Here is a 57,671-nt window from a genome sequence, read left to right on the forward strand (position 1 = left end):
GAAGCTGACTGCCAGCCCAATTCCACGGTAAGCTCCCTTAGCCCAGGATTCCCTTTGGTCAGATCGGCCTTCTGTCCCTTTACTACGGTCACACTCATGCTCGCACCACCTTCGCCAATGGGTTAAAAACAGCCCCACAAAGTGGAGCTTTAGTATCGAAAAAAGAGCAGGATCGGCATGACCCCGCTCCCATGACTATTTATTGTGCATCCAGTCCGTAATTCTTGCATAAGGCGCTTAAGCCGCCGGTAAAGCCGCTCCCGACCGCTTGGAACTTCCAGTCCGCACCTTGACGGTAAAACTCACAGAATACAACAGCCGTTTCGGTTGAAAAGTCTTCACCGAGATCAAATCGCAGAATTTCACGATCGGAAGAGGCGTCCACCACCCGTACAAAAGCATTGGAAACTTGTCCAAAGTTTTGCGTACGGCTTGCATAATCATAAATCGTCACCGTAATACCGATACGTTGAATACTTGTCGGTACTTTACTGAAATCAACGACAATCTGCTCATCGTCTCCGTCTCCCTCACCCGTCCGGTTATCACCGGTATGAGTTACAGAGGCAGAACCACCGCTTGGATTGTTATAGAAGACAAAATCATCAGCGCCTTTGGCCTTACCATCCTCATGCAGCAGAAACGCTGAAGCATCGAGGTCGAAATCCTGGCCACCGCTGTACTTATTCGTATCCCAACCCAATCCCACCACAACCCGGGTCAGACCCGGGTTTGTTTTGGTAAGATCAATTCGCTGTCCTTTAGAAAGACTGATCGTCACGAACCAAACCTTCTTTCAGCATTAGATTCACTGCATTGTATAGTTAGCAGTAGCTTAAGACAAACCATAATCGCGGGTCAGACCCGACAATCCGTCTTTGTAGCCGCTTCCGATGGCATTGAACTTCCACTCTGCACCATGACGGTAAAGCTCGCCAACCACTACTCCGGTTTCGACAGAGAAATCTTCTCCAAGGTCAAAACGGATCAATTCTTCGCTAGAAGTATCATTTACGATCCGCACATAAGAGCGGGAGACTTGTCCGAAATTCTGGCTTCTTGATTCGGCTTCATAAATAGTAATTGTAAAAGCTACTTTATCTACGTCTGCTGGAATAGCCAGAAGGTCAATTTGAATTTGCTCATCGTCGCCGTCGCCGTCGCCTGTACGGTTGTCCCCTGTGTGAACAACAGAAGCATTCTCATTTTGTTTGTTATTGAAGAAAATAAAGTTGGTCTCTTTATCCACTTTACCATTAGCATTTGTCAAGAAAACTGATACGTCCAAGTCGAAGTCCTTGCCGCCGTCGTATTTGTTCGTATCCCAGCCCAAACCAACGGTAATCTTGGAAAGCCCCGGATTTGTTTTGGTTAAATCAATCTTCTGACCTTTAGATAAGTTAATTGCCATGAGTAGAAACCTCTCCTCTTCAAAATGGTATGGGTTTAAATGTAACGTTCTGCCAATTCATTGATATGTGTCGCGTGGCTGCCTTCACCGATTGCAGAGAACTTCCATTCTCCGTTATTACGGTAAAGTTCCCCGCAGATAAGCGCTGTAAAACCTGTGTAATTTTCTGACAGATTGAATCTAATTAATTCATTGTTTCCAGCAGCATTCATGATCCGGATATATGCGGACTTGATCATGCCGAAGTCCTGTTTGCGATTCACAGCATCATAGATGTTAACCACTACCAGAACCTTGTGCACATCAGAAGGAATGGCAGCGAGATTAACATTGATCTGCTCATCATCTCCGTCGCCTTCTCCTGTCAGGTTGTCACCAGAGTGTACAACAGAATTACAGGCGCTCTGCTTGTTATGAAAGCATACCAAGTTAGTCTTCTTAATTAACTTGCCTTCCTCACTCAACAACAATGCCGAGGCATCACAGTCAACATTTGCCTGTTTCTTGACCCCGAAGAATCCCCGGGCAGGCTCTGCCGGATCCCAGCCCAAACCAACGATTACTTTAGCTAAACCTGCATTGCCTTTTGTCAGATCGATCTTCTGACCTTTCACCAAATTAATTCCAGCCAACTTCACTTACCTCCATTCCGAAACCTATCATAATCTAAAAATCCTATTGGGTGTTCTACCAGTGATACGGAAGAAACCCAATAATGTTTCAGATGTTTTTGGAAATTCTCAGACCTTTATCCTAGAGACTAAATTCACTTGGGTTGAGGCCCAGCACGTTGCAGATGTTCCGAACGACTGCTTTCTCATGCTCATCAAAATCACCATCAGCTGCACCGATTGCACAACATACAGCAATAACTAGACGGCCGATTTCCGGCTTACCGTTAAATTTGGCAATGGCTTTAAGCGCTTCCTGCTTGCCAATTTCCGGAGAGAAATCGAAATTGCTTACATAGGCGTTAAATTGGTTAATGACATCTCTCATGTCAAATACCTTCAACTCATTGCTCAAATTCATATATCCTGCCATCTTATTCTTTTCGGCTTCCTCAATCTTGCCGTCAGCAGCAGCTACAAGCGCGCAACCTGCTACTATTGCATTCATGAAGTCCTTATTTTTAAACTTTTTCACTTGATCATTCAGACCGCTTTTTGTCGTATTCAACCAATTTTTAAATGTGCTCATCATATTCTCCTTCTATCACTTTGATTGATGATAATAAAAGATATCTCAGAGCCTCCCTTCTTACTTACGACCTATTCGACAAATCCCGATTGACATGTCTTAAATAAGGTTACCCTTCTAATATACCCCATAAAAAAACAATATTCTACTTTGTGGAAATTAGGCGGTTATAATACCTTGGATAAGAAAAGCTGTGTACGCTCCTGCTTCGGATTTCCGAACACCTGCTCAGGTGATCCCTCCTCTACGATAACACCCTGCTCCATAAAAATAACACGATCTCCGACCTCACGCGCGAACCCCATCTCATGCGTAACAACCACCATAGTCATCCCTTCACGAGCTAGCTCTTTCATTACGGCGAGCACCTCACCAACCATCTCAGGATCAAGCGCTGATGTCGGTTCATCGAACAGCATAATCTTAGGCTCCATAGCCAGCGCCCGGGCAATGGCCACCCGCTGGGCCTGCCCCCCGGAGAGCGAAGCCGGATACACCTCAGCTTTTTCACTAAGGCCTACTTTATCCAGCAGCTCCAACGCCTTCCGGCGAGCTTTGTCCGGGGTCCACTTACGCACCTGAATCGGTGCCAGCATGATGTTCTCTATAACCTTTTTGTGGGGAAATAAATTGAATTGCTGGAATACCATCCCGAGTTCTGTACGAATATCATTAATCTTAGTACTTTTATCCATTAGGGAGATTCCTTCAATAAGAATTTCTCCACTCTGCGGCTGCTCCAGCAAATTCAAACAGCGAAGAAAGGTGGATTTCCCCGAACCTGAGGGTCCAATAACAACAACCACTTCCTGATTGTAAATATCCACATTAATATCCGTCAACACCGTATGGCTCCCGAACGCTTTATACAAATTTTTTACGGAAATAATAGGCTCCAACATAAATTACAGCCTCCGTTCGACAACATTCAGCAGCTTGCTGAGGGAATAGGTAAGAATGAAATAAATGAGTGCTGCCGTCAAATACGGCTCCCAGATCCGCAGATATTGACCTTTCATGGTGGTGGTCCAGTACATTAATTCTTGTGTAGCCACAATTGACATTAAGGAGGAGTCCTTAACCAATACAATAAATTCATTCCCGAATGCGGGGATCATACGCTTGATTGCCTGCGGCAATATAATAAATCTCATGGCCTGCTTTTTACTCATACCGAGTGATAGCGCAGCCTCCTGCTGACCCTGATCAATAGACTGAATGCCTGCCCGAAAAATTTCGGCGGAGTATGCAGCGGAGTTAAGCGAAAGAGCAACAAAGGCGGAAAGAAGGGCATTGGTACTCCCGTAAATAGCCGGGATCAGTCCGAAATGGACAATTAAGATCTGGACGATCAGCGGTGTCCCGCGGAAGAAATTGATATAACAATGAAAGGGCCAGCGCCAGTACCAGCGCGGCGCCATTTTGCCGAAGCCAATACCTAATCCCAGAATCGAACCTACAATTATAGAAACTAAAGATACCCCGATAGTGAGCATCGTCCCTCTGAACAGGACCGGCAAATAATGAATAATGATGTCGAATCTGAAATCCATAATACTCTTCCCTTCTCTAATGCTTTTATAAAATTTTATAAAAAGAAGCATGCGCAATAGCTTACATTACGCATGCTTTTCATTCCCTCTGGTTATTCCCGTCGGTTACTAACTCGGTGACTTCGGTTACTGCTTACTTCGCATTCAACAAGTTATCCAAATTTGGTTCTTCGCCGAACCATGTTTTGTAGATTTCTGCGTATTTCCCGTTCTCCAGCACTTTTTTAATGGCCGGGTCAAGCTTAGCCTTCAACTCACTGCCTTTAGGCAACAGAATACCGTAGTACTCCGAACTGAAATTCGTTGTATCTAAGATACCGGTTAATTTCTGGTCAGGATTATTCTTGATGTACTCACGAATGATTGCAATATCGGCAACTACTGCATCTACTCCGCCGCCGTTCAGTTCCATTAGAGCTACTGCATTGCTGTCAAAGCGTTTTAAGTCGCCGTTATCCACACCCATAATTCCGCTCATTAAATCATCCGCAGTCGTTGCTGTCTGAACGGCAACCTTCTTATCCTTCAGGTCCAGCGCACTCTTGATCGAGCTGCCATCCTTAACCATAATCATATTCGTGGATTCGAAGTAAGGGATGGAATAGTCATACGTTTCTTTCCGTTCATCTGTAATCGATACCGAGGACAATCCAGCTTGGTACTCCGTTCCTTGCTTCACGCTCGAGAGCATTGTATCCCAGCCTGTATTCTTTACTTCATACTTCATGCCGGCCTCTTCCATAACCGCCTTGATGAAGTCGATATCAAAGCCTTTGATCGTATCTGTATCCATATACTCCATAGGTGCATAGCTGGCATCACTGGCGAACATTATTTTCTCACCCGCGGCGGTATTGCCATTGCTTGCATTATTAGACCCACAACCCACCAAAGCGATTAATAGAAATGCCACTAAACCTGACATCACCAAATTTTTCCGACTCTTCATATCTCCATCCCCCTAAGTATTTATAGATAACTTAAGAAAGATTTTATCAGATTAAAGCGATGGTGACAATTAACTTTTCCTCATTGTGTCATATAACATTACATCAAATCAGTAATTTATAACATTTATTGAGCTGTCCAGCCTCCATCGACTAGAAGAGTGGTTCCCGTTACCATATTACCGGCAGAGGATGCCAGATAAATAACGGCTCCTGCCACATCCTGAAGTTCAGCTACCCGGTTGGCTGGGATGCGGCTGACCACATTTTGATAATACTCAGGGTTATCCAAACGTTCAGCTGTACCTGGTGTATATGTAAAAGTAGGGGCTACCGCATTCACATTCACTCCCTGACTTGACCATTCCAAAGCTAATACACGGGTTAACTGATTCACTCCCCCTTTGGAGGCGCAGTAAACCGCATGATCTACGATACCGACAACACTGGCCTGGGAACTGATATTCACTATCCGCCCGCTGCCCTGCTTCAACATAATTTTCCCTGCCGCCTGACAGCAAAAAAACAATCCCTTTAGGTTGACGTCCATCATGCTGTCCCAATCTTGTTCCGTTACATCCACGGCCGGATGGTTGGCCCCGAGTCCCGCATTGTTCACCAGAATATCAATTCGACCAAAAGCTTCGCCAATTTCATTCATAACCTTACTTATCTGGGCCGTGTTCGTTACATCCAGCTGCCGGACCTCCGCCTCACCGCCCTCTACTCGAATTTCCTCGGCTACGGCTTCAAGCGCCTGTACACTTCGAGCCGTTAGAATGACTTTTGCACCTGCATGTGCCAATGCTTTGGCAAGACCTTGACCGATCCCCATGCTGGCCCCCGTAATTACTGCTATTTTGCCTGTCAGATCGAAAGATGGATACATAGTAGTTCCTCCTATAGTGAATTTTTGGAATGCTCTGATTATAAAAAAAACGGCCACCGGCAAGAGATCATAATCATCCTTGGCAGTGCCCGTTGTCCTTAAAAACTTTAAAAAACCTTAAAAACTAAAAAAGGTAAACCTTAAAACGTTAAATCCCCATCATATGAGGAGATCAATCGGTAAAGCTCAGGCCGACGATCGCGGAAGATCCCCCACTCAATCCGTCCAACCTCCAAAGCATCCAGGTCAAACTCACTAACCAATATTGTTTCTTCATCCCGTCCAGCTTCCACAACCTTGTTCCCTTGCGGGCCGGCGATAAACGATGAACCGTAGAAATTAATGCTGGATTCCTCATCGGTCTCTTCACCGATCCGGTTGGAGGCAACGACAGGAATCAGGTTGGCGGCTGCATGCCCAAGCATACAGGTCTGCCAATGATCCTTAGAATCAATGGAGCCGTCCTGCGGTTCAGAGCCGATGGCTGTAGGATAGAACAGAATTTCTGCTCCCATCAAGCTCATCACTCTGGCGGCTTCCGGATACCATTGATCCCAACAGATGCCTACGCCGATTTTTGCATAACGGGTGTTCCACACTTTGAAGCCGGTATCTCCCGGGTTAAAATAGAACTTCTCCTCATAACCCGGACCGTCCGGAATATGACTTTTGCGATATTTACCCATAACGGTTCCATCCGCGTCGATAACAGCAAGCGAATTATAGCGTGCATAGTTTTTCTTCTCATAGAAGCTGATCGGCAGAACAACCTCAAGTTCTTTGGCTATCGCTTTGAAATGATTTACTGCTTTGTTAAGCTCAAGCTCGGTTGCGTAGCTATAATAATCCGACTTCTCCTTCTGGCAGAAGTACGGTGTTTCGAAGAGTTCCTGGAGCAAGATAATCTGTGCACCCTGCGCCGCTGCTTCTCTAACCAACTTTTCAGCTTTGCTGATATTCTCATCAATGTTGCCTGAGCAGCTCATTTGAGTGGCAGCTACTTTTACTTTTCTCACGTATCTTACCTCCTTAAGTTAATGGTTCTTGGGTCAATCGGGTAGCGTCAAGTGCGGCAATCAAATCGTCTACCTACATGGGTTTCAATATATATAGTTGCACAACTTACACTTATATTTCTCCCTTAGCACACTTTAGGATGTTTAAGTGCACTTTATCAGACTGTTGAGAAAGCAAACTTTCAAGCTGCAAATATCATGCGGAAACCCAAATGACGGTTAAAGTAGTGAAGGTTACTCTTTTTCATACACAAATGAAAAGCATAGGCCTCCATCTTTGCTAAGTGACGGGCCATTTTCTTCAGATTCTGTGCAATGGCCGTCATCAATGCCTGTTCCTGCATCTTGGCTTTGCCCCGCATTCGGCATCGACGGTACCCGTGGAGATTTTTGGCATCAGCAAAGCTACGCTCAATGGTTTGAGCGCGGTATTTGTAGATTTTCTCGCCTTCGGGACTTTTCCGGTTTTGGTGTACTTTCTCTTTGAAGTCTTCCCATACATGCCGCTGAATCGTACGCTGGTGCTTGGAGTTTTCAGTACATTGAGTGACTTTCGGGCAAGCCGCGCAGTGCCCCTTGGATGATATATACTCGTTGTAGCCTTGTCGGTTCGTCGTTCGGTACGTGAGTGGTTGTCCTAATGGACATACGTATACATCCTTTTTCGCATCATAGGTAAAGTCTTCTTTCGTGAGAAAGCCGGGTTTGCTGGGTGGTTTCCGCTCGGCAATTACAGTCATCCATGGCGTCGTTTGTTTGCAAATATGGGGCACCATGTATCCGGAATCCAAGGCTATGGCTTCGAGGGTGTCTCGAAAACCAAAGGTCTCCAGTTGCCGGGTTAAGCGCTCCATATACACGGTTGAATCATTGACATTGCCTGGCGTCACATACACATCGGTAATCATATTGTATTTGTGGTCAACCGTCCGGTGGTCTAAGTAAAAGAATCCTTCCGGTTTGTTCTTACGATTCATGTAGCCGCTCTCTGGATCAGTCAGGCTCACTTTCAGTTTTTTGGGCTCCTCCTCCCGTTTCCCGCGTGGAGGAGCTAATGGCTTTTTCCCGTGAGCACGGCGGCTTTCATGGACTGCGGTCTCCAACTCTTGCAGATAGGCGTGCGGGGACTCACTCGTCATTTGCTGCGTATAACGATTTTTATTGGCATTCGCCTCGATGTGCGTCGAATCTGTAATTAAGAGCCGCCCCGCAATCATGCGGTGGGAAATGGCAAGCCGCACCACTTCGTCGAAGATTTCCTGGAAGACATCGGTTCCCTGAAATCGTCCATTCCGGTTATAACTAATCGTGGAATGGTCCGGAACTGGTTCACTAAGGCCCAGGCCTAAAAACCACCGGTAGGCAAGGTTAACGTTAATGTCCTGCTCAAGGATGCGTTCGGAACGAATGTTAAACAGGTAGCCAATCAGCATCATTTTGAATAAACGGATGGGTGGAATCGAAGGTCTTCCTTGGGTTGCACTATAATAAGGGCGTACCTTTTCGGTAATGAACGAAAAATCCACATGTTTTTCGACCAAACGAAGGAGGTGATCGGAGGGAACCAACTGGTCTAAACAAACCATCTCCATTTGATATTTTCCGCTATCCCCTTGATCTTTTTCGTTTAACATAAGACACCGCGCTTTCTAGCAAAGTTATCTATATTATACCAAATTAACGCGGTGTCGTGTTGAAATTCGGACTTTCTCAACAGTCTGACTTTATACACTTATTTTTGGGTATTCCGGGGTTTAAACGACTTATACGTGTTTTTAGTTGCACAAAGTACATCTATCCATACATCCGAGCGCCAAAGTCTAGAAATAAGTGTACAAAATACATCTATTTCACTGACTGGGTCAAGAAGAATCTCAGAGTAATATCCAACTAGTCATGCTTAGAACTCTAGTTTCGTGCCGGCATTTGCTGCGTGGTGCAATGAACGTTCCCGCCTTCACGGATGACAGCCATACCGTTGACGGTACGTATTCTGCGATCCGGGAAAACGCCGGCCAGCACTTGCTCCGCCAGCTTGTCCGTCTCCTCGGCAGTGCCGCCAAAGACGGGCAGAATGATGCCCCCGTTCACGAAGTAAAAATTCAAATAACTGAGCGTCAAACGGCTGTCCTCATAATCTACACGCGGAGGCTGTGCAATCTTAATGATCTCCAGCTTACGTCCCCTAGCGTCTACAGCATTCTCCAGAATGCTTAGATTATCCAGCGTAATCGCGTAGTTCTCATCCTCCGGATCCTCACACACTTGAATAATTACCTTGCCGGGAGCAGCGAAGCAGGCAATATTGTCCACATGACCATCCGTCTCATCTCCGCTTAAGCCTTGCTTCAGCCAGATAATCTGTTCTGTGCCGGTGTATTTACGCACGGAGGCTTCAATCTCTTCCCGTCCCAGATGAGGATTGCGGTTAGGATTGAGCAGACACTCCTCTGTTGTAAGAAGTGTTCCTTCTCCATCCGTATGGATCGAACCGCCCTCCATGACAAGCGGTGCATCCAAACGCTCAAGCCCCAAGCTTTCGAGAATCTGTGGAGCTACTTTATCGTCAAGATCCCACGGAGCATATTTGCCTCCCCAGGCATTAAAAGTCCAATTCACTCCGGCCAACACCCCGTCATTGTTCACGACAAAGGTCGGGCCATTGTCCCGCAGCCACGCGTCGCTATGTTCTATAGGCAGCAGCGTAACACTCGGACCGCCAACCAGACGTTCCACGGCTTCCAGATCCGTTGGATTAACCACTACGGTTACGGGTTCAAACTCAGCTATAGCATTGATGATATCCGCGTATCCTTTGCATACGGACTCATGATCTTCCGGGAAACACATGGAGGCTTTGACCGGCCAGGATATAAAAGTACGCTCATGCTTACCCCATTCGGGCGGCATGGTATAGTTCGAATCTTTAGGGTGCATTTAGGTAACTACCTTTACTGTTATATTTGGAGCCCGCTTGCTTCAAAGCTCCATACCCATAATACATGAATATTCCCCTGCGCTCAATTGCCGCTACGCTATAAGATTATGGTTTTTTTGTTATAGAACAATACTTTTAACCTTATTCCCGTCAAAATCCTTCACGCTGAACAACCCGCCCTCAAGAACCGCGTAGCTGTTCGGATTATTTTCTTTGGGCAACGCTATTGAACCGGGATTCAGTACATAGATTCCCTCTTTAACATCCGCCACCGGAAGGTGGGTATGCCCTTGAATGAAAATATCTCCTTCTGAGAGCAGCGGCAAATTCTCGATGCTGAAGCCATGTCCATGTGTAACATAAATTCGTCTGCCTTCGTGCAAAATCATCACATAATCCCCCATCATCGGGAACTCCAGCAGCATTTGATCCACCTCGGCATCGCAATTCCCGCGTACAGCAACAATAGATTTGCTATAAGGGTTCAGTCTGGCCGCAACACCTTGTGGATCATATCCATTCGGCAGCGGATTTCTAGGCCCGTGATACAAAAAGTCTCCCAATATCACAAGGTTATCCGGTTGTTCCTCTTGCACCTTCTCCAAAGCCTTATCCAGCCAGTAAAGTGAGCCGTGGATATCGGAAATAAACATTAATTTCATAACTGCTATCCCCTCTATATGAGTATTTATTTGAATTCCTATATCCCTATTATTAACTTTGCAGTCTGCGAACGCAAAAGTGGACGCCCCGGAAGGCGTCCTGCTTGTAATATGCTTAGTCTCTAGTAATTAAGGAAGATTCGAAGCTCCCATCAAAAAGCGGTCAACTTCACGGGCGGTTTGGCGGCCTTCGTTAATCGCCCATACCACAAGGCTTTGTCCTCGGCGCATATCTCCTGCGGCGAATACACCCTCTACGTTTGTCTTTTGTTCTCCGAACTCTGCCTTGACATTAGAACGTTCATCCCGTTCCAAGCCCAGACCCTCTAACGCTGTTTCTTCCGGTCCTGTGAAGCCCAAGGCCAGCAATACCAGCTGTGTCTTGAAAACTTCTTCACTGCCCGGAACTTCTACCGGTACGATACGACCCTCCTCATTACGGGTCCACTCAATCTTCACGGTGTGGAGCTCCTGAACATGCCCTTCCTCATTACCGACAAAACGCTTCGTCGATACGAGATAACGGCGCGGATCCTGCTCGAACACAGATGCCGCCTCTTCTTGACCGTAGTCTACCTTAAGTACCTTCGGCCATTCCGGCCAAGGATTGCCGGCTTGACGGCTGAGAGGGGACTGCGGCATGATTTCCAGCTGGATCACGCTGTTACAACCGTGGCGGATAGAAGTGGCTACACAGTCTGTCCCCGTATCTCCGCCGCCGATAACCACTACGTCCTTGCCTGCTGCTGACAAGTACTGCCCATCCGTCAACTCCGAATCAAGCAGGCTCTTGGTGTTCAACGTCAGGAACTCCATCGCTTGATGGATACCCGACAGCTCGCGTCCTTCCAATGGAAGATCACGGGCTTGAGTCGATCCTCCGCATAGGATAACTGCATCATTCTCTTCTTTCAGCTGAGAAGTCGAAATATCCTTGCCAATTTCCGTATTCGTAATAAAAGTGATGCCTTCAGCAGCAAGCAAATCTACTCGGCGCTGCACTGTTTTCTTATCCAGCTTCATATTTGGGATACCGTAAGTCAACAAACCGCCGATGCGATCAGCCCGCTCATAGACCGTTACGCTGTGTCCAGCCTTATTAAGCTGTGCAGCGCAAGCAAGGCCAGCAGGTCCGGACCCGACAACGGCAACCTTCTTGCCCGTGCGTGTCAGCGGCGGCTCAGGAACAATCCAGCCTTCCGCAAATCCTCTGTCCACAATAGCTTTCTCAATAGACTTTATTGTTACAGGCTTCCCAACGAGGCCTACCGTACAGGAGCCTTCACATGGAGCCGGACATACCCGACCTGTAAATTCAGGAAAATTATTGGTTTTGTGCAATCTTTTTAAGGCAACCTCCCAGTTGCCGTGATACACGAGGTCATTCCATTCCGGAATTAGATTATTAACAGGACAGCCCGAAGCCATACCTGATAGTACACGTCCTACATGGCAATACGGCGTTCCACAATCCATACATCTTGCACCCTGCTCACGCAGTTTCTCTTCTTCCATCGGCACCGAAAATTCATTCCAATGTTTAATTCGCTCCAATGTAGAACATTCTGCCGGTGTTTGTCGTTGATATTCCATAAATCCAGTTGTTTTACCCATAACAGTCATCCTCCGAGTCTCTCTTATTAGCCGCCGGAAATTAAGGCGGTGCTGTCTTTGCTTTTATTCCCGGCGCTCCAAAGGCTTCACTCTCGGTCACCGATCTAAGTACCGCTGTAAAGCGGCGAAGTAGGAGGCTGCAACTTGGCGACTTCGGCCACTTTTACAACTTCCTGTTAGGCTTGAATAGGGGAATAAGTGCCTTTATATTAACACTTGTACTTCAATTTTGTAATGAATAATATCACGATTTACACAAAACGACACATTCAACCTAACTTTATCACAAGGATTTCCATATATTTGAGTTTATCGGAAAATGATATGCAACCTATAAGTGTAAGTGCTTTTTTAATTAGCTAAATATACAAAATCAATGGTTGACCGTTAGTGAAAAAAGCCGCTACGGGTTCGGAGGTTCTTGCGATCGCTGTTAAAGCCCGATTTCTGGATTGTAGAGTGAATTATAGATTGAAATCGGGCTTTAAAGGCGCGCTCTGTTCGCTCTTATAGTCAATCTCTGATTTTAAAATTGAGTCTATACTTATAGTCTGTATAATTGAATTGGAACACAGTGGATAATTATAAATGTATTGGAGGGGTGATATATGAAGTCCTTAGCAAATTCCATCTCCCTCACTAGAATATTTCTTGCCCTTGCACTGGTGGTGGTAAAACCCTTAGGTATAGCTTTTCTCTCCATCTATCTCATTTGTGGAATGAGCGATGTTCTGGATGGATATATAGCAAGAAAAACAGACACGGCAAGTAAATTAGGTGAGAAGCTTGATTCCATCGCAGATCTGATCCTGGTTGTCATCCTAATAGCTGTGTTATTTCCACTCCTTACTATCACCGTTCAAATCCTTGCTTGGGTCATTATCATCGGAATCATCAGAGCAGTGTCAATGCTAGTGGTGTTTGCAAAATATAAAACGTTTGGAATACTTCATACCTATGGGAATAAAATCACAGGACTTGTGCTGTTTGCTTTCCCGCTATCCCTTGCTTTTGTTCCATCGGAGGTGGTGGTGATGTTCATAATGTGTGCAGTTGCAAGTCTTTCTGCTGTTGAAGAATTACTCATTCATCTATCGTCACATGAATTACAGGCAAATAGAAAAAGCCTTTTCTTGAAATAATAAAGTTAAAAAACCTCTCTCTTTGATTAAATGGAGTGAATTTCAACCATTTTCAAAGGAGAGGTTTCTTGTTGTGATCCGGCTATTACGGCTGAACAGCTAATACGACCATGCCAATGCCTCGGGCTGTTAATTTACCTTTATCCACACTTTGTACGAACTCTGCACCGAAAATAACATTCCACTCTCCAAGCTCCGGCAGATCCAAGCAAACCTCTTGCGGCTCGGCGTTATAAAGAACGTATATATGCTGCGCAGAGTCTCCCCCGGCATGATCACGCAGAGTATACGCAACCGTATGAGCCGGTGCTTTCTCAAAAATAAGTCTGTCCCGGATATCGTCACCTAACCGCAGTCGGAATGCCGGATGAGCCTTGCGCAGTGAGATCAGGTCCTTCATGTAAGCCACAGAATCCCCATGTGCCGCGCATTGCTCCCAATCCATCCAATTAATCTCCTCGGGTGACTTATAGCTGTTCTCGACTCCATTTTTCGTCCGCATAAACTCTTGCCCGGCATGGAGAAATGGAATCCCCTGACTCGTTAACACGATGGCTGAAGCAAGGTGATGCATAGCCCGGCGTTGCTCATCCGTTTCTTTCGGGGAGCATAGGATGATTTTGTCCCATAGGGTATGATTGTCATGACATTCTACGAAGTTCACGCATTGCTGCGGCTCTTGAGCATATTGCCCCTGTCCAAGCTCGTAAAAGATACCGCCGGCGACTCCTGCCCTTATACTTCGTTCAAAGCCTACTCCGCCCCCAATAAATCCCCTTTGGTCATGCAGAAAGATATTCCCTTTAATCGCATTTCGGAAGCCGTCATTAAAATGTCCTACACCCGGCAACAGATTGGCATGGCTTTGGTTGGCTCTTCGTTCCGGAGGTAGCTCCGTTTCCATAATCCAACCCTCGCCGATCGTCAGGATTGAATAATCAATCTCATCAAGGCGTCGGCGCGTTTCGTTGATGGTATCAATATCCATCAGTCCCATCAGATCGAACCGAAAGCCGTCGATATGATACTCCTTGGCCCAATAGATCACCGAATCCGCAATAAACCGCGACATCATTTTACGTTCCGTAGCACAGTCATTCCCGCAGCCTGAGCCGTTGGACAGACGTCCGTCCGGTTTATACCGCAGATAATAGCCGGGAACCAGCTTCGTGAAGTTCACCCGGTATCCGTCGTACACATGGTTATAGACGACATCCATAATGACCCGAATTCCACGATCATGCAGAGCCTGAATTAAGGTCTTCAATTCTCTGATCCGCACTCCCGGAACATAGGGATTCGTAGCATAGGAGCCTTCCGGGGCATTATAGTTTTTGGGATCATATCCCCAGTTGTATTGCGGCTGATCCAGCTTGGTCTCATCTACACTTTCAGTAGCATAATCATAAATCGGAAGCAGCTGCACGTGGGTTACTCCAAGATCCGTAATATAATCCAGCCCGGTTAAAATACCGCCCGGTCCCCTCGTTCCTTGCTCTGCGAGACCCAGATATTTACCTTTATGCTTAATGCCGCTGTTCGGATGGATGGATAAGTCGCGTAAATGCAGCTCATAAATAATCGCATCAGCAGGATCTTCAAGCGGGGGTTTATTCTCGCTCCACCGTTCCGGGTCCGTTGTACGCATATCAATGATTGCGCCTCTATCACCGTTCACGCCGACCGCCCGCGCGTAGGGATCCACAGCTTCGTTCCACTGTGCCCCAATACGAACCCGATATGTATAAAACATGCCCTCGAGATCTCCGTTAACCGCGAGAAACCATGTTCCTCGCGTATTACGGGACATCGGTAACTTTTGCGAGGCCTCACCTTCCCAAGATGGGTATAGAACTACCTCCGCTTCCTGCGATGTGGGTGCCCATAAGCGAAATGCAGAACGTTCTTTAGTGTAGGTTACACCCAAATCCTCTCCGTCATAGCTAAACAAGTCATCAAATTCTTGAGCAAATACAGACACACCACGAGTAGCCACAAAATCCCCATAATAAATCGGTTCGTCTATTTCCTTTTGTACCGCCAAAGAAATCTTCCCCTTTACCCCTTATTAAGGGGAAATTATAATATGATATTCGACCTTGTGCAAACGATTGTATTACACTTTTTCTATATTTAATGCCACCATTGTTAGGATGTCCTTATTTATGCCATAATCTACCCGCCGTTCTCTACTCGGAATAAAACCGGCGGCAGTTTTCACACCGTTATCCAGAATAATTAGAGTTGCTTTTCCGCTATCCGCGGCTTCTTCATAACCAATTCCGATTACCCAATGATAATCATAGACGTAGCTTCCTTTCCAACGAAGGTTGAACCATTTGTCGAATTTTATGGCAACCGGTCTGCCCGCTTCGATCTCATCCTTGTATTGAACAAAATCATTAAAGGTTCGGAGCGAAAGCGTGTGCCTCCGGCCTACCTCTGTATGGAATGCAGCTCCAATGTAGGCCTTTATCCCTTTCTTGAAGCCTTTTACACTCATTCCCCATGGAGCCCCTCCATGATGTCTATATATGTAATTAATATGCTCCGCTTTGGAATGAAAATGACTCGATTTATGAATAAAAGCCTGCCCTTGCCGGGTTCTCCAATATTCCGCCAAGGCTGCCATCGTCGCGGGTCCGCACGCTGAGGAGGGTGAAGCCACCTCCGGCTCCCATTGCGTATAAGGATCAACGTCAAGCTTTTGATATGACTTCATCTAAATCCCCTCCTCCATGCAATGAATTCAGTATACGATAAGACGGATGCGGATAAAAATGTGCCTGCTTGACGAAACAGATCGTCTTGGACTATAGTTTGAAGAAATAGATCGTTCGTGACTTTTTACGTTGGAAGCACCCGTAATAAAGGCTTTTTTAGCCTTTGCTGCGGGTGCTTTTTGTCGTTCTAGGGCTCACGGATGAAATGAGGAGGAAAACATTTGTTGAATCTGAAACGTTTTACCGGATTACTGTTAGTTCTCGTAATCGCTGCTCTATCTCCTGCTGACGCTTTTGCCGCTTCTATAGTTCAATTAACCCCATCTATTAAAGCCTCTTATGACGAAACGGTTGCTGTTGCGGACTCTTCAACCAAATCCAGATTGACTAATCTATACGCGGAGCTGGTTATGCTGCAGACCCAGTACGATAGCCGGGAGGAACGAATAAGAGTCCTTCACTACAAGAACGAGCAGATGTTGATCGTGGTACGTAAGCAAATCAGAGAAATAGATGCAGGCGTAGTGTCCCCTTTGGAAGCCCAAACCAAGAGTACGAAGAAACGTTATCAGCCTCTATTCGATCAGTACAGCTCACTTAGCCGCAGGATCAGTATCGCCAGGAACTTGAAAGACAAAAATCTGAACGCAGTGCTAAACGCTCAAGGGGATGCCATGAGAGTATTGGTACAGCTGGCCCGACAGGATATTCGCGACAAGGAAGCAACATTAAAGGCGGCCAAAGAAACGCGAAGCCTGAAAATTACCGCTGCCCGTAAGACTTTAAGCAGTATCGAAAGCAGCCAAACGGAGATCAAATCCAGAAAAAGTGTAGTCACTGCTCTAAATAAGCGGCTCTCTGCAGATTGGAGCAGCTTCAAATCCGCCATCCGCAAGCATAATCCAATGATAGCTTCACAGTCACTCTCTTCTCTTGTCTCTATGTTTCGCCAAATTGCGGGAAGTAAACAGGCCATAGAAGAGCTTGAGCAGCGAATTTCGGTGGTCATTGAGAGGACAAAGTTGCAGATAGGTTACTAGATCCAACCATTTAGCCGCGGTGACTCCGCTCTTAGGATGTATCTCCGACCTACGACTCTGCATATGGTACAAAAAGACTCATTGTTAAGGGTCGATCAGGGAGGCATGAACCATGCATGTTTGCATCATCGCTCCGGAACAATTCACTGTTCCCGGGAACAACTCGGTAGAAATTTGCATTCTGGCGATTGCCAAGCAGTTAGCCCTGCGTAATCAGGTTACCATTGTAAGCCGGAGAATGCCGGGGTTAACACATAACGAAGAACTAGAGCATGTAAATATTATTAGGCTGCCAGCGGATAGTCCGTCCCGATATCTTAATGCGGTACTGAACTATGTAAGGGAAAAGTCCTTTGATCTTATACAAGTTGATAATCGTCCAAGGCTGATGGCCGCTGTCCAAAAAGCAGCTCCAACTATACCCATAGTTCTATTTCTGCATTCTCTAACCTTTGTACCGAATACGCGGGCTACCCTCAGCTGTCTTAATCATGCTGATCTAATTATTGCCAACAGCCGATCCTTGCAGCGGCGATTGGCCCGCCGCTTCCCAAGCCGGTCTGAGGTTATACGCATTGTTCCGCTAGGAGCAGATTTAGAGCGGTTTGTTCCCCCGTCTCCGGAAGAACGGCGGCACCTTCGCCATGCTTATCGGCTTCCGCAGAAGTTTACTGTGCTATTTGTCGGACGAATAATCCCCCGTAAAGGTGTATCCGTTCTTATTCGTTCCGTATACTTACTCCGCAGACGGTTACCCATTCATCTGCTTGTTGTAGGCAGAGGTAAACCGCTTTATATCAGGCAATTGAAGAGATTGGCCATGCGCCTCGGCGTATCGGTTACTTTCCTGGGAAACGTAGCACATGAGGAGATTCACCTGCTGTATCAAGCAGCAGACTGCTTCGTTTGTCCTTCACAAGGTCATGAAGCCTTTGGTCTGGTCAATGTGGAGGCCATGGCTTCCGGTCTGCCTGTTATTGCCTCCAATAATGGCGGTATCCGTGAAATTGTCTTATCCGGTGTAAATGGATACCTAGTGAATCGATATCGGGAGTCGTTGTCCTTCTCCAGATATTTGCTGAGGGTAGGCCGTAACCCGAAACTGGCGGAAAGCATGGGCATTCAGGGCCGAAAGGATGCACTGAATGCATTTGATTGGAAACATACCGCCGCACGTTTGGAGGAGTTGTACGGAACTTTAACGCTGAATACGCAGGATCAACAGGAAAAGGTACCTTAACTTAATAAACGCCGCTTTTCACAGGGTTCCTCCACTTATCCATTATGATTCGCTCTGTTTATCCCGTTAATGCGACATAGTGTAAAAAGGAATTTGTGAGGTTAATCGTTTGAATCCTACTTCAAAAAACTTACACTTATATTGGAAGCGTTGCCACAATAACGAATATTTTCTTTTATCCTGCTACCATGAATTGGGCAATATCCTTACACATTATTCGTCGTAGAAAGGGTTGATTGTGATGTTAATGGTTAAGGCAATTGTACGACCGGAGAAAGCAGATGAGGTTATGGCTGAGCTTATGCTTGCCGGCTTTCCCTCCATCAGCAAGATGGATCTTTTAGGACGCGGCAAACAAAAAGGCATACAGGTGGGTACAAATCATTATAATCAAATATCCAAGAAACTCTTAATGATTGTTATTAATGATGACGAGAAAGAGGATGTACTCAGTATAATCATGAGAACCGCAAGAACCGGGGAGAAGGGCTCCTTCGGAGACGGCAAAATATTCGTTCTGCCCGTGCAGGAAACCTATACCATAAGCAACGGCAAAAACCAGCTGTAAGCATATATCAAAAAAAGCAGTGAGACCAAAACCGCGAGTAGGACATTCATCCTCCGGTGTAAGTCTTCACTGCTTTTATATTATTTACAGCATTTGTATTACGGTTAGAATTAGACCGACGACAAATCCGCACAGCGCACCGTTTACTCGGATCCACTGCAGATCCTTGCCGACCTTATCCTCAAGCATATTGACCAAGCTGGCGTCGTCCAGCATTTCCAGATTCTCTTTGACCAGTCCCCCGAGCCGATAATGGTTGTTACCCACAAAGGCAATCAGTGAAGCCCGTATCCGCTCTTCCCAGCCCTGAATCCACTGCTGCTCCTTACTAATGCGGCGTACAAGCATGGCATAGAGTGCAAATAGCTTACGTCCACCCTTCGCCTGATCCTCTTTCAGCATCTCTACCGCTTTGCTGCGGATCTCTTCCAAGCGGGCACCCATGAATTCAGAAGATGCCTCGCTTTGAAGTTCTTGCACGGCCCAGTCCTTCAAGGATGCCACTCGTTTCTCATCATTCACAACCTGGAATAACGCCACTCGAATCTCCTGGATAACCCCCTCGCGGTACGGACTGTCCTCCTCCTGAAAATCTCGGATTCCGGAGACCAGCATCCCTTGCAACATCTCGCCCAGCATATCCTCATCCATAAATCCGACAAAGGCCTGAAATGCCATACCCTTTAATCCACCCAGCTTAACTTCGGACAGTTTTTGACTCGCAATTTTGCCCAGCATCGCCCGAGTTTCTGCACGACCGCTCCATACAGATACCTGCTCCAACGCGTAGTCAAGAGCAGCAACATCCTTACCATCGTTCATAAGCCTTGTTGCCACGCTATCTACCGCTGTACTCAGATCCGCTTCCTGAATATAGCCTACAAGTGCAGATTTCAAATGGGGTACTGCTTTTTGCAACGGAAGATGGAGTACAATTCCACTAATTTGCTCTAAGATTTCAGCTCGCGCTTTTTTTCTACGGAGAGACTTGGTTAGTAAGCCAGCTCCCATCGAAACAATATTAATTTTACGCAGCTTGTTCTCTATGCTCTCTTTGTTCAGCAGCTCATTCTCCATCGCTGAGATCAACGATTGAACAAGCTTATCGCGATTCTTCAGCAGCAGGGATGTATGCGGAATGGGCAATCCCAACGGATGACGAAACAGTGCAGTTACAGCAAACCAGTCAGCTATACCGCCTACAAGCCCTGCCTCAAAACCGCCCCGAAGCAGAATCACCGCTAAATTTTCCGGTAAAAACAGAGTGAAAAGAAATCCGCAAGCCATAACGGCAAGCGATATTGTAGCCAAATTCTTGGATCTCATAATTAAAAAACCCCCTACGTATAACAGACTCCGCTTGTATGCCCAGACCAAAAACCGCCAATACGGTGTTGGCGCTAGGATAGTAACACATACTATTGTACCATGAACGATCTCTATTCTAAAAATCTGCAAATTAATGATAAGATACAGAAACAATTTCGTTTTTCTTTCAAAGGGACAATACACTTGAGTGGGAGGAATACACCATGCTGATCGCACTGGATATGGATGGAACTTTATTAAATGAGGATGGCGTTATCAGTCTGGGGAATCGCGAGGCTATTGTTCACGCCCAGAGCTTAGGACATATCGTAGCTATCGCTTCAGGTAGGTCTTATATGGATGCCGAAAGGCAATTGCGTCTGGCTGATCTGCAATGTCCGGTGGTTAGTCTGAACGGAGCAGCGGCGGCACTGCCGGGCGGGATGATTGTAGCAAGCCGACCGCTCGACAAGGAGGACCTCATTCCTGTTCTCCGTTGGATGAATGAAATACCCGAGTTATATTACGAAATCTATACGGAAGATAATGTGTACGTGGAGCTGAATAAAAGGGTACGGCTAGAGAAGCTCGCATCCATGGAGGCGGGGGAAGTACCGGAGAATGTGCGGTGGATAGTCAAGCTGTTGGTGGAGAAGCAATTTCAGCAGGCTGCGGTCACCTATGTAGAACATATGGATGAAATCTGGAGTAAACAAGAGAATGTGATATATAAGGCCTTAGCCTTCTCTCTTAATCCTGACCTGCTGAAAGAGGCTTCTACCCGATTCGCTTCCATTCCCGGTCTCATTATAACGTCATCGCATGAGGATAACCTTGAAATCAACCATCACGAGGCTACAAAAGGTCATGGGGTAACTCTGCTGGCCTCACACTTTGGAATAGCGATGGAGGATGTGGCCGTAATGGGTGATAGCTACAATGATTTGCCAATGTTCAAAGTAGCCGGTCACCGGATCGCCATGGCTAACGCCGCTCCCATCCTCAAAGAAATGAGTGATTACATTACCTTCAGTAATAATGAGGATGGGGTGGCGGAAGGAATCAGGTATTTATTGAAAAAGTAATATCCCAACCGTCAGTGTAACTAGTCCCAGCGCCGCAACTAACATATTTGTTCCGAATATAGAGGCCTTGGCGATGCGGACAGCAACGAGGTTGAGCCCGCTGTGCAGTGGTATCAGCAGTAGGACAGACCATGGACTATGCGCTATGATCAGTGTTGCTCCGATATGAAATGCTGAAGCCCAAATACGCTCCAATATTCCCCACAACGGGCTAGCCTGAATATTTCCCTGAGCCTGAAGCATTTCCTTTGCTTGCATGGCTTTTTCATCTGTCCGTTTAATGAGGACTGTGATCATAATGACGTTAATAATGACAAATAATACTTCAATTGCCGCCCAGCCTTGACCCACCGATTGAGCCCAGGTGAAAGATACGGAGGTAAGAAGCAGCAGACTCAGACGAACCCCTTCCTCCAGAACACCGGAGCTGCTTACGATCACATTCTTGGCCTTCTCGGGCGGCCACTTTTGGACCAGCAAGCTAAGCGGTCCGCGCAGAAACAGGGCAACGGTCCAACCAAGCGCCCCAAGGGCGAAGCCCTTCCAATTCAGCTCATATCCTATGGATTTAAATAAAGCCCAATACAGGATGGGTACTAAGAGATAAAGCGGCAGGAATTTGAGCGCCTTCTGGGACACACCTGCGAATGGATCTGTGGTTTCCCGAACCTCGTGGACTAACTGTACTTCTGATTGTTCATTTACTGTCATCAGTACTCGCCTCATCTTTCATATTTTCCCCTTTATCCTCCTGTACTTCGGGAATTACGATGGTCGATATCATACGTCTGCGACGCGTTCCTCCGGCTTCATTGCTTGCATATTTCTGCATAGACTGGCGGAGCTCGGTGAGGAGTGCAGCATATTCTTCATCATTTAGATGTAGATGTAGCTGCCTCAAGGAAATACCGTCCTGACGCATGTCATAATGCTCCTGACGAACATATTGACTGAAATCACCAATAAGCGAAGAGATAAACTTCAGAAATAAGGTCATGTGTTCACCCGAGGAGTTCTCCGTAACATCAAGCGGCGTTAAATCCTCACCACCCTGAGCCAGGTAGTATACCTTTTCGAGTGTTCCACGTACTTTATTCTCCTCGGCCACTTGCAGGATTCCGGCCTTCAGCAACTTGTTCAGATGACGGTACATTGTCGCCTGAGGAATATCCTCCAGCTCTCTCACCAGCTGCTGTGTAGTCCGTTGTCCGCCTAGCGCAAGGGATTGAATGATGCGCATCCGAATCGGATGCAGAATCAGATCGGCTTTTGACTCCGGCATACTTTTCCCCCTTCATTATTATCATTATCGATAATGATAATGTAAATGAAATTAAAAAGCAATATTTTATATAATAAATGGAATCATTCTTTTACACTTTTTACTTGTGCAGCAACGGCTCTCGAATGGTATATTGTAGATTGGCTCAAACCGCAATTAATGAAACAAACGAAGGTGATTTCAGTGAACAAACTTTTATTTCATAATATTCCTCTGGGTGCTACCGGTGAGCGGGTCCCGGAGGCAGCCATAGCATCTGCGCGGACCAGCAAGGAACTGGTGAAGGTGGGGGACCCTGACTCGGCTTATTTCCGGAGGCTGGAGAACGGCGGAATTCTTCTTAATCAGCCCCAAATTGCAGCCGTCAGGCATCATACGGGGCCGCTGCTTACTCTGGCAGGTGCAGGCTCCGGCAAAACCTCGGTTCTGATCTGCAGAACCGGTTATTTGCTGTCTGTGCGCGGCATATCGCCGAGCCAGCTGCTCCTGCTGACCTTTTCTAATAAGGCCGCCGCGGAAATGCGCGAACGAATTGCTCTTCTACCCGGAGTGAGCGAACGTGATGCTACCACCCTGCAAGCCCGGACATTCCATTCCTTTTTCTTATATTTCTTACGCAGACAAGGCTTGCAGCAGGATATATTCAGCGAAACGCGCCGTCAGCATATTTTATTGAAGCAGATCATGCGCGAGCTTGGTCTTCCTAAAGATGCTTATCCACCGGAAACGCTGCTTACCCTGCTCTCCTCTCATAAGATGAACATGGGCACCCTTGAAGATTTACCGGAACTAACCACCGCAGAGAAGGAAATGAAAGAAATTCTGAAGATCTATGAGCAATGGAAGCTTGAGAATTTCAAAATCGATTTCGACGATGTTCTGTTAATCGCTTACCGGATGCTGAAGGAGCGGCCGGTGCTTCTACAGGAGCTGCAAATGAGGTACCAGTATGTAATGGTCGATGAGTTCCAGGACACGAACGCCCTGCAATATGAGTTGGTCAAAATGATCGCGCATCCGCAGCATAACTTAATGGTGGTTGGCGACGATGATCAGACGATTTATTCCTTCAACGGGGCGCGCAGCGAGTTCATTTTGGAATTCGAAAAGCTATACCCAGGGGCAAAGGTGATTACGCTCGATATCAATTACCGTTCGGGTCCTGCAATCGTCGGGTTGGGCAACGGCATTATCCGTCACAATACACGGCGGCGCTCCAAAACGCTGCAAGCAGCGAAGAGCAACGGCAGCCAGCCCCGCTATATGCGTCCGCAGACAGCAGACGAGGAAGCCGCGCAAATGGTGGAGCATATTGTCCTTGAAGTGGAAAGCGGGAAGCGGGAATACAAGGACTTTGCCATGCTATATCGGGCGACCAGCAGTAATCGGGCCCTTCTGGAGCTGCTGCTCCTGCGTGACATCCCTTATATTGACTATGGAGAAGGTCAACTACTCTATGAGCATTGGCTAATCTCCCCTGTGTTGGATCATTTGCGGCTGTCGGTGAATCGGCGGAATTTCGCAGCGATTGAGAACATTCTACCTACCCTGTATATGAACCGCGAAAAGGGAATGAACCATATCCGTAATATGGAGGCCATCCAGCCAAAGCAAGGACCGCTAATTCACCTGATGTCGATGCCCGGCATGGAAGATTTCAAAGGCGTTAAGCTAAGAGAGCGGCTAGATCTGATCCGTTCTATGCGGGAGCTGACACCTATACAAGCTATCCGCCAAATACGCTCACAATTTTACGATTATTTTATTGAGGCTAACGAACGAAGTCAGGCTACCCTGCACAGGGAGACTCTGAAGGAAATGCTGGACGAGCTGGAAACTTCAGCGGAGCGGTTTGACAGCATTCCGGCCTTCCTTGATTTTATTGAGAATATCACGGAGCGTAATGAGCATCACCGTCAGCCGGGCACCAAAGAGCAAGGCAACCGGATTGCTCTGATGACGATTCATAAATCGAAGGGACTGGAGTTCCCTGTCGTGTTCCTTATCGGAGCCTCCGAAGGAATTCTGCCACACAGCTCTGCGCTTGAAGGGGATCGATTGAAGGATCGGAAGATCGCCGTTCCCGGCAGCGGAGCGTCAAGTTTGGCAGCGCTCGAGGAGGAACGCAGATTGGCATATGTAGCCGTCACGAGAGCTAAGGAAGAGCTGTTCATCAGTTCCCCGGCCCAGCATCGGGGCAAAAAAGCAGACGTCTCCCGCTTTATGCTATCGGCCTTCCGGTCGGCGGTGTCTTCTCACACAGCTCCGGCATCTAGAAGCGTTACCGTTACAACAAAATCACTGCCGACCAGCAGATCAACTGCAGCGGTAAGAACCCACGCGGTACCGGTATGGAAGTGCACGGGGACAAGCTGTCCCGGTTGGACTCGTGTAAAAGCCGGCGGTAGCGAGGATCAAGTATCGACCAAGCCATGTCCGCTCTGCAGCTCTCCTATGAAAAAGGACAGCCGGGTTGTTCCGGTATAATCTACAATAAAAAAAACGACCCTTAGCGGTCGTTTTTTTAGGTCCAGGCCCAGAGAAACCCATCCCGGTCCCATGCGATTTTGCCTCCATGCAGCTTACGGAAAGCCTTCTTAACGTCCTTGGACAATGAAGCGTTGCCGTTCTCATTCACAAACACGAACTGTTCTCCAAAATTCGCCTTCACATATTCTATAGCAGCGGTTTGATATAAATTTCCAGTAAAGCGGATCTCCTTAACCATCCACTCGGCTACTTCTTGAGCTGTTACTTCCATAGGATGCCGTTCCCTCCAATATTTCGTTCTATGATGCCCCCTCATTATAACACTTTACATTAGGGTTTGATGTCTCCTTCATCTTGCTATAAAAATAATATAAAATAGATATAATATGTGTATTGAAAAATTCAATATAACCAATTTAAATATTGTTTTCACAGAAAAGAGGATTGTTTAGTGAATCAAACCATACTTCAGCGTAATAACGTAAATATTTCAGGTAAAGGAAATCAATATATGATCTTCGCTCCGGGCTTCGGCTGCAACCAGTCCATGTGGCGTATGATAGCTTCTGAATTCGAGAAGGATTACCGCGTTGTTCTTTTCGATTATGTGGGTACAGGTAACTCGGACCTTCAGGCATATAACAAAGAACGCTACAGCGACTTGTCAGGCTACGTTCAAGATGTTCTGGATATATGTGAAGCCATTGATGCTCACAACGCGATTTTCGTTGGCCATTCGGTAGGCTCTATGATTGGTATCCTCGCTTCGATCCGCGAACCCAAACGATTTGAACGCCTGGTATTAATAGGTCCGTCCCCTTGCTACGAAAATAAACTTCCTGATTACTACGGAGGTTTTTCTAAAGAGGATCTAACCGGACTAATAGACTTGATGGAGAAAAACTTTGCAGGCTGGGCCAATTATCTTGCTTCCGCTGTAATGCAAAACCCGGATCGTCCATTACTGGCTGCGGAGCTTGAGATAAGTTTTTGTTCGATACAACCGGACATTGCCCGCCTGTTTGCGGTAGCTACTTTTTTTGCTGATAACCGGAAGGACTTGCCTCTCGTGCCTGTCCCGGCGCTTATTCTACAGAGTAATGAGGATGTCATAGCACCCGTTAAAGTTGGCGAATATGTACATCAATCCATGCCGCAGAGCACCTACAAGTTAATGAAAGCAACCGGACATTGCCCCCATATGAGTCATCCGGAGGAAACCATACAATTGATACATGAATTTTTGGGTATATTAATAGTAAAAGACAAATCATAAAAAACTAGGTGAGTTGATGAATGATACGCTCAACCGCATTCCTTGCGGTTATTTGTCATTGATGGATGACAATAAAATTTCGGCTGTAAACCAAACGCTGCTCGATCTGCTGGGTTATGATTACGTCGCATTACGAGGATTGTCTATTGATTCTATATTATCGAATTCCAGCCGTATATTCTTTCGGATCTACTTTACCCCTTTAATCCTGCTCAACACTAAGGTCAATGAAATGTTCCTGACTTTAATGTCGAGTTCAGGTGAAGAAATTCCTGTACTGCTAAACGCAGTACGAAGAGAAATAGATGGAAGTGTACACCATGAGTGTGTTGTGTTTCCGATACACCGGCAAATGGAGTATGAACAACAAATTAACCGGTCCGAAACCGCTGCGAATAAAGCCAGAGGTCAGCTGCAACTGCTCCAGTCCGCACTACAAGATAAACAGCGTTCTCTTTCGATCCTTAAAGCGCAGATTGAGATCTATTCCAACCAAATGGAAGAAATGAAGGTTAAACTAGATAAAGGCTAAATTCGGCATGTAATACATGTACATGCCGGACAAAGGAGGCTCTCCGCCCTGACTATCAGGGCGGAGAGCCTTGGGGCAAAATTGTTGTACGGAGTACAACAATCAGGGCTCGGGCGCGGCCCCGGCCTCCTTATTTAAATAAACAGGCGCAAAAAAACCGCCTGTAAATCCAGGCAGTTCAAATTATGCAACTATAACTAGCTTACGGTTACGTTCGAAGAGTATTTGTTTATTTTATGAATGACGCGTTGGCGGTCTTTCCCTTGAAGTGGAGTTGGTTGATAATCGTTTCTATCCTTCACTGAAGATATGCTGCAAGGAATAACAGTCAAGGTAGCTGCAAATGGCAAATCACCCTTTTTAGAAAACTTAACTTGCAGTATAAAAGTATCTTTATCCGTTGGATTTCGGTTGCCGCCGAATACAAAGTTTGCCAGGCTATAAGCAATATATTTCCCTTTATATAACTCTATTCCTTGGATCACATGCGGATGATGTCCCAAAACCAAGTCCACTCCGTTATCAATCGCGTAATGTGCGAGGCCCTTTTGAATGTCATTCGGATAGTTATCCCGTTCGATCCCCCAATGGAAGGAAGCCACAATGATTGTCGCTCCTTGATCCCTAAGCTTTTTAACAGATAAACGGATGTTCTCCTTAGCTGTACCGTCAAAGGACCAACCCGTATAACCAAACATACCCACCTTGATGCCATTTACCTCTTTAATCGCCAGATGGTTATAACCAAAGAACGGAATATTGTATTTCTTAAGCGTATCCATTGTGTCCTTGTAGCCAACATCGAGGTAATCCATCGTGTGATTATTAGCTAAGTTCACTGCATCTACACTACCCTCATCTAAAATGTTGGCGTAAGCAGGTAAACCGTGGAATTTATACATTTTTGACGCTCTTTTTTCGGCTGTAGTAAAGGTCGTCTCTAAATTACCTATGGTGATGTCATCCTGCGATAAGATACCGTGAACATTCTTGAAAAAATAACTGTAATCCGTCTTCACCGACTTTAGTACCGTATCGAAACGCCCGGCTGTACGAAAATCATCATCGTAACCCAAGGTGTTATCTCCAATAGCCGAAATCAGAACGGTTTTTGTGATGTCCGCTGGGCTAGGTGTTGGTGTTGGTGTTGGTGTTGGTGTTGGTGTTGGTGTTGGTGTTGGTGTTGGTGTTGGTGAAGATGTCGGCGGTGGCTTAGTCATCTCTGTAGAGTTAGCTGTCGGTACTAAAGTTGAAAAGCTTGTATCTGCAAGCACGTAAGCAGACGTTGTCACCAATGATATCAATACTAATAATAAAATAATTGCCTTAGATGACAATGAAACCACCCCAATAACAAATAAAGTCTCTAATCTGTAGGTTATTTTATAAAAAATAAGGTTACAGGGAATAAGCGGCTAGTAAAGAGGGTGCCGGACCTATCGTCTTTGCGATATCCGGCACCCTCCATTTTTATGCCTCCTAAGATAACGTTATTACATAAGCAATAAATTGATACGTATTGTCCTTCAGTACAGCTGTGGAGGTCAGCAACTTCTTGCCCGAGGGACTCCAGCGAAGCTTGTCGGATGCCTGCATATCATCAGATATCGGAGTTTGTTCACCGGTTTCCACTTCAGTAATGAACAAACGGTTTTCTTTGCCATTCTCGGCAGTAGTCGTGTAGGCCAGTTTGCTCCCGTCCGGTGACCAGCTGGTTCCGAATACTTGAGTTCCGGAGGCTAAGGTTGATTGCTCGTTACCTTCATCATCGCAGAGGAACAGCGTCATCTCGGTGGGAGCCGTACGTTTTACAATAGCCAATCTACTCCCGTCCGGTGAAGGAATAACCCACATGACATCTTTTTTAATCACCTTCGACTGCTTGCTTTCCGTATCATAGGCGATTAGTTGGCTGTCCTCATGGGCGACATAATAGATCTTGCTCCCCGATTGCACCACATTATGAACGTAAGTCACCCCGGTATCTACAGCTATTTCACTGTTTCCGCTCAGATCGACCTTAAGAATATCACCTTCCATATTCGGAAAAATAACATGCTCGTTGTCGCTCCACTCCCCTTCCGTAGTCATGAATTCGGCATCACCTGTCTTTACAGTAACGCCCGTTTCAAGGTTCATAATATAGCCGATACCTGTTGCCTCATAGGTCTCTTTGTAGAAGAGGTTCTTTTTATCCGGAGACAACAGCGCAAAACCCAGACTTTTCTCGCTCTCCTTCAACGGCTGTTCCTTCCCTGTGGAAAGGTTGCGAAGATAGAAATTATGCGGGTAACGTTTCTCTCCCTCAACGGTTACAGCGGTCATCAGAGTATTTTCCTTGTCTACAACAAGCGTGTCATCGCTGAGCCAATCCATCCCGCGGACGCCGTCCAGCTTATCGATCCCCTCCAGCTTGAGTTGGGTATAGACCGACTCTGAGGCGTTATCCATCACCGTAATTTTTTTCCCTGATTTCTCTACGACTGTCCGGGTTTCCAGATCTCCCGTGCCGCAGGCGGCTATGGACAGCAGACTCACTGTGCTCATGAGGATCAGCGCCATCTTGCCCATCTTGCTTTTATGAGTATTCTTCAAGTTCTAGTCCCCCTTACAAGTTTGTGCTGTTATGTTGCTCTAAGCATATACAAGGAATATTTCCAAACGATCTCAACATGTTTCCAACTTGTAAACTTTTGTCGAAGGGAGAAGAAACTTTTTAATCTAAGCTCTAATTGGAAAAGAAAGCTGAAACGCCGAGCCCTCCCCCTCCAGATCCAGCAAGGAGATCGTTCCGTTCTGTTTCTCCACTAGGTTACGGACCAGCGACAGTCCCAGCCCGGTACCGCCAGATTGTCTGGATCGATCCCGGTTAACCGTGTAGAAGGGCTCGAAGATTTTATCCCTGGATTCTTGGGGGATACCAATACCGGTATCACGGATCGTAATCCACACCCGATGGTCTCTAATTTCGTTATGAATATGAATGGTTCCGTTTGGAACGTTATATTTGATCGCATTATCTAGCAGATTGATAAAAATATGCATAAAGCTCTCTTTATCTATCCAGATCTGAGCCGGTTTAACATCAAGCTGGATCGTATTTCCGTAGCGCTCCGCTTTGCCGCTCATTCGTCCGCAAATATCCCGAAGACTCTCTGAAACCTCCAGCACCTCGGCCTGTGATTCAAAATCATACTTTTCCAGCGCCGTCAGCTGCAGCACCTTCTCCACCATTTCATACAGCCGCTGCGTTTCTTTGGCAATACTGACCTTGGCCTCCAGCAGCAGCTTGGGATCATCATCGTACATATTAAGCAGATCCACGTAGGCTTTTATAGAGGTCAGCGGTGTTTTGAACTCATGGCTGATGTTCCCGATATACTGCTTCTGCTGCTGTTCGAGGGCTTGCAGCTTTTGAATAGCCAGCTGTAGTTTGCGTTGTTCTTCATCCTTGGCAGCAATATTGCTCTCAATTTCCCTGCTCATAAAATAGATCCCTTGGGCCAGCTCACCCAGCTCATCCTTACGCTTGATCGGTGGGGCTGGGATATAATCGGCATGCTGAATTTCCTCCGCCGCCTGCTTCAGCCGCCTAATAGCTGCAACCGCGCGATTAAAGTACAGATAGCCTATGATGAAGCTCAAGATCAAAACGGCAGCTCCCGTTGTCAAAAATAGATTTTGGAGTGTACTTAGAAAGGCCTGATTGCTCTTAAGTGAATAGTGAAGCTGAACAACCCCCATTTGTTCCTCCGGGCCTTGCAGCGGGGCTAAATATAGCATGGAGTCGCCTTTACTTTGATAAGCGATCTTATTCTGCAGCGCATACGATAACGCGTCCTTCACCTCTTGATTCCCCGGTGCCGGGTCGCTCTGAACGGATGTACCTACTTGAAGCCCTTTTGCATCATAGAGTGTCACTTCCAGCCCGGTAAAACCAGCCAGCTCCACCGCAAGCCCCCGTCCCCGCTGACTCATGAATACTTGAGGCTCAAGCCGCGTCCCTGTATAAAAGGTCTGCTTCACCCGCAAATTAACGGTTTTGATATGCTGGTTCAAGTAACCTTCTGTCTGAGCCTGCTGGTTCCGCTCCACTCCGCGGAGAACGACATAACTTAACACACTAACTGCCAGAATGAGCAGCACGGCAAGAAAAAGGCTGAATTTCAGCTTGATGCTGACTCTCATGTGTACTCCCTTTCCGGAGCTGCCTTATACCCCACACCGAAGACGGTTTGCAGGATATTGTGATAAGGCTCACCCAGCTTTTTACGCAACCGCTGAATATGAATATCTACCGTCCGCGTGCCGCCGGCATACTCCAGATCCCATACGAGCTCCAGCAATTCCTCACGTGCATATACCCGTTGTGGATGAGCGAGCAATAAGAGCAGCAGGTCGAACTCCTTCGGAGTGAGCTCCAGCTTGTCATCCCCTAGTTCTACGGTTCGGTGAGCAGGATGAATTCGCAAAGCCCCATATTGGAACATCTCCGTTTTGACTTCTCCCGTGTTCTTTTCCAGTCTGCGCAGCAGCGCCTTTACCCGAGCCAGCAGCTCGCGAATTTCGAAGGGTTTGGTCATATAGTCGTCCGCTCCAAGCTCCAGACCGACAATTTTATCGACAATATCATTTTTAACCGTCAGCAAAATAATCCCGATGTCCGCCCGGTCCTCCAGCTTCCGGCATACGTCATACCCCGTCATCTTCGGCATCATTACATCTAATACAATCACATGGGGTTGAAAGGTTCTCGTCTTGCTCAGCGCCTCTTCCCCATCCCCGGCCGTATCTACCTCATATCCTTCACGCCGCAGTGCATAAGCAATTGCACTTACAATACCCGGTTCGTCATCGACCACCAGCACTTTTTTATTCATGTGTGTTCACCTTTCCGCATAGGATGATTGTTATAATCTTTATCTTTTTTTAAAGAACGTTTAAGGTTTCTATCAGGTAGACCCTTTACAATGGAATTAAGATCAAGAAAAGAGGATTTATTATGAATATAAAACGAGTAGTGATTGTCGGTACCATGGTTGTGGTTATGTCTTTCGGAGGAACCTCTTGGAATAAGCTTACTGTGAGTGCAAGCCCGGTCGCCAAATGGTCCACCACCAGTGTAGCAGATGAAGATGAACTATTAGTCGCGCTGAATCAATCGTCGGACGAAGAACTTTATGAAGCCTTGTATGACGGGAAGTCACTTCAAGATATTGTAACAGAACATAACGGGAATATTTCAGATGTCATTAACTTACAGGTGGCTCAACTCACTAAGCAGCTTCAATTGCGCCTGGCAAGCGGGAGCATCTCTGTTCAGCAATATGAAGTGCAAAAGGCCGAGTTGAGGGACATAGTGACCCAGAGTGTCCGTACTTCTTTTAGTATAGAGTGATACATAGACGAAACTATAAGAGCAAACAAACCCCCGGCCAGTGGCCGGGGGTTCTTATTTATTATTATTTATCTCGCTTAATCTCCAGAATATCCAGGAAAAAGACGAAAATCGGAATACCCAGAATCAGACCCCACACGCCCAGATAATGCTCGGAGAACAGCAGGACGATAAATGTGTAGAACATCGGCAGATTCATTTTGGAAGACATAAGCTTCGGATTAAGGAAATAACCCTCCATGACATGCAGCACGGCAATCATAGCCAGCACATAGACGGTCGTAATCAGACCACCCAGATTGTAGCCTATAATACACAGCGGGATTAAGGAGATGATAAAACCTACCACCGGAATTAAGCTAAGCAGGAAAATCATAATCGAAAGCGCGAACAGGTAGGGAAAGTGCAAAATCGATAACCCGATAACCGTAAAGAGTGTATTGAACAAAGCAATCAGAATCTGCGCTTCGATCACTTTACCGAAGGACGAAATAAACTTTCTGCCGAAATACTCCAGTTCTATATAGAACCATGAAATCTTGCTCTCTCTCAGACGGGAGGTAAAGTTAACAATTCTATTCTTCTCCAATATAAATACAAAGCTAAGAATGGTTGCTAATACAAAGGTGGTTCCCCAATTACTGATTTTGAGCACATATTCAATTCCATGAGTCATGTACGACTGATAGTTCAGATCCTTGAGTGTGCCGAAAAGATATTGTGTAATATCGTTCTGGGGGAGATCTGCAGGTGTCAGATTAGCTAGAAAGTTAGTTAACTGCTTGATTTGCGTGTAGACCTTAGGTAAATAGTTGACGAGGGCAAAGACAATCGTGGTGATTAACGCCAGATACAGAATGACAATAATAACCTTACTGTTCACCGCAATGTATTTATTGATCCGCTTGGTCAGCAGCACTTGGAAACTGTTCATGACATAAGCAATCAAAAACGTCAGTAATACCAAATTAAGCATATCTCTAATACTGAACAGCAGCACTGCAATGATCACCAAAATAGAAAAACGTCGGATCGTTAAGTTTGCGTAATAACGCTTGAACACTTCCATATTACCTCTCCATTCACTAACCCAATTCATACATATCTATTATAATAGTCTACAGTAACGAAATCCATTATAGCAACCATAAATACACCATCATTCGAGTCCCTTCTCCTTATTTCTTCATTCTTCGCATAAAATCCTTATGCACTCATCCCCATACGTAAAAAAACCAACTCAACGGAGGGATTTACCCTATGCAAAAGATCATTTGTATTACCGGCGCTTCAACCGGTATAGGATTATCAACGGCGCTTATTTTTGCTAAAAATGACTGGATTGTATATGCGGGAACTCGAAATTTGGTACGCGACCAGGAACTGTACGGGAACCAAAGAAACTTAAATTTTGTAGAAATGGATGTTACGAAGCCTGATACGCTTCAGCGGGTGATAGATACTATTGAGAACGAGCATGGCAGGCTCGATGTTCTTTTTTGCAATGCGGGATTCGGATACTTAAGATCGCTGGGTCAAGCGCCTATGGAGGATATTCAGAAGGTGTTTGATACCAATGTATATGGTGTAATGCAGACGATTAAAACCGCGCTGCCGCTGATGCGTCAATCCGGGTATGGACATATTGTGGCGACCTCCAGTGTAGGGGGACTTGTGGGTCAACCTATCAATGAAATCTACTGTGCCAGCAAGTTTGCTCTTGAGGGTCTAATTGAAAGCTTAGCCACTTACTATAAACCTCTTTTCAATATCGATGTTACTCTGCTGGAACCGGGTGCAATCGCCACTGAATTCAATAAAACAGTTTTGAGCCATGTCTCAAGCACCGGTGGAATTCTGGATGATGAATACAAAGAGATTCTGAACGCCTATACTACCACCTTTCTAAAACGCAATATAGAGCCTCAAACAGCCGACTCCGTAGCCGAGGTGATGTGGGATCTGGTACATATGGAGACCAAGCCGGTGCGTATTCGTACTTCACAACGTGCCGATGAATTCGTAGCGCATAAAGTGAGTATGGATCCAACCGGTCTGACTGGCGTGTTGACAACACGGAAGGTTCAGTTGAATCTGTAACTTCTTCAGGAACATCTATGGCTGCTCTATGAGCGGCTTTTTTTGTTTTGTTGTGGAGCTGTCTGCGTCACACGCCTTACAAGTACAAGCTTCTATGGTACGGGTCATACACCTTACATGATACAAGCCTCTTCGGCGGCATAAGACTGTGTCTTCCAAGGATAGTTGTAGTTTGTACACTTAAAAGATCGCTTTTTTCGCATGCCGGTGCTTTAAGTGCACTTTCTACAACTATATTACTTGATGAAGGTGAAAAATGAGTTTTTTCCTCTATATAGCTGCATGAAATACAATTAAAACCACTTTGTTGGGCAATTCCCCCAAAATAAGTGTACTGAGTGCAGTTAAATTTTACCTTCGACTAGAAATGCGCCTTGAACGTACGTAAATTTTATAGATACCTTATCTAGCTATGCATGCTTAGTATCATTTCAACTCCATTATGAATAGGCTATATAATCAAATTTATAATGGAGGTTTTCCATATGACCTTTGGGAATGAATATCCTAACAGTCAAGCTCGACAGCCGTCTTATCCATATACTCCTCGCAACATTAATTTCCCATACTCCCATTACTACCATCTCCACCGCTCAGACAGCAGCCCCGCAGATTTGCAACCGGACACCCCAAGCGAAAAAAAGCAAATTGTAGATGGTCATATTAAAGTGAATATCGGCAGCGGGCAGGGGCTTAACGTAAAAACAGGAGCCGCGGTGGGTGGCCAGCACGGCTTGGGCTTTAATGCAGACGGTCACTTAGCCTACAATGGCATGAATGCTCAAGCTAACGGCCACCTGGGTGCTCAATATGGAATACACGCGCAAGGTGAAACACATCTGAACAGTAGCCAAGGTGCCGGGTTTAATACCGAGGCTTCGGTGGGTGGAAAGTACGGGCTGGCTGCTCAGGCGAAGGCCCAAGTGGGCGGCGATCAATGGGCCGGCTTTAATACAGGAGCACAGCTCGGCGGATCATATGGTCTCCATGCCGGTGCAGACGGTCACTTGGGTATGAGCCAAGGCGCGGGAATCAATACGGGGTTGCAGCTTGGTGGGGAGAATGGGTTGAACGCTCAGGCCAAAGCTCAATTGGGCGGCGGACAAGGGGCTGGCTTCAATACAGAGGCACAGCTTGGCGGAGAGTCCGGCTTCAATGCTAATGTAGACGGTCATTTGGGCTTCAGCCAAGGCGCCGGGTTCAATACCGGAATGCAGATCGGTGGGGAGAATGGGCTTGGCGCCCAGGCAAACGCCCAGGTGGGCGGCGGTCAGGGGATCGGCTTAGGCATCAAAGGCCAAGTTGGCGGTCATAACGGCCAATTAGGATTTAATTTCGGCGGTAAAGGTAATGAATCTAAGGATTCCGACTAATATACAACGCGAAACTAAAGAAGGGAATATCCTCTGCCATTGTTACGGCCTCGGGATATTCCCTTTTTTTCTATTCTGTAGATCATTATTCGAATTTCTACACATTCCTAAAAATAAGGATTATTGCCGATGCCCTGAAAATATATTGAAGCATATAGCCATATTTACTTAGGAACGGAGAGATTGGATGATAACGATAAGTTTATGCCTAATTGTTAAGGACGAACAAGATACACTTGGGCGCTGTTTAGCCTCTGTCTCTGATCTGGTCGATGAGATTATTATTGTCGATACCGGATCTACAGATGATACCAAAGACATCGCCCGTAATTATACCGAACATATTTACGACTTTACGTGGATTAATGATTTCTCTGCGGCTCGTAATTATGCTTTTGCTCAGGCAAGCAAGGAGTATATCTTTTGGCTGGATGCGGATGATGTACTTAAGGAGCGTGACCGCCTCGGTCTACTTGCCCTAAAGGAATCTCTAGATGCTTCCGTTGATTCTGTAACAATGAATTACCACCTTGCTTTTGATGACCATGGCAATGTAACGTCTAGTCTCAGACGCAATCGTCTGGTGAAAAGAAGCAATGGATTTCGCTGGATCGGCGCCGTGCATGAATATTTAGAGGTTAGCGGAAACATTATGAACAGCGACATTGCCGTAACTCACAGCAGCCTGCATCATGACAGTGACCGTAACTTATACATATATGAGCAAAGATTGTCGGCTGGGGAGACCTTCTCACCGCGGGACTTATACTATTTCGCCAATGAGCTGCTTGACCATAAGAGGTATGAGCGGGCGATTCTTTTCTATGAGCAGTTTCTCGAGACAGATCAAGGGTGGATTGAGGATAACATCTCGGCATGCGGCAAAATGGCCGATTGTTACCATGGGCTGGGCAATGAGCAAAAGGGTCTCGCAGCAGCCTTGCGTTCTTTCCAGTACGATGCACCGAGAGGGGAAGTCTGCTGCCGCATCGGATATCATTTTTTGCAAAAAAACAACCTGCAAACTGCAGTTTTCTGGTACAAAACCGCCGCAGAGACCGAGCAATCGCCCGAACATTGGGGCTTCCGCAATCTGGCCTGCTCCACTTGGCTCCCTCATCTTCAGTTATGTGTCTGTTACGACAGGATGGGTCTTCATCGCCTAGCCTATGAACATAACGAAGCCGCCCGCAGGTATCGTCCGCAGGATGCCCGGGTGCTGCAGAATAAAACCTACCTAGAGGGTATTCTGCATTCACACGCAGATGATCATAACAACGGTGGCACGATATGAAGAAGACCAAAACCCGGGTGCTTCTGGGCAGCCCCGTTCATCAGAAGCCGCCAATTCTACGCCAATTCCTGGATTCACTGCTTCGACTAAAACTGGATACCCTTGAACTGGATTACTATCTGATCGATGACAATGAGGATGAACAATCCAGCCTGCTGCTTGAGGAATTTAAGGGCAATCGCGACAATGTATTTCTACAGACCTCTGGCTACCGGGATCCTTATATTCGAGATGATACCACTCATTTTTGGAGCGCTAATCTTGTCTGGAAAGTGGCCAATTTCAAAAATATGATGATCCAACGCGCCGCGCTGCTTAAATATGATTATTTATTCCTGATCGACTCCGATCTTCTCCTGCATCCTCTTACTCTGGAGCATCTTGCAGCTTCGGGCAAAGATATCATCTCAGAAGTATTCTGGACCCAGTGGCAGCCGAATACGATCCTTCAACCGCAGGTATGGATGCATGATGAGTATAGCCAGTGGGAGCGACTGCCGGGCGAACAGCTCAGCGCTGAAGAGATCAGCTATAGATTTAATCACTTTCTAACGAAGCTGCAAATCCCGGGTGTCTATGAGGTCGGCGGTCTTGGCGCTTGCACCCTGATCAGCAGGCATGCCATAGAATCCGGTGTCTCCTACAATATCATCAAGAATATCTCTTATTGGGGAGAGGACCGGCATTTCTGTATCCGTGCCGCCGCACTTGGGATTCCGCTCTACGTGGATACTCATTATCCCGCTCTGCACTTGTACAGAGACAGTGATGTAAGTAAGGTGGATGACTTTATCCTTAGTAACGCATTAGATCATACCTCGGACAGCGGCGACATCCCGGTACCGGAATCTAATCTGCCAGAACTATCTGAACTACCTGTTTCTGAACCATTACCTATCCCCCTCGTCCGCAAACGTCCGAAGCTTACACTCACCATGATTGTCAAAAATGAAAGCCCACGTTTTCTGCGGCAGGTTCTGGAGGCGCATCGTGAATATATTGATGAGGCTGTAATTATCGATGACGGCAGCACGGATGACACCGCTGCACTCTGCATAGAGCTCCTTAAGGGTATTCCGGTCCATATAGTACACAATGAGATCTCCAAGTTCAGCAATGAGATTGAGCTTCGTAAGCAGCAATGGGAAGAGGTCATCCAGAGAGACCCAGAGTGGATTCTTAATCTGGATGGGGATGAAATGTTCGAGGATAGGTTCGCCCATGAGATTGATACTTTATTGCAAGAAGACAACGTCGAGCTTTTCTGTTTCCGTCTGTACGATTTCTGGAACAAGGATCATTACCGTGAGGATGCCCATTGGCGTTCCCATCTAAGCTACCGCCCTTTTCTGCTTAAATACAATAAAGACTTTACCTATGTCTGGAATGAACTGCCGCAGCACTGCGGGCGGTTCCCGCAGAATATCTTCGAGCTTCCACACCAACTAAGCAATCTCCGGCTGAAGCACCTGGGATGGTCTAAATCGGAATATCGTATGGAAAAGTATTTGCGTTACCTGCATCTGGACCCCGATGGACAATACGGCTGGAAGGAACAATATCTGTCTATTCTAGATGAGCAGCCGAAGCTGATTCCGTGGGTGGAATAAAACTCTGCGTTTACGCAAGAAGAAACGGATGCCGTCCTTAATGGGAGCCTATGCTTCCGAAGCAGCGATACTCCGTATCGCTTTAAGGCATCCGTTTCTCGTAGAAATATAAGCAAAGTATACTGAAAACTTATACTTTCTTATATTTAAAAAAAGGACTGTCTAGGATGGCCGCACGGGCCATTCTGACAGTCCTTATAAGTTTGATGCTTAGTTGTTAGCTGAATGGATTATACCGCAGCTTTTTGTACGGGAGGTAGATCTACAGGAGGATTCTTTTTCTTCATGTAGTCTGAATAGTAAGCAGTGAGAATAGGAACCAAGATGGCGGTTACGATTACGCAGGCCGCTACCAAAGCCGTTGCCGCTTCTGCCGCAGGCAGGAATTCAGGTTTCATATTGGCTACAAGCATAGGGTTCGCAACCGCTGCGCCTGCTGTACTGGAAGCAGCAAGTCCGGCAGTACCGTTACCGCGGCCAATGAACTTATCAGCCAAGATCAAAGGAATACCTGTAACTACGATTACAGCAAGACCAAGCAGAATACCCAGCAATCCTGTATCAGCGATTACTCCCAGGTCAATGGAGCAACCCAGAGCGAAACCAAAGAATGGAATCAGTGTGTGTGTAGCTTTGCCGAAATATTCACGAAGGTCATGATCCAGGTTACCAAGAATAAAACCAACCAAGAAAGGAAGTACAGCACCTACAAACAATTGTGGTTCGAATACAGCTACTCCGGTACTACCCAGAATAAGCATGGTTACAAGCGGACCGGATTCTAGCGACATCAATACAAATGCGCCGGACTCTTCTTTAGTACCGTATTGTTGCATGATAGAAGCATACAAGCCTCCGTTGGTCATATCCATGGCGGAAATGAGGGCCAGAACGGATAATCCGGCAAAAAATCCGGTTTGAATTCCGCCTGCAGGCATGAATTGAACAGCGATCATAGCAATAACCCATGCTACAGCAATTTTAGTTAATACCAGTGTACCCGATTTTCTGAGAACGGTTCCGGTAGCTCTTACATCAATAGCAGCCCCCATACAGAAGAACCAAACAGCCAAAATAGGTACCGTACCTGTCATTAGACCTTTAGTAAATCCGCCAAAATAATCGCTTGCACCAGGAACTGCAGTGTGGATAATAGCTCCCAGGAACAATGGAATCAACATCATACCGCCTGGAATCTTATCTATTGTCTTTTTAATTTTCATTTTCGTTACCATACCTCTCTAAATTAGATGAAATAAATAGCTATAATTATTCATATATGCATATTTCTTCCTAAACAAGGCGCACTGAACCCATCCCAGGAGATCGCCACGTCTGTAGTAGCCTCTTTCTCCTGAGATTTGCTTTACATAAGTACGCTTTCATTTCACTTACGGCTTAACCCCAGTTCCGGAATCATCTTCGCAAACAAATCATGGCTTTCTTTTAATTGTTTAGCGAACTCTTTGCCATCCTTGACGAGCAGCCCGAGTCCATTCATTTTCATAGAAGCCCTAAATTCCGCATCTTCCGTCCCTTTGATAAAAGCATTTGCCAACAGCTCTGCAATCTCATTCGGTGTATCCTTGGGTACCGCGAGCCCTCTCCACGTACTGGTGAAGTCCACGTAAATACCGGTTTGCTCCTCTAAGGTGGGGACAGATGGAAGCGCTTCTGAACGCTTATCGGCATTAATCGCCAGTGTCCGCAGCTTTCCCTCGTCCACATACTTCTTCACTTCGGCCGGACTAACCGGTACCGCATCCACAAATCCACTCATGAGCGCAGAGACAGCAGGTCCTGCTCCTTCAAAAGGAATATGTGCAAACTTCACACCTGTTTCCCGTTCCAAGGTTACAGCTGCCAAATGCCAAATGCTTCCCGTTCCTGCATTCCCCATTTTCAACTCACCTGGATGCGCTTTAGCATAATCGAATAGTTCATTTACGGTCTGCCATGGCGCTTCTGCTCTTACGGTAATGGCGGAAGGATCAAAGTTTGTCTGGGCAATCGGTTTAAATTTTTCATAGGTAATAGGTAGTAATCCCAGATGAGGCAAAGTAGTCAGTTCCGCCGGAAGAAAAGTAACTGTGTACCCATCTCCTTTAGCATTCGCGCCCTCCATCAGCCCTACAGATCCACCGCCGCCCGTTCGATTCACAACTACAATCGGTTGGCCCAGCCATTTCTCTGTCGCTTTAGCCAAGGCCCGAGCCGTTATATCTGTACCGCCTCCGACAGCATAAGGAACAATCAAAGTAATGGGCTTCTTAGGGAAGTCCACATCTGAAGGGCCTGAGCCTAAGGGGTCAGAATACTGATATCCTATTCCTATTAAGAGTAGAACCACTAACCCGGAAGCTATCCAAATCCATCGGATGCCTTTCCTTGTAATCTGTTTCATACGATCCCTCTTCCCTGTGCTTTCACCTCCAAAACGTCATCCGTTGGTTTTGTGAATCTTTTCTCAATCGGAGTGTATCGCATTTGGAGGCGTTTCAACAATCGTATAATCTTACTCAGAGTCTTCAGAAACGCCGGAATGGCGCGGTTTTGGCTGATCTGCATACTCATTGGAATATTTGCTGTTCTCACGGAATTTACCCGGTGTAATGGATTTGTTCTTCCGGAATACCCGAATGAAGCTGTTCTCGTTCTGGTACCCGACCAATAGGGCGATATCGGCAATCTTCAGACTGCTGTCCTTTAACAGCTCACAGGCTTTATCAACTCGCAGGTTAGTTAAATAGTCATATACTGTCGTTCCTGTCTCTTCTTTGAAGATAGTGCTGACGGAGGAAACACCCATATTCACATGTGAGGCAATTTCCTGCAGACCGATATTAAGCTGAAGGTTGTTTTGCATATATTGAATCATAGCTTGAACCAGCTGATACTCTTTGGATTGTCTATGCTGACCTAATTCCTTGGACATATGAGTGACCACATGGCACAGCATCTCTTCAATTTCAGACAAATCCATCGTAGTCACTTGATGCCAGGTATAATCGGCAAGCTCCGGCGGAAGGGCATGTCCCCCCATAATGGCCAGGGTTATGATCTCCTGCAGCAGATCATCCACCATACGGAATACCTTTTGCGGCTGTATCGCTTTTTTTCGAATCTCGGCCGCCCATCTTCGTATCCACTGTACAGAGGTATCGCTGTCAGAGGATTTCAGAGCTTGTAACACCTCTATCTTCAAGGTATCATCTGCCGCTTGAGCGTTCTCTTCATGGATGTGATTCATAATGGAATAGTCACGGACTTGTCCATACCCTTCATAAAGACGGTAGGACAAGGCGAGGCTGGCTTCCGTGTATGACCGAGTCACATTCAATATACCAGGGGCTGATGATCCTATCCCTATGGACACTGATAGTTTCAATAATTCCTGAAGCATCTCTATTAGCTTCCCGGCATCCTCACGAAGCTCCTCTTCCTCTGATATCTTTGATTGCAGCAGAACCACCACACTGTCCTTCTGGGTTGAAGCCGTTACGGTTCGCCAAGAATGTTCCAGATATTCCGTGATTACGTTGTTCATAGCATACTTGAGCAGCATCTGATCTTCATCCATATAGGCCGATGCCCATTGCCAATGACGATCAATAGAAATAACGATGATCTCAAAAGGGCCTTCCTTCCAGCCCTGAAAGTAATGCTCCCATTTCGTATGTGTCTCTTGTGTTCCAATACTCCGCGTAATTAGATCCTGGACAAATTTAGACCGCAGCTCCGGCAGGCTCCATTCCGCGACAAGCGACTTACTCTGGAAATCGCCTACAAGCTTCCCGATGACAGGCTCCAGATCATGCAGATCGCCATGGCCGCCTGCCTTCTGGTCGGGACTAAGCAGCTTGTTGATTCTCTTTAGGGGGCGGAACGCGGCAAAATTGTAGTAATATATTCCCGAGCAGCCCACACAGATCGAAATGAACGACAGCAGCAGCATCATATTTCGGGCAATCTTCACATTTTTGAGCAGCTGCTCCATAGGAACCAGTGAAACCAACCTCCAGCCGGTCACATTAGAGAAGGTTTGGTTGGCCATATAGTCCTGACCTTTAATACTCACATGAGCAAACGGACTTACATCAATAAAAGTGAGCATTTCATTCATTTCCGCCACTGTGAAGGGGAGGTTCAATTTCGGATATATCAATTCTCCATCCAGGTTGTACACAAATTGATAATTTGATAAATGGGTATACATTTGCGAGAACAGCCAATCATAGTCCAGATTAATCATGACCGCTCCGCTAATTTCTCCGTTCTGAACAATAGGCCTTGCCAAGGAGACCAGCTCAGTTCCCCTTAATTTGGGGTTGTCACCTTTGTACAGCCTTCTTTTGATTAAAAGCGGCTTCTCTTTAATCTCATCGATCCACGTATTCCATTCAAAATCAGGAGCATCCTCCCAAGCGGCCTTGTAGCCATACTCGCTGGAGAGAACGGAATGATCTTTAAATTTAATAATGCTGATCGAGTGGATATCCGGCTCCGTAGCAGCGGATCTCAAAAAGGACAGCGGCTCATTGATCGTGGCTTCATTATTAGAAGTCTCCGCAGCAATATATTTAATAACCGCCGGCTGAAAGGACAAATCGACCGCCTTGTTATCGGATTCTCTCATGGCCCGGTTGGTAACGTCCTGATTAATCTGCAGCAGCTCCACGTTAGGCGTATTAAGCTCAGTATCTAGCGCATTTCTGTATTCACGATAAGAATATAGGCCAATTAAAGTAATCAGTATCGAAATACCGAGGGTAAGCATTAGAATAAGTCGAGTCTGTTTGTTCTTGATCAAGTATTTGAATTTATATCGCAGCATTAGAAAAGCTTCATCCTTCCACTTTCTTCTAAGGTCATAGCAGTATTTACCACACTGTTAACTTCAACACAGATCTATTATAACCTTTTAAATTTCAGATATTAAGCCTCATGTCTATTCTTTAACTACATCTTTGATTAACCCGCTTTTTTCATTTTCTTTTGTTCAGCTTATTTAGAAGAAAATTTTCCTACTATATAAGCTGAACTTAAGATTTGCTATATTGGGTTTGGGTCGTAACTGCGGTGAATGTTGGACTTCCAGCCGCTGTTGTCGTAAGACTTTCTTGATTTGTACCGCTTTTCAGCGGATGAAATCCGGAGACAGCTTATGCTTTCGAAGCGAGCTTTCCTACGGAAAGCTTTCGGGCGGACGATACCGCTCTTCCAGTTCCAAAATTCCCCTCCGTTACTTCAATCCTTTTTGTCAGTTTATCAAGTTCAATCTATATAAAAACAAACTTGTAATTATTCGAAGTACAATCTGTATACATAACGAATAGACACCCGTGTTGCGGTGTCTTATCTAAGGCGGTTCCATTACTTGACTTCGTTTCCTATAAGGTTAATCCAACAGATTTATCTCGGGGAAGCAAAGCGAGAATTCTGACATCAATTAGGAAGTGAAGCAGCATGCAGAGCATTATCGAGCCGGTAAAGTAATACAGACATCCAAAAAGCCCGCCTAAAACGGCCGTGGATAGAATCCCCTTTATCCCCTGATAGCAGTGCCCTAAGCTGAAAATAAGACTACTTATGACGATCACCCAAACCGCGGACAGCCCCGGCAAGAGTAGAGGCAAATAATAAAACAGGAAAGAACGGAATAATAGCTCTTCGCATACACCCGCCGTTAACGAGATAACGATCCAGAACCGCTTCTCCTGAGTCGTGCCCGGCAAAAAATCTCCCATGCTCTGAAATTGCTTATCCATAGTTTCTCTATATCCTCGGACGAAAACAACCATAATAAGCGGGGCTACAATAAAGATGACTAATTCGGCAAAAAACAAAATAGAAAGCCATCCCCAATCGGCACCGCCGAAGCCCAACTTAGACCACGAAATTCCTGACCCATACACATATCCCGCGAATACTCCAGCCATAGTCCACAGCTCGATAACGGTTCGACGGTAATAGGTCATTCTTTTGCCGGGATGGCTTATAATATCTATCTTAAATTTCTTATAGGAGTAATATCCCCATACGGGAACACCTACCGCTAAATATAGGATTAACAAGTGCAGCACGACCATATGTGATCCCTCGTTTTCTCAATTCCCCATGGGTAGTATTCCTTAGATCATATTCCCTCGCTACATGCTGCACAAGGACTTTTGATATAGTCGTACCCTTCCATTCATTCGCAGGAGTGAATTCGTGTTATAGCGCGGTCTGCTCCGGCAAAAGTGTTATAATAAAGCGAATGATTTAGAGACTATTGAACCATCAGGAGAGCTACTATGATGAAAACAACGCCTACCTATGCCATAGATGATGCTCAGTGGAGTATCCTCATTCAAAATGCCGCTTATTATTTCGACGATTTGACGCTTAAACGCGGATTTCAATATTATAAACAGGGCCGTGTCCTTCAGTTCTCCATGATCAATCCTCCTGAAATGGAGGCCGTTGTTGAGGGAAGAGAAGAATATGCGGTTGAAATCAACCTAGAGTCCTTCTCTCTTAACCGTTGCGACTGTCCGGTTCACGGACCCTGTAAACATATGGCTGCTGTACTGCTGAATTTCGCGGACTGGCAGAATCGTTCGGTTCCCGCATTAGTGAATGCCAAAGCCGCCCCAGCTGTGTTAATGGAAACCAGTACCCTGCGAAATAACCATAGCCCTCAGTCTAAGTTGCAAGAAGCAGCTCTTCATATTCCTTCCATGAAGGTTAGGGAGTGGCATGAATGGTTCGAACGCTGCATTGCTCCTTTGTCACAGCAAGTCCGAAATCCGCAATTTGTAGAAGCAGCATTAGCCCTCATACTCAAAATAAAACCGCCGCTTAGCCCTGTCAAAGAGCAGCTGTTCAGACTGCACGCCCAGCTGTTTCTACTAGAAATGCTAATTAAGCCCGCTCGTAATCAAAGCCATTCCTTTGGCCATTTCATCGGGTATTATACCCATCTCGCAGTGTCCGAGCTGCAGCAGGCCATTGAACACAGCTTTGACAGCACGCTTCCGTTGGATGAGGAGCCGGAGCAATGGCACCGTGTAACAGATACCTTAGCCTACCTCCGTCAGGAAATGCTCACAGAAACTCGCGATCCATTCCATTTCTCAACCTACTATTATTTGCTCTGGAGCCATTGGATCATCCCGAATATGCAGGACACGTCTCTCTATTCAGAGGAACTCGATCAGCTTCAACAACTTGAAGAGAAGCTCGGTTCCTCCTTATCTCGTTATTCCTGGCTGCTGGCCCAAAGCTGGATTCACTTCCAACTATCTGAAGATCAAGAAGCCTTGACTTTGCTTAAATCTGCCGCCGAGCGACCCGATTTTCATCCCGAAGCGTTAATGCGCTTCCTCGCTCCTTTATCTGAAGCCGGGGAATGGTCCCGTTTAATGACGTGGCTTGTGCAAATTAGCAACCTGCTCAGCCACCGCCGATTCTATAAGCTGGATGAGTATTCTCTATATTGGGAGAAGGCTGTTCAGGAGCTTCCGGAGGCACAGCCGCTGATGTGGACTTCACTGGTCGCGATGCTTCCTGCTTCCCGTGACATCTATGATGAGAAGCTGCTAGCGTATGGAAAATGGCAGGAATGGATGGATTACCAGCTATCCGCAGGGCGTGAGCCTGCGAACTTCCGCGTCACGAAGCTGCAGCCGCTGGAGAAGAATGCACCTGAAATTCTGCTGCCCTTTTACCATCAGGCGGTCGAACGATATGTACTCGAGAAAAACCGCGGCAGCTATAAAGCGGCGGTCAAATTGCTGAAACGTCTGCAAAAATTATATAAAAAAATGAAGCAGGAAGAACGCTGGGAATCCTTCCTCAGCGCATTCACCGTTCGTCACAGCCGGCTTCGCGCGCTGCAGGAGGAGCTTCGGAAAGGAAAGCTTATACCATGAGTAAATATATACAAACCATTACCGTTCATGCGGCCTTAAGTCAGTATGGGGACGCTCTGATCTTCGGATCTACAGAAACAGATGATTACGTGCCGGGTCTTCTCCTTAAACAGCGGCTGTTTGCGTGGCATGAGGCTTCCTTCTACGGAACCGAATTGACCATTGAGCCTACGGATGGGACTCAACTCATTATTCTACCTGCCGAGCAGGTCATTCCCTTCTTCGCAGAACAGAAGCTGCTTACCCATATCGACTGGGCTTGGGAAGGTGAAGCCGCTCAGATGATAAGGCTGTCTCCTTTACTCGCCAGATGCCTGAGTGACAAGCATTATGTGCCTAGTCTTTCAGCCTTTCAACAGGGCAAGCTCCAATGGATTTGGGACGATAAAGCATTGATGGCTATGGCTGCTCCGGATGATATAGAGTTGGATGTTCTCCGGGAAAGTGCGGAGAATTCCGCCTTCCTTGAAGGACTGCAGGCAGCATTCTCGGCGGCCGTAACTCAGCTGTATTATGGAACCCCGCAGGAAGCGGGCGATTTGCGGAGAGAATTCCCGCGGTTGTTCGACATGGACCGTACCGCCGCAATGGGAATGGATGCAAGCGACTGGCTTATGGCGGTCGGATGGAAGGCGGATACAGCGCCATTCCGACCCGCCCTGCAGCTGCTCGAACCGGATGAAGAGGAAACTGAATGGCGGCTTAATCTTGTTCTGCAGGACAAGCTGGATGAATCGGCGCTCGTTCCCGTACGTCTTGATGACGACGGTGAAGCCTCTGGCTTATGGCCGGCAGAGTGGACGCCGCATGTGCTGGACCGATCTTCCGGTTGGCTGACACGTTTAAGAGCAGCGCTGCCGGAGGAACGCTTCTCCGGCGGCAGCGATGTGCTCGGACATCCGCTGGATAGTGAAACGGCGTGGCATTTCTTGACGCTCGACAGCCGGCGTCTGCTGGATGCAGGCTGGCAGGTTCTGCTGCCTGCTTGGTGGGAAACCGCCAGCCGGAAGAAACCCCGGCTGCGCGCCAAGGTGAGTGCAGAATCGGGAAGCCGCGGGAACCAATCTCTGTTCGGGTTGGATTCGATTATCGACTTCGATTGGCGTGTGGCTATTGGCGATGCTGAGCTGACCGAAGCAGAGTTTAATGATCTGGTTGCTCGCAATGAACGAATCGTTCGATTCCGGGGGCAATGGATTACACTGGACCCAGCCCTACTTGCCCAGATTCGCAGAGCTATGGACGGCATGGATAAGAGTCAGGGTCTGTCTTTCCAAGATGTGTTGCAGCTTCATCTGCTTGGTAGCAGCGAGGGTGACGGTAACGGCGACCCTTCAAATGCGCCGGAGCAGGACCCCGCACGTCTCCGTCTTGAGGTAGAGCTGAACAGCCATCTCATCCAGCTGATTGCCCAGCTTGGGCAGCAGAAAGAATGGCCGGAGCTTGACGTACCCGCTGCTCTACAGGCAGAGCTTCGTACCTACCAGCATCAGGGCTTTGCCTGGCTCGCCTTTTTGCGCCGCTTTGGACTTGGGGCCTGCTTGGCTGATGATATGGGACTAGGCAAAACAGTACAGCTGATTGCCTATCTGCTGCATCTGAAGGAGAATACGGCTGATCATCAGTCCTCTTGGCCTTCTCTGATTATTTGTCCTACTTCTGTTCTGGGCAACTGGCAGAAGGAACTGACCCGGTTCGCCCCTTCATTAAATGTCATGCTTCATTACGGAAGCAGACGTCTGGGCGGAGGGTACTTCCAAGGCGCGGCCGGACAAGCTGATGTGGTGCTAACCTCCTATGCGACAGCGGCACTGGATCAGGAGTTGCTGAAGGAATTCACTTGGGCAACGGTCTGCCTGGACGAGGCACAGAATATCAAGAATGCCCAGACCAAGCAATCCGCTGCCGTACGAAGCTTCCCGGCACAGCACCGTATTGCGCTTACCGGAACACCCATCGAGAATCGGCTCTCTGAGCTGTGGTCGATCTATGATTTCATAACACCGGGCTACTTGGGCAGCGCGAAGGCTTTCCAAGACCGGTTCAGTAATGCCATTGAGAAGGAACGGGACGAAAGGCGCACAGCTGACCTGCAAAAGCTGGTCAAGCCGTTCATGCTCCGCCGTAAGAAAAAGGACCCAGATATCCAGCTGGATCTTCCCGATAAAAATGAGATGAAGACCTACGTTCATCTCACAGCAGAGCAGGGTGCTCTCTACGATCAGACTGTGAACAGTCTACTAGAACGGATGCAAAAGCTGGAGGGAATTGAACGTAAGGGCGCTATTCTCGGAGCACTCACACAGCTCAAGCAGTTGTGCGACCATCCAATGTTACTGAAGAAGGAGCCTTTGCCACCCCTCGATAGTGTTCTGGACACAGAGGCCTTGATTACCCGTTCCTCCAAGCTGGAACGGCTTATGGCCATGGTGAAAGAGCTGCGAGAAGAAGGTGAGCGGTGCCTGATATTCACTCAATATATCGGCATGGGTCAAATGCTCCAGCGTGTCCTGCATCAGGAGCTTCAGGAGCCTGTGCTCTATCTGAACGGGAGCAGCTCCAAAACAGCCCGAGATCGGATGATCGAACAGTTTCAGTTCAATGCAGACCATTCTATCCAGGAATCAGAGCCTAGTGATCAGCCTAATGTATTTATCCTCTCCCTGAAAGCTGGGGGCGTTGGACTAAATCTAACGGCGGCGAACCACGTATTCCACTTCGACCGCTGGTGGAATCCGGCGGTTGAGAATCAGGCCACGGACCGGGCCTACCGAATGGGCCAGACCCGTGATGTTCAAGTACACAAATTCATTGCCCTCGGAACGCTTGAAGAACGGATTGACGAGATGCTGGAGAGCAAGCAGCAGCTCAGCGATAATGTGATATCCAGCTCCGAAGGCTGGATTACCGAGCTCTCCACCGAGGCGTTGAAGGATCTGTTCACCTTGCGTCGGGAATGGATGGATTAAAGCAGAAAAAAGAACATCCAGCAGGAGTGGATGTTCTTTTTTCTGCCAACTTCGCATTCTAATATATGTAAAAATAATAAACACCTGAATCCGTGAAAGCTAAAGTTAGATCTTAACATCCTTTTAACCCCTAACTCTATTTAACATCCCTACGATCTTCCCGATCGTATCGAACTCTCCTAACTGCAGAAAAGCATCGTCAAAAGTAACGCTGAATTCCTCCTCGACCTGGACAAGCAAATCGATAAAGTTGAGGGAATCCAGCCCCAGGTTGGTAAGTAGCTCCTCATTGCCGATTTCCCTTTCCACCGTCAACATCCTCTTTAATATACCGGCAATAATATCCCTATTGGACATGATATTCCCCCTCTCCCTTGTCCAATCCGGTCAATCCAAGGCCTGACAAATACTCAATCATCTCTTCATGGAAGTCTTCTTCCAGATACATCGTTTCCTTCATCCGCCTCATAATCGTGTCCCAGAACAGAGAATCCACCCTTTTCCGCTTTACATTTATGGCGACAGAGTTCTGCATGGCGTCCCACTCCCCGGCTATCGTAAGGTAACGGTTCAGGAAGAAACGGTCATCCCGGCCCATCAAATGAACGTAGTCTTTCAAGATTTCCAGATAGTACTGCCGGTTCCGTCTGAAATTGAATACATGCTGAGTGAAGGATTTTCCGTAATCCTGCACCTCCCGCCATCCGCTATCTAGCAACCCATAAAGCTTACCGTCAGCGGCCCGGCCGAAGAAATGCATGCATCTCTCCGACTCGATGCAGGCTCCCTTCAAATATTCAGAAGAAATTGTTAGCAGCGTCTTCCCGAATAACTCCAGTGCGGACTCCATGGAATGCCGTTTCCTGACAGTGATTTCCTCGGTACCGTAGACTAGGCATTTCTCGATATCGAGCTTGTCCGCAAGCTGGGGGATGCAGCGGTTACCAAGCCAGAAGGCATGAAATATTTCCAACGAAATCGAGTCTTTGTAGCGGTTCGGTATAGGATCGTAAACATACAGCCGCTCCTGATCCATGCCGTACACCGAAAGCCAGTGGTTACCAACGACATATATTCCCGTATCCGTTCCATAACCGAAGTTCTTGATGTATCCCGGGTTTAAATAGTCCCTGTTGAAATAAGGTAAATAATAGGTCGCCCCACTGGTCAGAAACAGCCTTTGTTCCAGAATCGATGCACGTACAGCCTTCAACCCTTCCTGGAAGGTTGGAAACACGCTCCGCTCCCGGCTTATGCCGTAATACTCCTCCCAACGGCGATAACCTAACAATCTCAGCTGGGATAAGTCCACGAAAGCTTTCATCTCTTCCCCAAAAGGCACGGAGAATACGGGAACTGCATTCAATTGCAAATTCATCAGTAGGCTGAGAAAGCTGACATTCCCGTGAGATTTTAATTTTTCATGGATTAAAGGAAAGCTGCAATTGATATAATTGGGTACATTCAGGTCCGGATTGAAAGCACTGATCGATATCATAGCGTCCTCGCTTCACCTAAAAATTGCTGCAGCGTGCGTCCAGAGGCCCTTAACCAAGACGCCTCCTGATCCAAAATATGGTTGAGAACAGTTCGGATTCCGGCGCCATCCGCCACAGGTCTTCTCACAATTTTGACGCATTCCATCTGAAACCTCTGCCAATCCCTAACTAGCGGATCAACTGCTTCCATCGGTTCGCGGAACGGTTCATGCCCCGTTTGATCGTACAGCCACCGATAGAACTGCCTCAGCTTGAGCCATCCGGCCTGAATGTGCAGGACGCATTCATTTACCTGTTGAATACTCGCCCTCAATCCATCCAGGATTTCCAACCTGACAAGAACCTGCAGTTCTTCTCCTCCGCGCTCCTGAACTTCCCGCAGCAGCTTTGCATGATCCTCCGCAATCTCATAAACCGTGCGCCCCACGGGATCCTTCGGCAACCGGGGAACATGGTAATAACCTCTGCCAGTCTGCTGTCCTTGATGGGCCTTTAACAACACAGAACGGTCCACCCAAGCAGCCAATTGAAACGGAGCTTCTCCGAGCAGATACCGTTTTCCCTCCCCTTCAGCTTCCAGAATGACTACCCTAGTTCCAATGTGCTTGGTCAGATAATGGTTAGAATAATCCAATTCATAGCTGTCACAGGAAGTCATCAACGGCAACCCGTGAAACCGGATCGCTCCTTCCAGCCCTTCCGGAAACCGTCCGGAATCTCCTTCTTCATTCGTTACCCCGCAAGCATTTGCAAGCCCCTTCCAGATATTCCCGCTCAGTTGGTCCAACTGAACCTCCCCGGCCTCCAAGCAACAGAATAAGAATGCTCCGGGGGACAAGAGCTGATAGCCAAAGGCAGGGCTGGGGTCACAACCGTTGCTCTCAAGCAGGGTGACGATTTGATGTTCCGGGCAATTCTTGATAAAAGCGTATTTTTTTGCGATGGCTATATCAAAATGCTTCACGAATTTCGGCACCACCTTCTAGATTAATTACCGGAGCTGGAATATCGCCTCACTCCAAAATTCCAGAACGCTAGGGAAAGCAGAAAGAAGCCCACGCCTACAACCGGTGTCAAATAGCCCCATACGCTCACTTCCCCGATAAAAATTTGTGCCGGAAAGTAGCTGACAAAAGCGAATGGAAAGACAAAGGTCAGAATCACTTGCAGTACTTTCGGGTAAATGGGAATCGGATAAACGATAAAGCCCCTCATTTGATTGAACATCAGCATTTTAACCTCTCTCGATCTAACGGTCCAAAACGTGAAGGTGGACGGGATGATCAGCAGAGCAGCATGGATGAGGATCCCCCCTAAGATCGTCAACAGAAGTACAAGTCCATGGTAAAAACTGAGCTTCAAGTGAATGGCTGATGCGGAATAAACAAACAAGATGATACCTAGAGCACCATGTCCTAAGGATGCCATAATATCCGATTTGGCGGAAATCACTTGGAACATGGTACCGAGGGGCTTCGTAAGGTACATGTCGAATTCCCCCCGGTGAACCAGACTTTCGAAGTCTCGGATTCCCGTAAATATCAACACGGACAAGCTATAGGTCAGAAACACAAAGCTGTACATGAACAACAGTTGATGAATATCCCACCCTTTCACGCTGGAGAATTTCTGGAGCATGAGATATAGAGTAATGACGGTCACGCTCTCCCGAACGAGAACGGCGAAGGACAGCATCAGCGTATCTATCTTGTATTGCATCCTCGATTGAATTACCAATTTCATATACTGAAAATAGAGAAATACATACTCCCATAAGGATCGTTTCTTATCCACGATGCTTCCCTACCCCCCTTGAATGACCAAATGCTTCTGTGCCCTTTTCCACAGACATGCTCCCGCAAAGTAAAGCACCACAATCCAAACCGCCTGTTCAAGGAAGGTGTAAGCCATTCGCTTAGGAGTCATTTCATCTAAGTAAATGCTTATCGGAGTGAAATAAATGCCTTTAAAAGGCAGCAGTTCAATCCATACCTTCAACGGTTTTGGCAAGAACCACAACGGAATGGTAGCACCCGACAAAAGCAGAATGACCGCATTTTTGATCGTAATTAAGCTCCAGGTAGAGTAAACCCAAAAGGCCATCAGCCAAAACAGATAGTTGGTCAGGAACATCAGCAGATAGCTCATGATGAGACTGAATAGAAACATACAGCCGTTGATGATATCGGCGGGTGGCTGAAAACGGAAAATCAAAGCCGATACTGCAACGGTGGGAAGTACTTTGGTAATAAACTGAAAGGCGGTTTCTCCAAAAATTACGGAAAACAAATAAAACGGAAAATAGATAGGTTTCAGTAAATCCGCGGCAATCTCTCCGGATTTCAGCTTGTTATCAATGATGAACTCGTCCATGGAATACCAGCTTCTCAGTATGAAGGCCAAGATGGAATAGGTGACGGCTTGTTCCTTGGAAATGCCCAGCACCACACTCTGATCGCCATAGACGGCTGTCCAGATTGCCACTCCCGCAAAAATTACGAGAATCGAGTTGATCATTCCGAAGATATATTCAGCTTTGTAGGAGAAGCTTCTTCTGAAGGAGAGCAAGGCAAATTGATAGTAGGTCCTCATGAACTCACCCTACTCTCCGGCAGCAGTTGCTTTCCTAAGTAAATGTCCTTAATAACCCCTTCAATATCCGGTTCCTCAATTCTCACATCCAACACCTCATTCTCCTTCATCAAAAGAGCAATGATGTCCGAAGCAGAGATGCAGTCCTTTTGGAACTCGATTCCGTAGCGTAAACCATCCTGAAAAACGACATTTACAAAATCTAAGGAAGGTAGGTAGGGACGGCTCTTAAAATCAATGACCAGCCGTCTGGTTTTGCCAAGGGAATCCAGAATCTGAGATAAGTCCCCGTCATACAATAGGGAGCCTTTATCGATGATGAGCACCCGATTACAGAGCCTTTCCACATCAGCCATATCATGGGTGGTCAGAACCACCGTCACTTTCTTCTCCCGCTGGATCTGCTGAAGGAGCTCGCGTATTCTGCCCTTGGCGATAATATCCAGCCCAATCGTCGGTTCGTCCAGAAACATAATGGCCGGATTATGCAGAAGCGCTGCAAAAATATCCCCTCTCATCCGCTGTCCCAAAGATAACTGCCTGACCGGCGTATTCATAAAATCTCCTACTTCCAGGAGCTCCGACAATTCTTTGACTCTGGTGTTGAAAACCTCTGCCGGAATCCGATACACATGCTTCAGCAACCCGATGGAATCCATCAGGGGCAAATCCCACCACAGTTGGGTTTTCTGCCCGAATACGACGCCGATATGAGCCGCGATTTCTTTCCGGTATTTTAAAGGGTTTTTCCCCAGGATGGTTATGTCTCCGGCAGTGGGCGCCAAAATACCGGCCATGATCTTGATCAACGTAGATTTACCCGCACCGTTTGGACCGATAAAACCCACGGTTTCCCCCTCTTCCATCCGGAACGTAACATTCCTCAGGGCTTCCCTCTGGTGGTACTCCGGTTGAAACAGGGATTTCACCGTTGCGCTGAATCCATTGGTTTTCTTAGGTACTTTAAAGACCCGGCAGATCCCTTGTACGTTTACGATGTTATCCACAGGATTTCTCCTCTACCAATGCCTCCAACAGCGGAATGATATCAACCAGCTTCTCGCTCTGTCTCAAGGAAACCAGAATGGAGTCCAAATTCATTTCCAGTTCCTCCTCAATTTCTACAATTAAACTGACGACTCCGAGGGAATCAAGCCCGGATCCGCGGCTTCCGATCTTCGCATCAAGACAGGGCAGTGCATCCGATTCCAGTTCCTGTAGAATTCGTTTGTAACAGTTTAGAACGACCTTTTCGATTCGGGTCTTCATTTCATTCACGTCATCACTTCTCCTATGTAAGGCAGGTTTTTGTATTGCCGCTTCACCCAGAATTTTATTTTAGGATGTCAAAGGGCCATTCCCTCAGGTTACAGCCAAACTGGGCCAGCAGCGCCAGCACCCATCTTTCGAGTCCGAAACCCACACATCCCGTAAAAGGCTGCTCGCACTGCCGCACCCGAATTCGAAATGGATCGATAAAAGCCGAACCGTGAAGGTTAAAGGAGGCCACCGCCAGTGATTGATGAGGGGCGGTATCCAACTGAAGCTCGTATTTGCTTTGTTCCTCCAGTTGAATCTTTTTGTATTTTTGAAGAGAAGGGATGATGAAAGGATCGAAGGTAACACTGAGTCTGCCGCTTAAGCCCAGCTGGCTCGCCAACTGCTCCGCTTTCTTCATAATCCGATTCCTGGAATTCAATACGAAATCCCCGTCTCCGACAAAAACGATTTCTCTCACCTGATAATTCCGCATGCGTCCGTACCCGCCCCAGTTCAAACGTCCTTCGCTCCGGGCGACCTGCTGGCGAAACGTATATACGGAGGGCTTGTCCAATTCCTTGTCTTCCAGATCCATATAACAATGGAAGCAGGCTGACGGCGAAAGCGCATAATCTGGATCTTTTAGGTGGGGTAAGGTTTGTCCCCGCTGCACGGCCCTATGAAGCTTCATGAGCTCGTCCATATCCTCTGAGGGCTGACAACACATGACGGTATATTGGGGGGACATCCGTAAATAGCCTGTTTTCTCCAAGACTGACACCGGCAGCAACGCCGGAAAGCTCATTTCTTCCGCCCCTAATTCCAAGGCCCAGCCCATAAAAACCCGGTCCAGAAACGCCAGTACCTGAACGGCTTCTTGCTTTAATGCATAAATCCCATTCCCATAGTCCGCAACCAGCCCCGATTCATAAATGGCGGAATAAGGAGTAAATGCTGCCGGGCCATGGAATTGAACCGCAATCTGATCATCCAGACAAGCGGATTCCCCATGCTTGGCAATCATGCCAAGCACCTTGTCCCGAATCAGTTCCAGTTCCTCCTCCCCGTCCGCATCCGTGTCGACCCGAATTCTGTCACCCTGCAGCTCCATCCCACTTATCCGTTCGGAGGCAAAATTCAGCGCCCGGATCAGGTCCCCATTATTCCTTGTCCGCCCGTTTGGTACGTTAACCAAAAAGCTCTGCACGTCTATCCCCCGCTAACATTTAATCTGGTACCCTAGAGAAATCCACACAATAGGTTAAATCAAAGGCGGATTCGAAAATTGAGGAGCTTCGGGAGAGCCTTTCCCCGGTTCCATGTACGGTAACCTCCTGCAAATAAGCATCATCATCCGGCTTGAGCTCCGCCAATACCCGTTCCGTGATCAGGCCGGGGTAAAAAAGATTCATATGGTAAAGTGTGTAGTAGCATTGCTTTTGCAGCCGGAAGCTTCTCATCAAAGCACACCATTCCAGCAAGGAAACTTCATCAGAATGGAGTCTTAGCGTGTTTACGGCGTCAATCATCTTGTATATGGCAGCATCCCGCCGGTCCATCGTCCAAATGGTATTCGTACCCTCCCTGTAAAAGTGGACGCACAAATGCGCTAAATGGGTGGGCCATTTCAATCCTTTGATGACGTAATATTCATTGGCGTAATTCTCCGTGCCGTAGTCAAAAATGGCCTTCGTAATATCATTGTCTTTGGAATCAAAGTGGAAGTTGACATCGATCTGGATGCGTTCCAGAAAATCTCCTCCCGTCAGCTTCGCATATGGCACCAAATCGTGGTGATGCATCCGTTGAATCAGCTTCTCCTTGCGACTGGCTTCCTTCATCACACTGCTGAAGGATTGAATAAAGCCGTGTCTGCGAAGAACTGCGTCCAGACGCTCAAGATCCTCTTCCGATACTAGAATATCGCTGTCATTGGACCGTCTGTCCCCCGGTGTGTAGATGCTGGCGTTGTAGACGAGCCCTTTGAGGCCGGCATAACGGATCCCTTCCCGTTCAAGTTCCTCCAATAAGGGGGTCAAATGTCCGATATTCTCCATAGTCAGCTTTCGTTGGGCTTTGATCAGCAGACTAAGGCTTTTGATAAATTCCAGTGCTATGAACCTCCTCAAGTCTTCCGGAATGCCTCTGAGGAAGTATCCTTCCAGCCTGTGATGCATGACTACTCCGGCAACCCGGGCCCAATCGATCTTGGAACCCATGAGTTCAGCCAAAACGGCTTCCTCCTGATCACTCCTGGTTTTCAGTACAGCCAAGAGAATCAATTGAGTTTCCTTTAGCAATTCAATCTCCCCCTTTCATTTCATTTATTGCTAAGCCTTCAAACGGCGGATATCGGAAGCGACGCATCATTCAAACCACTCAAATGCATCTCCAAATAAGCGAACCGGCTGCCCAAATAGGCCTTGGTGTTAATCAGCAGCTCCTCCGGCGAATAGAAGTCCTTACCGATCGTATTAGATTCAGTTCGCAAAAACAGAGGGTACAACAGATTCAGACAGACTAGGTAGAAGAGGTCCGTATCAAACTTAAAGGATTTGCGGATGTCCTTCGGAATGTCTTCCAGCTTCCCTTCATTTTTCTTCATCATGTCAAAATACGGCATGAAAAATCTCCAAATCTCCTTGGCTGCTTGCTTCAACGTATCATCCTCGATTTCATACAAATAACCCTTCATCAAGTGAAACACCACATCGTATTCAAGCAACTCCTCCGTCCCATATACG

54 protein-coding genes (2 of these 54 running past the window's edge) are annotated in these 57,671 nt (G+C 46.9%); 15 read left to right on the forward strand and 39 right to left on the reverse strand.

The features are described 5' to 3' along the window. From PWYN_RS10015 to PWYN_RS10080, 14 genes are all read right to left on the reverse strand, one after another. On the reverse strand, nucleotides 1–98 hold the 5' portion of the coding sequence (locus PWYN_RS10015; RefSeq protein WP_036650932.1) for a TerD family protein. The gene continues 1,195 nt to the left of window position 1, outside the view; 98 of the gene's 1,293 nt are visible here — the first part of the coding sequence; its start codon is at nucleotides 96–98; its stop codon lies beyond the left edge, outside the window. 101 nt (nucleotides 99–199) lie between these two features. Beyond that, nucleotides 200–781, reverse strand: a complete 582-nt coding sequence (locus PWYN_RS10020; protein WP_036650936.1) for a TerD family protein — start codon at nucleotides 779–781, stop codon at nucleotides 200–202. A gap of 54 nt (nucleotides 782–835) precedes the next feature. Next, nucleotides 836–1,411, reverse strand: coding sequence for a TerD family protein (locus tag PWYN_RS10025; RefSeq protein ID WP_036650940.1), 576 nt, complete (start codon nucleotides 1,409–1,411; stop codon nucleotides 836–838). Nucleotides 1,412–1,446: 35 nt separating this feature from the next. Then, nucleotides 1,447–2,043: a TerD family protein gene (locus PWYN_RS10030; RefSeq protein WP_036650943.1), complete on the reverse strand. Its 597-nt coding sequence runs from the start codon at nucleotides 2,041–2,043 to the stop codon at nucleotides 1,447–1,449. 121 nt (nucleotides 2,044–2,164) lie between these two features. Beyond that, nucleotides 2,165–2,611 (reverse strand): tellurite resistance TerB family protein, encoded by a 447-nt coding sequence (locus PWYN_RS10035; protein WP_036650948.1) that lies wholly within the window; start codon nucleotides 2,609–2,611, stop codon nucleotides 2,165–2,167. 167 nt (nucleotides 2,612–2,778) lie between these two features. Next, nucleotides 2,779–3,501, reverse strand: coding sequence for an amino acid ABC transporter ATP-binding protein (locus tag PWYN_RS10040; RefSeq protein ID WP_036653652.1), 723 nt, complete (start codon nucleotides 3,499–3,501; stop codon nucleotides 2,779–2,781). A 15-nt stretch (nucleotides 3,502–3,516) separates the two neighbouring features. After that, nucleotides 3,517–4,164, reverse strand: coding sequence for an amino acid ABC transporter permease (locus PWYN_RS10045; protein WP_036650954.1), 648 nt, complete (start codon nucleotides 4,162–4,164; stop codon nucleotides 3,517–3,519). Nucleotides 4,165–4,297: 133 nt separating this feature from the next. Further along, complete coding sequence (locus PWYN_RS10050) at nucleotides 4,298–5,113, reverse strand: basic amino acid ABC transporter substrate-binding protein (protein ID WP_036650959.1); 816 nt, start codon at nucleotides 5,111–5,113, stop codon at nucleotides 4,298–4,300. Between the two features lie 125 nt (nucleotides 5,114–5,238). Next, nucleotides 5,239–6,000, reverse strand: coding sequence for an SDR family NAD(P)-dependent oxidoreductase (locus PWYN_RS10055; protein WP_036650969.1), 762 nt, complete (start codon nucleotides 5,998–6,000; stop codon nucleotides 5,239–5,241). A 140-nt stretch (nucleotides 6,001–6,140) separates the two neighbouring features. Continuing rightward, entirely contained in the window at nucleotides 6,141–7,016 is an 876-nt protein-coding gene (aguB, locus tag PWYN_RS10060) for an N-carbamoylputrescine amidase (protein ID WP_036650972.1), read from the reverse strand. 182 nt (nucleotides 7,017–7,198) lie between these two features. Beyond that, nucleotides 7,199–8,650: an IS1182 family transposase gene (locus PWYN_RS10065; RefSeq protein WP_052087777.1), complete on the reverse strand. Its 1,452-nt coding sequence runs from the start codon at nucleotides 8,648–8,650 to the stop codon at nucleotides 7,199–7,201. Nucleotides 8,651–8,924: 274 nt separating this feature from the next. Further along, the gene (locus PWYN_RS10070) at nucleotides 8,925–9,953 is read right to left on the reverse strand and encodes an agmatine deiminase family protein (protein ID WP_036650976.1); all 1,029 of its coding nucleotides are present in this window, start codon (nucleotides 9,951–9,953) and stop codon (nucleotides 8,925–8,927) included. 120 nt (nucleotides 9,954–10,073) lie between these two features. Continuing rightward, nucleotides 10,074–10,616 carry a phosphodiesterase gene (gene yfcE / locus PWYN_RS10075; protein WP_036650979.1) on the reverse strand — a complete coding sequence of 181 codons (543 nt, stop codon included), beginning with the start codon at nucleotides 10,614–10,616 and terminating at the stop codon, nucleotides 10,074–10,076. A gap of 129 nt (nucleotides 10,617–10,745) precedes the next feature. Continuing rightward, nucleotides 10,746–12,230: a glutamate synthase subunit beta gene (locus tag PWYN_RS10080; RefSeq protein ID WP_036650984.1), complete on the reverse strand. Its 1,485-nt coding sequence runs from the start codon at nucleotides 12,228–12,230 to the stop codon at nucleotides 10,746–10,748. Between the two features lie 608 nt (nucleotides 12,231–12,838). Between PWYN_RS10080 and PWYN_RS10085 the strand changes: the two genes are divergently transcribed. Beyond that, on the forward strand, nucleotides 12,839–13,372 hold the full coding sequence (locus PWYN_RS10085; RefSeq protein ID WP_036650987.1) for a CDP-alcohol phosphatidyltransferase family protein: 534 nt from the start codon (nucleotides 12,839–12,841) through the stop codon (nucleotides 13,370–13,372). A gap of 85 nt (nucleotides 13,373–13,457) precedes the next feature. Here PWYN_RS10085 and pulA read toward each other — a convergent pair whose 3' ends face one another. Both pulA and PWYN_RS28005 read right to left on the reverse strand, forming a co-directional pair. After that, nucleotides 13,458–15,416 carry a type I pullulanase gene (gene pulA / locus PWYN_RS10090; protein WP_036650990.1) on the reverse strand — a complete coding sequence of 653 codons (1,959 nt, stop codon included), beginning with the start codon at nucleotides 15,414–15,416 and terminating at the stop codon, nucleotides 13,458–13,460. A 72-nt stretch (nucleotides 15,417–15,488) separates the two neighbouring features. After that, complete coding sequence (locus PWYN_RS28005; protein ID WP_052087876.1) at nucleotides 15,489–16,094, reverse strand: C39 family peptidase; 606 nt, start codon at nucleotides 16,092–16,094, stop codon at nucleotides 15,489–15,491. Between the two features lie 222 nt (nucleotides 16,095–16,316). Here PWYN_RS28005 and PWYN_RS10100 point away from each other — a divergent pair, with 222 nt between their 5' ends. The 3 genes from PWYN_RS10100 (at nucleotide 16,317) to PWYN_RS10110 (ending at nucleotide 18,943) form a co-directional block, all read left to right on the forward strand. After that, entirely contained in the window at nucleotides 16,317–17,135 is an 819-nt protein-coding gene (locus PWYN_RS10100; RefSeq protein WP_036650994.1) for a hypothetical protein, read from the forward strand. 112 nt (nucleotides 17,136–17,247) lie between these two features. Continuing rightward, nucleotides 17,248–18,375, forward strand: a complete 1,128-nt coding sequence (locus PWYN_RS10105; RefSeq protein WP_036650997.1) for a glycosyltransferase family 4 protein — start codon at nucleotides 17,248–17,250, stop codon at nucleotides 18,373–18,375. A 241-nt stretch (nucleotides 18,376–18,616) separates the two neighbouring features. After that, nucleotides 18,617–18,943, forward strand: a complete 327-nt coding sequence (locus PWYN_RS10110) for a P-II family nitrogen regulator (RefSeq protein ID WP_036651000.1) — start codon at nucleotides 18,617–18,619, stop codon at nucleotides 18,941–18,943. Nucleotides 18,944–19,027: 84 nt separating this feature from the next. Here PWYN_RS10110 and PWYN_RS10115 read toward each other — a convergent pair whose 3' ends face one another. Continuing rightward, complete coding sequence (locus tag PWYN_RS10115; RefSeq protein WP_036651003.1) at nucleotides 19,028–20,269, reverse strand: DUF445 domain-containing protein; 1,242 nt, start codon at nucleotides 20,267–20,269, stop codon at nucleotides 19,028–19,030. A gap of 206 nt (nucleotides 20,270–20,475) precedes the next feature. On the opposite strand from PWYN_RS10115, the gene PWYN_RS10120 reads away from it, so the two are divergent. Next, a complete protein-coding gene (locus PWYN_RS10120; RefSeq protein ID WP_036651005.1) occupies nucleotides 20,476–21,336 on the forward strand; it encodes a Cof-type HAD-IIB family hydrolase in 861 nt (286 codons plus the stop codon). Here the strand turns inward: PWYN_RS10120 and PWYN_RS10125 are convergent. Both PWYN_RS10125 and PWYN_RS10130 read right to left on the reverse strand, forming a co-directional pair. Beyond that, entirely contained in the window at nucleotides 21,322–22,062 is a 741-nt protein-coding gene (locus tag PWYN_RS10125; RefSeq protein WP_240479710.1) for a YhfC family intramembrane metalloprotease, read from the reverse strand. The genes PWYN_RS10120 and PWYN_RS10125 overlap by 15 nt on opposite strands. Then, nucleotides 22,034–22,618, reverse strand: coding sequence for a helix-turn-helix domain-containing protein (locus PWYN_RS10130; protein WP_052087877.1), 585 nt, complete (start codon nucleotides 22,616–22,618; stop codon nucleotides 22,034–22,036). The genes PWYN_RS10125 and PWYN_RS10130 overlap by 29 nt, the downstream gene beginning before the upstream one ends. A gap of 183 nt (nucleotides 22,619–22,801) precedes the next feature. On the opposite strand from PWYN_RS10130, the gene PWYN_RS10135 reads away from it, so the two are divergent. Next, nucleotides 22,802–25,105 carry a UvrD-helicase domain-containing protein gene (locus tag PWYN_RS10135; protein ID WP_036653657.1) on the forward strand — a complete coding sequence of 768 codons (2,304 nt, stop codon included), beginning with the start codon at nucleotides 22,802–22,804 and terminating at the stop codon, nucleotides 25,103–25,105. Nucleotides 25,106–25,142: 37 nt separating this feature from the next. On the opposite strand, the gene PWYN_RS10140 is transcribed toward PWYN_RS10135, so the two are convergent. After that, nucleotides 25,143–25,379, reverse strand: coding sequence for a DUF6953 family protein (locus PWYN_RS10140; protein WP_036651009.1), 237 nt, complete (start codon nucleotides 25,377–25,379; stop codon nucleotides 25,143–25,145). Nucleotides 25,380–25,559: 180 nt separating this feature from the next. On the opposite strand from PWYN_RS10140, the gene PWYN_RS10145 reads away from it, so the two are divergent. Further along, nucleotides 25,560–26,384, forward strand: a complete 825-nt coding sequence (locus PWYN_RS10145; protein ID WP_036651011.1) for an alpha/beta fold hydrolase — start codon at nucleotides 25,560–25,562, stop codon at nucleotides 26,382–26,384. Nucleotides 26,385–26,400: 16 nt separating this feature from the next. After that, entirely contained in the window at nucleotides 26,401–26,916 is a 516-nt protein-coding gene (locus tag PWYN_RS10150; protein WP_052087878.1) for a nitrogen regulation protein NR(II), read from the forward strand. A 197-nt stretch (nucleotides 26,917–27,113) separates the two neighbouring features. Here PWYN_RS10150 and PWYN_RS10155 read toward each other — a convergent pair whose 3' ends face one another. From PWYN_RS10155 to PWYN_RS10170, 4 genes are all read right to left on the reverse strand, one after another. Continuing rightward, complete coding sequence (locus PWYN_RS10155) at nucleotides 27,114–28,253, reverse strand: CapA family protein (RefSeq protein WP_084146671.1); 1,140 nt, start codon at nucleotides 28,251–28,253, stop codon at nucleotides 27,114–27,116. Between the two features lie 142 nt (nucleotides 28,254–28,395). Further along, nucleotides 28,396–29,511: a TolB-like translocation protein gene (locus PWYN_RS10160; RefSeq protein ID WP_240479712.1), complete on the reverse strand. Its 1,116-nt coding sequence runs from the start codon at nucleotides 29,509–29,511 to the stop codon at nucleotides 28,396–28,398. 126 nt (nucleotides 29,512–29,637) lie between these two features. Then, nucleotides 29,638–31,104 (reverse strand): sensor histidine kinase, encoded by a 1,467-nt coding sequence (locus PWYN_RS10165; RefSeq protein WP_036651014.1) that lies wholly within the window; start codon nucleotides 31,102–31,104, stop codon nucleotides 29,638–29,640. Continuing rightward, nucleotides 31,101–31,796, reverse strand: coding sequence for a response regulator transcription factor (locus tag PWYN_RS10170; protein ID WP_036651018.1), 696 nt, complete (start codon nucleotides 31,794–31,796; stop codon nucleotides 31,101–31,103). Before PWYN_RS10170 ends, PWYN_RS10165 begins: the two co-directional genes overlap by 4 nt. 122 nt (nucleotides 31,797–31,918) lie before the next feature. Between PWYN_RS10170 and PWYN_RS10175 the strand changes: the two genes are divergently transcribed. Beyond that, on the forward strand, nucleotides 31,919–32,314 hold the full coding sequence (locus tag PWYN_RS10175; protein ID WP_036651021.1) for a hypothetical protein: 396 nt from the start codon (nucleotides 31,919–31,921) through the stop codon (nucleotides 32,312–32,314). 64 nt (nucleotides 32,315–32,378) lie between these two features. Here PWYN_RS10175 and PWYN_RS10180 read toward each other — a convergent pair whose 3' ends face one another. Next, on the reverse strand, nucleotides 32,379–33,383 hold the full coding sequence (locus tag PWYN_RS10180; RefSeq protein ID WP_036651024.1) for an AI-2E family transporter: 1,005 nt from the start codon (nucleotides 33,381–33,383) through the stop codon (nucleotides 32,379–32,381). A 191-nt stretch (nucleotides 33,384–33,574) separates the two neighbouring features. Between PWYN_RS10180 and PWYN_RS10185 the strand changes: the two genes are divergently transcribed. The 4 genes from PWYN_RS10185 (at nucleotide 33,575) to PWYN_RS10200 (ending at nucleotide 38,691) form a co-directional block, all read left to right on the forward strand. Then, nucleotides 33,575–34,414, forward strand: coding sequence for an SDR family oxidoreductase (locus tag PWYN_RS10185; RefSeq protein WP_036651027.1), 840 nt, complete (start codon nucleotides 33,575–33,577; stop codon nucleotides 34,412–34,414). 485 nt (nucleotides 34,415–34,899) lie between these two features. Beyond that, nucleotides 34,900–35,787, forward strand: a complete 888-nt coding sequence (locus PWYN_RS10190; RefSeq protein ID WP_036651030.1) for a hypothetical protein — start codon at nucleotides 34,900–34,902, stop codon at nucleotides 35,785–35,787. 187 nt (nucleotides 35,788–35,974) lie between these two features. Beyond that, nucleotides 35,975–37,081 carry a tetratricopeptide repeat-containing glycosyltransferase family 2 protein gene (locus PWYN_RS10195; protein ID WP_052087880.1) on the forward strand — a complete coding sequence of 369 codons (1,107 nt, stop codon included), beginning with the start codon at nucleotides 35,975–35,977 and terminating at the stop codon, nucleotides 37,079–37,081. Next, entirely contained in the window at nucleotides 37,078–38,691 is a 1,614-nt protein-coding gene (locus tag PWYN_RS10200) for a glycosyltransferase (protein ID WP_036651033.1), read from the forward strand. Before PWYN_RS10195 ends, PWYN_RS10200 begins: the two co-directional genes overlap by 4 nt. A 230-nt stretch (nucleotides 38,692–38,921) precedes the next feature. On the opposite strand, the gene kdgT is transcribed toward PWYN_RS10200, so the two are convergent. The 4 genes from kdgT to PWYN_RS28010 form a co-directional block, all read right to left on the reverse strand. After that, a complete protein-coding gene (kdgT, locus tag PWYN_RS10205; RefSeq protein ID WP_036651036.1) occupies nucleotides 38,922–39,914 on the reverse strand; it encodes a 2-keto-3-deoxygluconate transporter in 993 nt (330 codons plus the stop codon). Nucleotides 39,915–40,078: 164 nt separating this feature from the next. Continuing rightward, nucleotides 40,079–41,095: a tripartite tricarboxylate transporter substrate binding protein gene (locus PWYN_RS10210; protein WP_036651040.1), complete on the reverse strand. Its 1,017-nt coding sequence runs from the start codon at nucleotides 41,093–41,095 to the stop codon at nucleotides 40,079–40,081. A gap of 111 nt (nucleotides 41,096–41,206) precedes the next feature. Next, nucleotides 41,207–43,525 (reverse strand): helix-turn-helix domain-containing protein, encoded by a 2,319-nt coding sequence (locus tag PWYN_RS10215; protein WP_036651043.1) that lies wholly within the window; start codon nucleotides 43,523–43,525, stop codon nucleotides 41,207–41,209. 556 nt (nucleotides 43,526–44,081) lie between these two features. Further along, the gene (locus PWYN_RS28010; RefSeq protein ID WP_052087881.1) at nucleotides 44,082–44,780 is read right to left on the reverse strand and encodes a CPBP family intramembrane glutamic endopeptidase; all 699 of its coding nucleotides are present in this window, start codon (nucleotides 44,778–44,780) and stop codon (nucleotides 44,082–44,084) included. 207 nt (nucleotides 44,781–44,987) lie between these two features. Here PWYN_RS28010 and PWYN_RS10225 point away from each other — a divergent pair, with 207 nt between their 5' ends. Further along, complete coding sequence (locus PWYN_RS10225; RefSeq protein ID WP_240479713.1) at nucleotides 44,988–46,607, forward strand: SWIM zinc finger family protein; 1,620 nt, start codon at nucleotides 44,988–44,990, stop codon at nucleotides 46,605–46,607. Continuing rightward, nucleotides 46,604–49,576: a DEAD/DEAH box helicase gene (locus PWYN_RS10230; protein WP_036651047.1), complete on the forward strand. Its 2,973-nt coding sequence runs from the start codon at nucleotides 46,604–46,606 to the stop codon at nucleotides 49,574–49,576. The genes PWYN_RS10225 and PWYN_RS10230 overlap by 4 nt, the downstream gene beginning before the upstream one ends. A 123-nt stretch (nucleotides 49,577–49,699) precedes the next feature. Here PWYN_RS10230 and PWYN_RS10235 read toward each other — a convergent pair whose 3' ends face one another. The 10 genes in view from PWYN_RS10235 to PWYN_RS10280 are tightly spaced (at most 55 nt apart) and all read right to left on the reverse strand, a layout consistent with a single transcriptional unit that may run on beyond the window. Then, the gene (locus PWYN_RS10235; RefSeq protein WP_036651050.1) at nucleotides 49,700–49,933 is read right to left on the reverse strand and encodes an acyl carrier protein; all 234 of its coding nucleotides are present in this window, start codon (nucleotides 49,931–49,933) and stop codon (nucleotides 49,700–49,702) included. Next, nucleotides 49,923–51,074 carry a hypothetical protein gene (locus tag PWYN_RS10240; RefSeq protein WP_036651054.1) on the reverse strand — a complete coding sequence of 384 codons (1,152 nt, stop codon included), beginning with the start codon at nucleotides 51,072–51,074 and terminating at the stop codon, nucleotides 49,923–49,925. Before PWYN_RS10240 ends, PWYN_RS10235 begins: the two co-directional genes overlap by 11 nt. After that, on the reverse strand, nucleotides 51,071–52,039 hold the full coding sequence (locus PWYN_RS10245) for a hypothetical protein (protein ID WP_036651057.1): 969 nt from the start codon (nucleotides 52,037–52,039) through the stop codon (nucleotides 51,071–51,073). Before PWYN_RS10245 ends, PWYN_RS10240 begins: the two co-directional genes overlap by 4 nt. A gap of 23 nt (nucleotides 52,040–52,062) precedes the next feature. Then, entirely contained in the window at nucleotides 52,063–52,869 is an 807-nt protein-coding gene (locus PWYN_RS10250) for an ABC transporter permease (protein ID WP_036651061.1), read from the reverse strand. A 9-nt stretch (nucleotides 52,870–52,878) separates the two neighbouring features. Continuing rightward, nucleotides 52,879–53,667, reverse strand: coding sequence for an ABC transporter permease (locus tag PWYN_RS10255; protein ID WP_036651064.1), 789 nt, complete (start codon nucleotides 53,665–53,667; stop codon nucleotides 52,879–52,881). Continuing rightward, on the reverse strand, nucleotides 53,664–54,674 hold the full coding sequence (locus tag PWYN_RS10260; protein WP_052087882.1) for an ABC transporter ATP-binding protein: 1,011 nt from the start codon (nucleotides 54,672–54,674) through the stop codon (nucleotides 53,664–53,666). The genes PWYN_RS10255 and PWYN_RS10260 overlap by 4 nt, the downstream gene beginning before the upstream one ends. Then, entirely contained in the window at nucleotides 54,667–54,945 is a 279-nt protein-coding gene (locus PWYN_RS10265; RefSeq protein ID WP_036651069.1) for a hypothetical protein, read from the reverse strand. The genes PWYN_RS10260 and PWYN_RS10265 overlap by 8 nt, the downstream gene beginning before the upstream one ends. Nucleotides 54,946–55,000: 55 nt before the next feature. Beyond that, entirely contained in the window at nucleotides 55,001–56,134 is a 1,134-nt protein-coding gene (locus PWYN_RS10270) for a hypothetical protein (protein ID WP_036651071.1), read from the reverse strand. A gap of 19 nt (nucleotides 56,135–56,153) precedes the next feature. Next, nucleotides 56,154–57,227 carry a nucleotidyltransferase family protein gene (locus PWYN_RS10275; RefSeq protein ID WP_036651073.1) on the reverse strand — a complete coding sequence of 358 codons (1,074 nt, stop codon included), beginning with the start codon at nucleotides 57,225–57,227 and terminating at the stop codon, nucleotides 56,154–56,156. A gap of 38 nt (nucleotides 57,228–57,265) precedes the next feature. Then, nucleotides 57,266–57,671, reverse strand: the final stretch of a protein-coding gene (locus tag PWYN_RS10280) for a hypothetical protein (protein ID WP_157261127.1). 899 nt of this gene lie beyond the right edge of the window; 406 of the gene's 1,305 nt are visible here — the last part of the coding sequence; its start codon lies beyond the right edge, outside the window — the gene reads right to left on this strand; its stop codon occupies nucleotides 57,266–57,268.

It is taken from the genome of Paenibacillus wynnii (genome assembly GCF_000757885.1).
In the GTDB taxonomy this organism is placed as follows: domain Bacteria; phylum Bacillota; class Bacilli; order Paenibacillales; family Paenibacillaceae; genus Paenibacillus_AQ; species Paenibacillus_AQ wynnii.

Coding starts and splice junctions, on each gene's coding strand:
- PWYN_RS10180 (WP_036651024.1), bottom strand. CDS start 33,383: ATGGAAGTGTTCAAGCGTTATTACGCAAACTTAACGATCCGACGTTTT.
- PWYN_RS28010 (WP_052087881.1), bottom strand. CDS start 44,780: ATGGTCGTGCTGCACTTGTTAATCCTATATTTAGCGGTAGGTGTTCCC.
- PWYN_RS10120 (WP_036651005.1), top strand. CDS start 20,476: ATGCTGATCGCACTGGATATGGATGGAACTTTATTAAATGAGGATGGC.
- PWYN_RS10215 (WP_036651043.1), bottom strand. CDS start 43,525: ATGCTGCGATATAAATTCAAATACTTGATCAAGAACAAACAGACTCGA.
- yfcE (WP_036650979.1), bottom strand. CDS start 10,616: ATGAAATTAATGTTTATTTCCGATATCCACGGCTCACTTTACTGGCTG.
- PWYN_RS10140 (WP_036651009.1), bottom strand. CDS start 25,379: ATGGAAGTAACAGCTCAAGAAGTAGCCGAGTGGATGGTTAAGGAGATC.
- PWYN_RS10235 (WP_036651050.1), bottom strand. CDS start 49,933: ATGTCCAATAGGGATATTATTGCCGGTATATTAAAGAGGATGTTGACG.
- kdgT (WP_036651036.1), bottom strand. CDS start 39,914: ATGAAAATTAAAAAGACAATAGATAAGATTCCAGGCGGTATGATGTTG.
- PWYN_RS10035 (WP_036650948.1), bottom strand. CDS start 2,611: ATGAGCACATTTAAAAATTGGTTGAATACGACAAAAAGCGGTCTGAAT.
- PWYN_RS10230 (WP_036651047.1), top strand. CDS start 46,604: ATGAGTAAATATATACAAACCATTACCGTTCATGCGGCCTTAAGTCAG.
- PWYN_RS10200 (WP_036651033.1), top strand. CDS start 37,078: ATGAAGAAGACCAAAACCCGGGTGCTTCTGGGCAGCCCCGTTCATCAG.
- PWYN_RS10225 (WP_240479713.1), top strand. CDS start 44,988: ATGATGAAAACAACGCCTACCTATGCCATAGATGATGCTCAGTGGAGT.
- PWYN_RS10070 (WP_036650976.1), bottom strand. CDS start 9,953: ATGCACCCTAAAGATTCGAACTATACCATGCCGCCCGAATGGGGTAAG.
- PWYN_RS10170 (WP_036651018.1), bottom strand. CDS start 31,796: ATGAATAAAAAAGTGCTGGTGGTCGATGACGAACCGGGTATTGTAAGT.
- PWYN_RS10045 (WP_036650954.1), bottom strand. CDS start 4,164: ATGGATTTCAGATTCGACATCATTATTCATTATTTGCCGGTCCTGTTC.
- PWYN_RS10185 (WP_036651027.1), top strand. CDS start 33,575: ATGCAAAAGATCATTTGTATTACCGGCGCTTCAACCGGTATAGGATTA.
- PWYN_RS10025 (WP_036650940.1), bottom strand. CDS start 1,411: ATGGCAATTAACTTATCTAAAGGTCAGAAGATTGATTTAACCAAAACA.
- PWYN_RS10115 (WP_036651003.1), bottom strand. CDS start 20,269: ATGAGATCCAAGAATTTGGCTACAATATCGCTTGCCGTTATGGCTTGC.
- PWYN_RS10105 (WP_036650997.1), top strand. CDS start 17,248: ATGCATGTTTGCATCATCGCTCCGGAACAATTCACTGTTCCCGGGAAC.
- PWYN_RS10055 (WP_036650969.1), bottom strand. CDS start 6,000: ATGTATCCATCTTTCGATCTGACAGGCAAAATAGCAGTAATTACGGGG.
- PWYN_RS10175 (WP_036651021.1), top strand. CDS start 31,919: ATGAATATAAAACGAGTAGTGATTGTCGGTACCATGGTTGTGGTTATG.
- PWYN_RS10165 (WP_036651014.1), bottom strand. CDS start 31,104: ATGAGAGTCAGCATCAAGCTGAAATTCAGCCTTTTTCTTGCCGTGCTG.
- PWYN_RS10150 (WP_052087878.1), top strand. CDS start 26,401: ATGAATGATACGCTCAACCGCATTCCTTGCGGTTATTTGTCATTGATG.
- PWYN_RS10195 (WP_052087880.1), top strand. CDS start 35,975: ATGATAACGATAAGTTTATGCCTAATTGTTAAGGACGAACAAGATACA.
- PWYN_RS10085 (WP_036650987.1), top strand. CDS start 12,839: ATGAAGTCCTTAGCAAATTCCATCTCCCTCACTAGAATATTTCTTGCC.
- PWYN_RS10080 (WP_036650984.1), bottom strand. CDS start 12,230: ATGGGTAAAACAACTGGATTTATGGAATATCAACGACAAACACCGGCA.
- PWYN_RS10255 (WP_036651064.1), bottom strand. CDS start 53,667: ATGAGGACCTACTATCAATTTGCCTTGCTCTCCTTCAGAAGAAGCTTC.
- PWYN_RS10050 (WP_036650959.1), bottom strand. CDS start 5,113: ATGAAGAGTCGGAAAAATTTGGTGATGTCAGGTTTAGTGGCATTTCTA.
- PWYN_RS10110 (WP_036651000.1), top strand. CDS start 18,617: ATGTTAATGGTTAAGGCAATTGTACGACCGGAGAAAGCAGATGAGGTT.
- PWYN_RS10240 (WP_036651054.1), bottom strand. CDS start 51,074: ATGATATCGATCAGTGCTTTCAATCCGGACCTGAATGTACCCAATTAT.
- PWYN_RS10065 (WP_052087777.1), bottom strand. CDS start 8,650: ATGTTAAACGAAAAAGATCAAGGGGATAGCGGAAAATATCAAATGGAG.
- PWYN_RS10190 (WP_036651030.1), top strand. CDS start 34,900: ATGACCTTTGGGAATGAATATCCTAACAGTCAAGCTCGACAGCCGTCT.
- PWYN_RS10130 (WP_052087877.1), bottom strand. CDS start 22,618: ATGCCGGAGTCAAAAGCCGATCTGATTCTGCATCCGATTCGGATGCGC.
- PWYN_RS10210 (WP_036651040.1), bottom strand. CDS start 41,095: ATGAAACAGATTACAAGGAAAGGCATCCGATGGATTTGGATAGCTTCC.
- PWYN_RS28005 (WP_052087876.1), bottom strand. CDS start 16,094: ATGAAGTCATATCAAAAGCTTGACGTTGATCCTTATACGCAATGGGAG.
- PWYN_RS10125 (WP_240479710.1), bottom strand. CDS start 22,062: ATGAGGCGAGTACTGATGACAGTAAATGAACAATCAGAAGTACAGTTA.